At 67.2% G+C, this 53,057-nt stretch carries 40 protein-coding genes; 23 read left to right on the plus strand and 17 right to left on the minus strand.

Translation table 11 applies throughout. The annotated features are described in order from the left end of the window. The first annotated feature begins 172 nt into the window (after nt 1-172). From G8760_RS21150 to G8760_RS21165, 4 genes are all read left to right on the plus strand, one after another. Nucleotides 173-922 carry an SDR family NAD(P)-dependent oxidoreductase gene (locus G8760_RS21150; RefSeq protein WP_166354854.1) on the plus strand — a complete coding sequence of 250 codons (750 nt, stop codon included), beginning with the start codon at nt 173-175 and terminating at the stop codon, nt 920-922. 91 nt (nt 923-1,013) lie between these two features. Beyond that, complete coding sequence (locus tag G8760_RS21155) at nt 1,014-1,415, plus strand: YciI family protein (protein WP_166354793.1); 402 nt, start codon at nt 1,014-1,016, stop codon at nt 1,413-1,415. Between the two features lie 131 nt (nt 1,416-1,546). Continuing rightward, a complete protein-coding gene (locus tag G8760_RS21160; RefSeq protein ID WP_166354794.1) occupies nt 1,547-2,809 on the plus strand; it encodes an RNA polymerase sigma factor in 1,263 nt (420 codons plus the stop codon). Between the two features lie 90 nt (nt 2,810-2,899). Further along, entirely contained in the window at nt 2,900-3,556 is a 657-nt protein-coding gene (locus tag G8760_RS21165) for a class I SAM-dependent methyltransferase (protein ID WP_166354795.1), read from the plus strand. A 42-nt stretch (nt 3,557-3,598) separates the two neighbouring features. On the opposite strand, the gene G8760_RS21170 is transcribed toward G8760_RS21165, so the two are convergent. The 9 genes from G8760_RS21170 to G8760_RS21210 form a co-directional block, all read right to left on the minus strand. Beyond that, on the minus strand, nt 3,599-4,360 hold the full coding sequence (locus tag G8760_RS21170; protein ID WP_166354855.1) for a glucose 1-dehydrogenase: 762 nt from the start codon (nt 4,358-4,360) through the stop codon (nt 3,599-3,601). A 2-nt stretch (nt 4,361-4,362) separates the two neighbouring features. Then, nucleotides 4,363-5,559, minus strand: a complete 1,197-nt coding sequence (locus G8760_RS21175) for an ATP-NAD kinase family protein (protein ID WP_207782568.1) — start codon at nt 5,557-5,559, stop codon at nt 4,363-4,365. Continuing rightward, complete coding sequence (gene gcvPB, locus G8760_RS21180) at nt 5,556-7,127, minus strand: aminomethyl-transferring glycine dehydrogenase subunit GcvPB (RefSeq protein ID WP_166354797.1); 1,572 nt, start codon at nt 7,125-7,127, stop codon at nt 5,556-5,558. The genes G8760_RS21175 and gcvPB overlap by 4 nt, the downstream gene beginning before the upstream one ends. Continuing rightward, complete coding sequence (gene gcvPA, locus G8760_RS21185) at nt 7,124-8,509, minus strand: aminomethyl-transferring glycine dehydrogenase subunit GcvPA (protein WP_166354798.1); 1,386 nt, start codon at nt 8,507-8,509, stop codon at nt 7,124-7,126. Before gcvPA ends, gcvPB begins: the two co-directional genes overlap by 4 nt. A 124-nt stretch (nt 8,510-8,633) precedes the next feature. After that, nucleotides 8,634-10,454, minus strand: coding sequence for an amylo-alpha-1,6-glucosidase (locus G8760_RS21190; RefSeq protein WP_166354799.1), 1,821 nt, complete (start codon nt 10,452-10,454; stop codon nt 8,634-8,636). A gap of 3 nt (nt 10,455-10,457) precedes the next feature. Further along, a complete protein-coding gene (locus tag G8760_RS21195) occupies nt 10,458-11,324 on the minus strand; it encodes a carbohydrate ABC transporter permease (RefSeq protein WP_166354800.1) in 867 nt (288 codons plus the stop codon). 4 nt (nt 11,325-11,328) lie between these two features. Then, nucleotides 11,329-12,279 carry a carbohydrate ABC transporter permease gene (locus G8760_RS21200; protein WP_207782569.1) on the minus strand — a complete coding sequence of 317 codons (951 nt, stop codon included), beginning with the start codon at nt 12,277-12,279 and terminating at the stop codon, nt 11,329-11,331. Next, entirely contained in the window at nt 12,276-13,679 is a 1,404-nt protein-coding gene (locus G8760_RS21205) for an ABC transporter substrate-binding protein (protein ID WP_166354801.1), read from the minus strand. Before G8760_RS21205 ends, G8760_RS21200 begins: the two co-directional genes overlap by 4 nt. A gap of 85 nt (nt 13,680-13,764) precedes the next feature. Continuing rightward, a complete protein-coding gene (locus tag G8760_RS21210; protein ID WP_207782570.1) occupies nt 13,765-15,792 on the minus strand; it encodes a beta-galactosidase in 2,028 nt (675 codons plus the stop codon). A 171-nt stretch (nt 15,793-15,963) separates the two neighbouring features. On the opposite strand from G8760_RS21210, the gene G8760_RS21215 reads away from it, so the two are divergent. Next, nucleotides 15,964-16,605 carry a GntR family transcriptional regulator gene (locus tag G8760_RS21215; RefSeq protein WP_166354802.1) on the plus strand — a complete coding sequence of 214 codons (642 nt, stop codon included), beginning with the start codon at nt 15,964-15,966 and terminating at the stop codon, nt 16,603-16,605. 40 nt (nt 16,606-16,645) lie between these two features. Here the strand turns inward: G8760_RS21215 and G8760_RS21220 are convergent, their stop codons facing one another. Further along, complete coding sequence (locus tag G8760_RS21220) at nt 16,646-17,002, minus strand: winged helix-turn-helix domain-containing protein (RefSeq protein WP_207782572.1); 357 nt, start codon at nt 17,000-17,002, stop codon at nt 16,646-16,648. Between the two features lie 177 nt (nt 17,003-17,179). On the opposite strand from G8760_RS21220, the gene G8760_RS21225 reads away from it, so the two are divergent. From G8760_RS21225 to G8760_RS21235, 3 genes are all read left to right on the plus strand, one after another. Beyond that, the gene (locus G8760_RS21225) at nt 17,180-17,602 is read left to right on the plus strand and encodes a DUF6221 family protein (protein ID WP_166354804.1); all 423 of its coding nucleotides are present in this window, start codon (nt 17,180-17,182) and stop codon (nt 17,600-17,602) included. 163 nt (nt 17,603-17,765) lie between these two features. Beyond that, a complete protein-coding gene (locus G8760_RS21230; protein ID WP_166354805.1) occupies nt 17,766-18,458 on the plus strand; it encodes a ComEA family DNA-binding protein in 693 nt (230 codons plus the stop codon). A 202-nt stretch (nt 18,459-18,660) separates the two neighbouring features. Further along, nucleotides 18,661-19,050 carry a potassium channel family protein gene (locus G8760_RS21235; RefSeq protein WP_166354806.1) on the plus strand — a complete coding sequence of 130 codons (390 nt, stop codon included), beginning with the start codon at nt 18,661-18,663 and terminating at the stop codon, nt 19,048-19,050. 73 nt (nt 19,051-19,123) lie between these two features. Here G8760_RS21235 and G8760_RS21240 read toward each other — a convergent pair whose 3' ends face one another. Further along, complete coding sequence (locus G8760_RS21240) at nt 19,124-20,287, minus strand: acyl-CoA dehydrogenase family protein (protein ID WP_166354807.1); 1,164 nt, start codon at nt 20,285-20,287, stop codon at nt 19,124-19,126. A gap of 134 nt (nt 20,288-20,421) precedes the next feature. Between G8760_RS21240 and G8760_RS21245 the strand changes: the two genes are divergently transcribed. Together G8760_RS21245 and G8760_RS21250 are read left to right on the plus strand one after the other, a co-directional pair. Continuing rightward, the gene (locus G8760_RS21245) at nt 20,422-21,240 is read left to right on the plus strand and encodes a TIGR03619 family F420-dependent LLM class oxidoreductase (protein WP_207782573.1); all 819 of its coding nucleotides are present in this window, start codon (nt 20,422-20,424) and stop codon (nt 21,238-21,240) included. 30 nt (nt 21,241-21,270) lie between these two features. Beyond that, the gene (locus tag G8760_RS21250) at nt 21,271-22,581 is read left to right on the plus strand and encodes a UDP-glucose dehydrogenase family protein (protein ID WP_166354808.1); all 1,311 of its coding nucleotides are present in this window, start codon (nt 21,271-21,273) and stop codon (nt 22,579-22,581) included. Between the two features lie 119 nt (nt 22,582-22,700). Here the strand turns inward: G8760_RS21250 and G8760_RS21255 are convergent, their stop codons facing one another. Beyond that, the gene (locus tag G8760_RS21255) at nt 22,701-23,930 is read right to left on the minus strand and encodes an LCP family glycopolymer transferase (protein WP_207782574.1); all 1,230 of its coding nucleotides are present in this window, start codon (nt 23,928-23,930) and stop codon (nt 22,701-22,703) included. Between the two features lie 449 nt (nt 23,931-24,379). Here G8760_RS21255 and G8760_RS21260 point away from each other — a divergent pair, with 449 nt between their 5' ends. The 6 genes from G8760_RS21260 to G8760_RS21285 all read left to right on the plus strand — a co-directional run bounded on the left by G8760_RS21260 (nt 24,380) and on the right by G8760_RS21285 (nt 30,452). Beyond that, nucleotides 24,380-25,930, plus strand: a complete 1,551-nt coding sequence (locus G8760_RS21260) for an LCP family protein (protein WP_166354809.1) — start codon at nt 24,380-24,382, stop codon at nt 25,928-25,930. 172 nt (nt 25,931-26,102) lie between these two features. Further along, nucleotides 26,103-27,074 (plus strand): glycosyltransferase family 2 protein, encoded by a 972-nt coding sequence (locus tag G8760_RS21265; RefSeq protein WP_425502368.1) that lies wholly within the window; start codon nt 26,103-26,105, stop codon nt 27,072-27,074. After that, on the plus strand, nt 27,071-27,982 hold the full coding sequence (locus G8760_RS21270) for an undecaprenyl-diphosphate phosphatase (protein ID WP_166354811.1): 912 nt from the start codon (nt 27,071-27,073) through the stop codon (nt 27,980-27,982). Before G8760_RS21265 ends, G8760_RS21270 begins: the two co-directional genes overlap by 4 nt. A 234-nt stretch (nt 27,983-28,216) precedes the next feature. After that, on the plus strand, nt 28,217-29,104 hold the full coding sequence (locus G8760_RS21275; RefSeq protein ID WP_166354812.1) for an ABC transporter permease: 888 nt from the start codon (nt 28,217-28,219) through the stop codon (nt 29,102-29,104). A 10-nt stretch (nt 29,105-29,114) separates the two neighbouring features. Continuing rightward, complete coding sequence (locus G8760_RS21280) at nt 29,115-29,900, plus strand: ABC transporter ATP-binding protein (protein WP_166354813.1); 786 nt, start codon at nt 29,115-29,117, stop codon at nt 29,898-29,900. A 378-nt stretch (nt 29,901-30,278) separates the two neighbouring features. Continuing rightward, nucleotides 30,279-30,452 carry a hypothetical protein gene (locus G8760_RS21285; RefSeq protein ID WP_166354814.1) on the plus strand — a complete coding sequence of 58 codons (174 nt, stop codon included), beginning with the start codon at nt 30,279-30,281 and terminating at the stop codon, nt 30,450-30,452. 109 nt (nt 30,453-30,561) lie between these two features. Here the strand turns inward: G8760_RS21285 and G8760_RS21290 are convergent, their stop codons facing one another. From G8760_RS21290 to G8760_RS21300, 3 genes are all read right to left on the minus strand, one after another. Continuing rightward, a complete protein-coding gene (locus tag G8760_RS21290) occupies nt 30,562-32,532 on the minus strand; it encodes an acetoacetate--CoA ligase (RefSeq protein WP_166354815.1) in 1,971 nt (656 codons plus the stop codon). Between the two features lie 82 nt (nt 32,533-32,614). Beyond that, complete coding sequence (locus G8760_RS21295) at nt 32,615-33,706, minus strand: glycosyltransferase family 4 protein (protein ID WP_166354816.1); 1,092 nt, start codon at nt 33,704-33,706, stop codon at nt 32,615-32,617. 203 nt (nt 33,707-33,909) lie between these two features. Then, complete coding sequence (locus G8760_RS21300) at nt 33,910-35,172, minus strand: nucleotide sugar dehydrogenase (protein ID WP_166354817.1); 1,263 nt, start codon at nt 35,170-35,172, stop codon at nt 33,910-33,912. A 330-nt stretch (nt 35,173-35,502) separates the two neighbouring features. Here G8760_RS21300 and G8760_RS21305 point away from each other — a divergent pair, with 330 nt between their 5' ends. From G8760_RS21305 to G8760_RS21335, 7 genes are all read left to right on the plus strand, one after another. Next, entirely contained in the window at nt 35,503-37,146 is a 1,644-nt protein-coding gene (locus G8760_RS21305; protein WP_166354818.1) for an asparagine synthase-related protein, read from the plus strand. A gap of 5 nt (nt 37,147-37,151) precedes the next feature. Further along, complete coding sequence (locus G8760_RS21310; protein WP_166354819.1) at nt 37,152-37,730, plus strand: hypothetical protein; 579 nt, start codon at nt 37,152-37,154, stop codon at nt 37,728-37,730. Between the two features lie 47 nt (nt 37,731-37,777). Then, the gene (locus G8760_RS21315) at nt 37,778-40,126 is read left to right on the plus strand and encodes a glycosyltransferase (RefSeq protein WP_166354820.1); all 2,349 of its coding nucleotides are present in this window, start codon (nt 37,778-37,780) and stop codon (nt 40,124-40,126) included. A gap of 43 nt (nt 40,127-40,169) precedes the next feature. Then, the gene (locus G8760_RS21320; RefSeq protein WP_166354821.1) at nt 40,170-41,366 is read left to right on the plus strand and encodes a sugar-transfer associated ATP-grasp domain-containing protein; all 1,197 of its coding nucleotides are present in this window, start codon (nt 40,170-40,172) and stop codon (nt 41,364-41,366) included. A 400-nt stretch (nt 41,367-41,766) separates the two neighbouring features. Continuing rightward, nucleotides 41,767-42,468 (plus strand): cysteate racemase, encoded by a 702-nt coding sequence (gene cuyB, locus G8760_RS21325; RefSeq protein ID WP_166354822.1) that lies wholly within the window; start codon nt 41,767-41,769, stop codon nt 42,466-42,468. Between the two features lie 171 nt (nt 42,469-42,639). Beyond that, the gene (locus tag G8760_RS21330; protein ID WP_166354823.1) at nt 42,640-45,225 is read left to right on the plus strand and encodes an enolase C-terminal domain-like protein; all 2,586 of its coding nucleotides are present in this window, start codon (nt 42,640-42,642) and stop codon (nt 45,223-45,225) included. Beyond that, on the plus strand, nt 45,215-46,441 hold the full coding sequence (locus G8760_RS21335; RefSeq protein ID WP_166354824.1) for an ATP-binding protein: 1,227 nt from the start codon (nt 45,215-45,217) through the stop codon (nt 46,439-46,441). Before G8760_RS21330 ends, G8760_RS21335 begins: the two co-directional genes overlap by 11 nt. A gap of 167 nt (nt 46,442-46,608) precedes the next feature. On the opposite strand, the gene G8760_RS21340 is transcribed toward G8760_RS21335, so the two are convergent. Further along, a complete protein-coding gene (locus G8760_RS21340) occupies nt 46,609-49,236 on the minus strand; it encodes an acylphosphatase (protein ID WP_166354825.1) in 2,628 nt (875 codons plus the stop codon). Beyond that, a complete protein-coding gene (locus G8760_RS21345; protein ID WP_166354826.1) occupies nt 49,233-52,640 on the minus strand; it encodes a CapA family protein in 3,408 nt (1,135 codons plus the stop codon). The genes G8760_RS21340 and G8760_RS21345 overlap by 4 nt, the downstream gene beginning before the upstream one ends. Nucleotides 52,641-53,057: the final 417 nt, after the last annotated feature.

Here is a 53,057-nt window from a genome sequence, read left to right on the forward strand (position 1 = left end):
CACTGGCTCAGCTCCACCGATCTATTGGCGGAAGCTCTAACGTCATGATGTGACGTAGGTCTCACTTCGTCGCCGTCCGTACGTGTCGAAATCCGGTTGTCGAGGGCGACGTCGTCATGAAACATCCGTGCGCACCCGGATGTACCACCGACGACGAAAGGACCAACCGGTGATGTTGCTCGAGAACAAGGCGGCCGTGATCTACGGCGCGGGTGGCTCGATCGGCGGTGCCGTCGCCCGCGCCTTCGCCCGGGAAGGAGCCCGTCTCTACCTGGCCGGCCGGACCAAGCCGAAGCTCGACGTGCTGGCAGAGGAGATCGTCGCCGACGGCGGTCAGGTGGCGACCGCCGAGGTGGACGCCACCGACGAGACCGCGGTGGACAACTACGTCGATGCCATCGTCGACGAGGCGGGGCGTTTGGATGTGTCAGTCAACGTGATCGGGCTTGGCGACGTGCAGCAGCCGCTCACCAGCATCGACCTGGCCGACTTCATGCAACCGATCAGCACCGCCATGCGCAGCCACTTCATCACCGACCGGGCAGCGGTACGGCACATGATCCCGCAGGGTTCCGGCGTGATCATCGCTTTTGGTGGATCGGGCGCCACGACCATGCCCGGCCTCGGCGGCTTCGTGGTGGCGCTGGACGCCATCGAGGGATTGCGCCGGCAGTGGGCCGTCGAGGTCGGGCAGCACGGCATCCGGGTCGTCACCCTGAAATCAGGGGGAGTTCCGGAGAGCATCCCGCTGGACTTCCCGGAGCGGGAGACCATCATCAACACGCTGCTGCCGACCACGCTGCTCGGCCGGCTGGCCACCCTCACCGACGTCGGGAACGTCGCGGCGTTCGTGGCGTCGGATCAGGCCCGGACCCTCACCGGCACAGCGGTCAACATCTCCTGCGGCGCGATGATGGACTGAGGCGCACCGGCAGGTCCGCGCCGTCGCGGGCAACACCGATCCCGGGTGCGAGCCCGGAAGCCGTACGTAGGCCTGAACAGGAGCAAGGATCATGCGAGTGATGGTGTTCGTGAAGGCGACTCCGGACTACGAGGCAGGCACGCAGGAGCTGACGGAGGACGAATACGCCGCGATGATGCGGTACAACGAGGAACTCACCAGGGCCGGCGTACTCCTGGCCACCGATGGCCTGTACCCCAGTTCCAAGGGGGCCCGGGTGGAGTTCACCGGTGAGCGGCGTACCGTCGTCGACGGTCCGTTCGCCGAGACCAAAGAGCTGGTCGCCGGCTTTTGGCTATGGCAGGTGACCTCGATGGACGAAGCGATCGAGTGGGCTCGGCGCTGCCCGAATCCGAAGGGACGCGACGGCACCATCGAGATCCGACCGGTGTATGAGCGGCCCGACTTCGAGGCCACCCTCCACGCCGACTCCGCCTTCCCCTCTGCCGGGTGATCGTTGCCGGATTCGCGTCGCTCCCCTCCGTCATAGGCATCGGGATCGGGTGTTGTGGCGACGCGAATCCGGCAACGATCACTGGGGTCATCAGATCTGTGCGTCCGGTCCGGGAGTGGTTTGATGAGAACGTGAGCGTCCCCGAGGTGCGGCGAACCGTCGACGCGGTCTGGAGAATCGAATCGGGCAAGCTCATCGCCGCGCTGGCCCGGATAGTGCGGGATGTGAGCGTAGCCGAGGATCTCGCCCAGGACGCCCTGGTGGCCGCGTTGGAACAGTGGCCGCGTACTGGTGTCCCGGACAACCCCGGTGCATGGCTCATGACCATCGGCAAACGTCGGGCCATCGACCACTTCCGGCGGCAGCAGCGGCTGGAACGCAAGGTGACCGAGTTGGGGGCCGACCTCGAGCGGCGGCAGGGCCAAAACGGAGCCGAGATCGACGAGGTAGCCGAGGATGATATCGGTGACGATCTCCTGCGGCTGATCTTCACCGCGTGCCACCCGGTGCTCTCGCGGGAGGCGCAGGTGGCTCTGACGCTGCGCATGCTCGGCGGGTTGACCTCGGCGCAGATCGCGCGGGCCTTCCTCGTCCCCGAATCGACGGTGGCCCAACGTATCGTGCGGGCCAAACGCACCCTCACCACGAAGCAGGTGCGTTTCGAGCTGCCCCGCGGCGCAGACCGGGAGGTTCGGCTCTCGTCGGTGCTCGAGGTGATCTACCTGATCTTCAACGAGGGTTACGCGGCCACCGCGGGGGACAGGTGGATCCGCCCCGAACTGTGTGAGGAAGCGCTCCGGCTTGGTCGGATCCTTGCCGGCCTGGTTCCTGACGAGTCCGAGGTGCACGGTCTCGTCGCCCTGATGGAGATCCAGGCGTCCAGGCTGCCTGCCCGTGTCGACGCTGCTGGAGAACCGATTCTCCTGCTTGATCAAGATCGCCGCCGGTGGGACCGGCTGCTCATCACCCGGGGGCTGGCGGCGCTGCAGCGTGCGGAGCGGCTGGCCGAGCGGCCCGGTCCCTACTGCCTCCAGGCGGCCATCGCCTCCTGCCACGCCCGAGCGATGACGGCTGGTGAAACCGACTGGATCCGGATCGCCGCGCTGTACGCGGCGCTGGTGGAGATCGACCCGTCGCCGGTCGTCGATCTGAACCGGGCGGTGGCGCTGGCGATGGCGTTCGGTCCGGAGACCGGTCTCAGGCTGGTCGATCAGTTGGCTGCCGAGCCTGCGCTGGAGCGTTATCACCTGTTGCCCAGTGTGCGCGGCGATCTGTTGGTCAGGCTCGGGCGGCCCGCCGAGGCCCGCGAGGAATTCACCCGGGCCGCAGCGTTGACCAGCAACGAGCGGGAACGTCGACTGCTCTTGCGCCGCGCATCGGAGGCCGCCGAGTAGCCCCTTCCCCATGATCATGAACACTTTGCCGTGCTATCGCACGGCAAAGTGTTCATGATCATGGGGAAGGGGCGTTGGTAGGGTGGACGTGTGACCGTCTCGGATGTAGCACCGGACGGTAGCCCCGTTTCGGTTTACCTGGCATTGCCGGCCGGAGCCGAACCCGGCATCATTCACCGCGCCGTCGGCGCCGGCACGGACATCCTGGAATTGGGGAGCGGGGTTGGCCGCCTGACCCGCGTCTTGCTCGCGTACGGTCACCCCGTCGTGGCCGTCGACGACGAACCCGCCATGCTTCAGCACGTCACCGGCGCACAGGTGGTGTGCGCCGACATCTACGGGTTGGAGCTCGACCGCCAGTTCGGTGCGGTAGTTGTCGCTAGCCACCTCGTCAATCGGGTCGATCCCGGCGACCGGGCACGGCTGCTGGAGGTGTGTGCCCGGCATGTCACCGCGGACGGCGACGTGCTGATCGAGCGTTACCCGCCCGCCTGGGCGGCCGACCCATCCGACACGTCGGGCTCTCAGGGTCCGGTGGACGTGTCCGTGCGGATCCGCGAACGGACGGCCGCCAGCTTCGCGGCTACCGCCGAGTATCGGCTCGGAGACCAGGTCTGGCAGCAGCACTTCTCGGCCGCGCATGTGGACGACGACACCATGGCCGCCGCTGCTGCCGCCGCCGGCCTACGGGTAGCCGAGTGGCTGGACCCGGCCCGCACGTGGGCGCGGCTGCGGCCGGTCCGGTGATCGTTGCCGGATATCCGCCCGCATCCGGGCCCAGGGGCACCTTCAGGCGATACCACCGCCGTCGACGACGATAGCCGCGCCGGTGACGAAGCTACTCTCATCGCTGGCCAGCCAGACCACGGCGTCGGCGATCTCGGCCGGTCGGCCCATCCGGCGCAGCGGCCGGTCAGAGGCCTCGGCCAGGAACTGATCGGCCGGCTCGGCCAACTGGCGAGCCTCCTCGCGGAGCATCCCGGTATCGGTGTCGCCCGGATTCACCGAGTTCACCCGGATGCCCTGCGGGCCGTGGTCGATGGCGAGCGCCCGGGTCATGTTGACCACCGCCCCCTTCGACGCGCAGTACGACAGCGCGCGGCCACCACCCTTGAGCCCCCAGCCGGAACCGGTGTTGATGATCGAGCCACCGCCTTGGGCGGCCAGCACTGGGACGACGTGTTTGCACATCAGGAAGATCGAGCGCACGTTCACCGCGAAGACCCGGTCCCACTCCTCCACGGTAGTGTCCAAGGCGTCGGCTCGACGGATGATGCCGGCGTTGTTGAACACGATGTCCACCCCGCCGTACTCCGTCACTGCCTGCTCGACCACTCGGGCGACGTCGGCCTCGGCAGACACGTCCGCTACCGCTGCGCTGGCCGTACCGCCGGTCTCGACGATCGCGTCGACGGTCTCCTGAGCGCTATCAGCGGCGATATCGGCCACGATGACCCGAGCGCCTTCCCGGGCGAGAGCCACGGCCGAGGCTCGACCGATGCCGCCGCCGGCGCCGGTGACGATCGCCGTCTTGTTCTCCAACCGCATCATGGTCATGTCCCATCTGTGTCGATTGAGTGGTGTTCCGGGGCTCGCACTGGATACAAGGTGGAGGTGCCCGGCCCCGTGACGACGCGGGTGTACCCGCTCAACGCATGGTCGAGCGCTGGGTCGCCGCTGTCGACTAGGAGCGGCCGGCCGCCAAGTTCGGTCAGTTTGTCGTCGGTGGCCACGACCATGAGGGCATCTTTGCCCAGTGCCCGCAGCACACGGGCCGAAAGCTGCTGATTGCCCCGGCCGAGGATGAATCCCTGGCCGCCGATGACGGTCACCACGGCCTGGCATGGACCACCGGCCGCGGCGGCTAGCAGGGCTGACTCGTCGGCGTCGGCGTGAAGCACGTGGCCGTCCTCCACCACGTCGAACCCCAGCGGTGTCTTGGGGACGCCGATCAGCTCCGCCAACGCGCGCATCGTGCCGCCCGGACCGAGCAGGTACCGGGTGCCCGGGCGGAGCAGGATCGACGCGCCGGCGGCGGCCCGTCGCACGGCTGCCGCCGCGGATGCCGGTGCAGCGGTCTTGCGGGCCTGAGTGCGGCCTTGTACGCGGGGGATCCGCACGGTGCCGTACAGGCGGGGTTCGGCCTGGCCGGTGCGGATCGCCTCCTCGTCGATGTCGAGGACGTCGGCTGACGAGGCCGAGTCGACCCGGCCGGCTAACCAGTCGGCGGCCAGCGTTCCAGCGACGACCGGACTGACCGCGAAGCACGCGGAGTACATCTTGACCCCGGCGGGGATTCCGAGCACCGCGATGCCCTCACCCACCGCATCGTGGATGTCACGGGCCGTTCCGTCGCCGCCGGCGAAGAGCAGGAGGTCGACCCCGGCCGCGCTTAGTTCACGGGCGGCCCGCACGGTGTCGGCGGCCGTACCATGCACCGGTCCGGTGGCGACGACGCGGCCGGGCAACCCAGCTTGAGCAGCCGCATCGGCGCCCAGGACACCACCGGCGGTGAACACCTCCACCCCGGGGAAGATACGCACCACGGTTCGGAGGGCGGCGACGGCGCGAGCGGTGGCGCGTGGCGTGGCTCCCCGGGCGACGGCCTGGGCCTGGACGTCGGCGCCGTCACTGCCTTTGAGCCCGGCCGGGCCGCCGATCCCGGCTACCGGGTTGACTACCAGGCCGAGCCGGCGGGTGCCGGGGGCGGCGAGCGGGCTCGCCGGCAGTGTCCGGGGTGCCGGTGTCACGGGTGTTCGCCGAAGTGTTTGCGCCGGTACGCACGCCAGGTGATGGCCCATCGCTCGGGATCGTCGAGATCGTCGTGATGGGTGTGGTGCACGGTCTGGTTGTGTGGTGCGGTGCGCACCACATCGGGTGTCTCACGAGCTTCCCGCGCCACCTCGGCCAGGATGTCCGCGTATTCGTCCAACTCGTCCTTGGAGTAGGACTCGGTCGGTTCGAGCGTGAACGGCTGCGGTACGACGTGCGGGTGGTGGCTGGTCCAGTAGTGTGCGCCGAAGTCGGCGACCCGGAGCCCGATCTCCTCCGAGGTGACGCCGGTCTGTTCGTGCAACTCCTGCCATGAATACCGGACCTGTTCGATACGACGGCGCCCGCTGGCATACGGCGCGCTGGCCCCGGGAATGTCCAGGACCCGCTTCAGCAGGTAGTTGTTGTTGAGTACGGCGGTTTCGGCGACGGCCCGCAGGCCCTCGGCACCCAGGGCGCGGATCCATGCGTAGGCGCGCACGATGTTCGGCGTCACGCCGTAGAAGGGCGCCACCTTGCCGATGGACTGTGGGCGGTTGTGGTCGAGGAAGAAGTGGTCGCCGTCGTACTCGACCAGGGGCCCCGGCAGGAACGGGGCGAGTTCCGCGCTGACCCCGGACGCCCCTGCGGCGGGTCCGCCGCAGGCGTGTGGTGTGGAGAACGTCTTGTGCAGGTTGAAATGGCACAGGTCGAACCCGGCGGCCCTGGCCTGGGTGATGCCGAGGATGCCGTTGGCGTTGGCTTGGTCGTAGGCGGCCAGCCCACCGACGCCGTGGACGATGTCGACGAACTCCCGGATCCGCGGGTTGAAGATCCCGGTGTCTTCCGGGTTGGTGATCAGCAGCGCGGCGGTGCGGTCGGACACCGCGGCCTTGAGTGCGTCGATGTCGGGGTAGCCGTCGGCGTCGGGGTGGATCGTGATGACGTCGTACCCGGCCATTTCGGCGCAGGCCGCATTGGACGGGTGGGAGAAGATCGTGGTGATGACCTCGGTCCGCTGGTCGCCTTCGCCGCGGGCGGCATGGTAGGCGCGGATCATGGCGACGTTGGTCCAGATGGCGGCCGAGCCCGCGGCGGAGTGCAGGCTGACCCGGTCCATGCCGGAGATCTCGGCCAGCATCCGTTCGAGCTGCCAGAAGACCTCCAGCACACCCTGCGCCGAGGCTTCGGCCTGGAGGGGGTGCAGGTCGGCCAGTTTCGGGGTGTTGATCACCGCCTCGTTGACCTTCGGGCTGTACTTCATGGTGCAGGTGCCTTGGCCGACGTCGATGTTGAGGTCGGCGCCGAGGTTCTGCTGGCTCAGCCGCAGGTAGTGACGGAGCACCCGCATCTGGGCGATCTCGGGCAGCCTGGGCGGAGTGGGGCGCCGGACCCCCTCGGGTAGGGCCGCGACGACGTCGCCGACGGCGTCACGCACCTTCGGTTCGGGGCGAGGAACCAGGACGCCGCGTTCGCCCGGTGTGGAGAGCTCGAAGATGATCGGCTCGTCCCACCGTGCCTGGTGGAAGCGGCGCAGACGGGGTTTGGGTGCGATGGGCAGGCTCATGCCGGCGTCTCCTTCACGAGGCTGGCGATCTCCCCGGCCAGCCGGTCGATGTCCTGGGATGTGTGGACTTCGGTCACGCAGACCAGCAGCCGGTGCTCGTCGACGACGACGCCGGGTTCGATGCCGCGCCCGCGCAGCGTGGTGACGACGTCGGTGGCGCTCAGTCCGGTGCCGGACACGTCGACGACGAACTCCCGCAGGTGGACCCCGTCGTCGGCCAGGACGACGCCGGGGATGGCGGCGAGTTGGTCCATGGCGTAGCGGGTGTGGGCCAGCAGCGTCTCACCGAGCTCGGCCATGCCGGCCGGCCCCATCAGGGCCAGGTATACGCCGGCGGCGATACCCCACAGGGCAGCTGCCGTGCCGACCCACTCCTTGCCGTCCTCGCGGATCGCCAGAGAGGTTCGCTCGAAGGCGACGTCGCCGAAGCCGTACTCACCGGGGACCGTGGTGCTGGCCAGGCCGAACAGGCGTGATGGCAGCTCCATGACGAAGCGGGGGTCGTCGTGGACGGCGATGAAGCCGGCGTGGGCGCCGCCGTACCACTGGCGTAGGCCCAGGGATTGGATGTCGCCGCAGACGATGTCGGCGCCGAGGTCGGCGGGTGGGGCGAGCACACCCAGGCCGATGGGATCGGTGCCGACGACGAGCAGTGCACCGGCCTCGTGAGCCGCATCGGCCAGGCGACGCAGTTCGGTCTCGACGGCACCGTGATAGCTGGGGGTCTCGACCCAGACGCAGGCGACGATCTCGGCGTTTTTCGACACGTGGGCGAGTACGGCGTCGACGTCGGCCCCAGAGCCGCGGCTGGTGATGTGCACCAGATCGAGGTAAGGGCGGACGTAGTCGCGGACCTTGGCGAGCTTGTCCGGGTGTACGTCGCTGACGACGAGCACTTGCTGTCGGCCGGTGAGCCGTCCGGCCATGGTCAGGGCCGTGCCGGTGGCCTGGAAGCCGTCATAGGTGGGGACGTTGACCACGTCCATGTTGAGCAGCTCGGCCATCAGCGACTGGTATTGGAACAGCGCCTGGAACCGGCCGTGGTCCTCGTACGGCTCACCCGCGTAGGCGGTGAGGAACTCGCTGCGGTTGATGACCTCCTCCACAACGGCGGGCACCTGGTGCTGATAGGTGCCGGCGCCCAGGAAGCTCAGCACCTCGCGGGTGCTGACGTTCCGGTTCAGGAGGCCGTCCATGTGCCGGACCAGCTCGGTCTCGGACAGCAGCGGCGCGGGGAGGTCCAGGGGCCGGTCCAGCCGCAGCTCTGGCGGGCAGTCGGCGTAGAACTCGTCGATGCTTGTCGCACCGACCGCCTCGAGCATGGCTGCTCGGGTGCGTGGTGCGGTGTTCGGCACGTACGGGTGCACAAACGGTTCGGTCATTCGGTTCACCTCGGGTGTGGACTGTCGTCTGTATTCAGTATACAAAACTGGTCGAGTGATCGTCGCCACCCTCCCCGTGATCATTGGCTTTTGACCACCGGATCCGGTGGTCAAAAGCCAATGATCACGGGGGGTTGGGGGAGGTGGAGCGGAGGAGGTCGAGATCGTTGGTGACGGCGACCGCGAGGTCGATGTACAGCGCTGCCGACCACGCGAAACTCGTCGTGGCTCGGCTGGCCCGACCCCCGGTGAGCGGATTCCAGTACTCGTACATACCCCCCGATCCGGCTACCAGGGCCAGCGTCCGCTCGGCGAGATCGGCAGCGGCATCGGGGCGTCCGCTCCTCAGCAACCCCTCCGCGACCAGCCGGTTCACGTTGACCCATACCGGTCCGCGCCACATCCGGTCCGCGTCGAACGTGGCGTCGCCGTACGCAACCGTCGGCAGGGGGTGTTCGCCCCAGAGGTCGCGGTACATACTCGCCACCAACACGTCGACGACGGCCTCCGGCAACCGGCCAGTGAGCAGCGGCATCAGATGAAACGGGGTGAACATCGGCAGCCGGCGGCCACCGCCGTGTGCGGTGAATCGTCCGGAACCCGCGTCCCACCGCCGGTCCAGCAGGCGAGTGACCCGTTCGGCGGCCGCACCCCGGTGTCGGTCGGCCTCGGCCCTAACGTTCGGCACCGCAGCGGCCGTACCTTCCGTCAGATCGGCCAGCAAGTCATCCTGCAGGGCGAGATAGGAGTTGAGATCCGGCGGTTCGGCCGGGACACCGTAGTCGAACAGCGGGCTGTCGTCGAGGCCCGACGAATACGGATGGAGATACTCGGACAGGCCGTCGCCATCGGTGTCGCTCACCGTGGCCCACCATCGCTGGGAAGCCTCGACCCGAGGCAGCGCCCAGGCCAGCCGATCGGGATCCGGAGCGAGCCGATGCAGGTGGGCCAGCGCCCAAGCGGTCAGCGGCGGCTTGGTCACCGGGACCGAGCCGGACGCCACCCCGGCGGCGTCGCCCAGATGATCCCGCAGCCGCGCGGCGTCGGCTGGTGGGAGGTCATCGGCGCTGGCCAGAATGCCGTCATCGGAGACGACGTCGGGAATCAGGCCATCACTCAGCTGGTGATCGAGGAAGAGCGCCACTTGATCCCACGCCTGTTCGGGAGCGCCGTGGCGGAGGCCGGCGGCGACGAAGTACGAGTCCCATTGCCACGCGCCGACGTAGCCGAACTTCGACGGGACCACCATCAGCCGCGACGGGTCGTGTGCCACCCGGACCTGGTTGGCGCGGAGCACCCACCAGGCCAGCCGGGCCGTCATGACAAGGTCCGAGCGCACCACGGGCATCCGGCCAAACCACTCGGCCCAGCGGTCGACCGCACGGGCTAGCAACTCGGCGTGGCCGGCCGGCACCGCTGCCGGTACGGGCTCACCCTGCACCTGGAGGACGACGCGGCTGCCGAGACCGTCGGCCGGGCCGTCGACGTCGAGGGTGACGACGGGGGCCTCGATCGAACCACCAACCACCTGCTCGACCACACCGCCGTCGACGTGCCAGGTGAGCCATTCTCCGCCGGTGCCGGTGAGGTCGGTGCGGGCCAGGCCGCCGTCGGCGGTGAGATCAACCGCACCGGCGACGTGAAACTCGACCCGCCAACGGCCCGGTGGCAGCCCCAGGCTCAGCGTGGTCGCGTCGGCGAACACCAACGACGGGCCGTCGGTCAGGTAGATCGCCGCCGGATCGGCCCGATGCACCGGGCAGGAGCGGCCGGTAACCGTCCGCACCCGCAGGCCCGGCAGCAGCCGGCACTCGGCGCTGCGGCGCTCGTACTCCGCGCTGGTGATGGTCAGCATGCCGCCCGACTGGGTGACCAGCAGCCGCGAACCCGCGTCGGTGAAGGGCGACTCGACGAGGTCGAGGGTGGGCATCGGGGTATCTGCCATGGGTCACTTTCCTCCGAGGCCGGACATGGCCATGCTGCTGATGATGCGCCGCTGCCCGATCACGAAGGCGATCAGCATCGGGATGACCGAGATCGCCGACGCGGCCATGACCAGCGCGTAGTTCATCCCTCCGTACTGGTCCTGGAACCGGGAGAGCAGGAGCGGCACGGTGAACAGCTCTTCGCTGTTCAGCAGGATGAGCGGGTAGAAGAAGTTGTTCAACGTGTTCAGCGCGACCACCACACCCAACGCGCCGAGACCCGGTCCGAGATTGGGCAGGATCACCCGGAAGAAGATCTGGAGTCGGTTGGCGCCGTCGAGCAGCGCGGCTTCCTCCAGTTCGATCGGCAGGCTGCGGACGAACTGGCGCATGAGGAACACCGCGAACGGGTTGCACAGTGATATCGGCACGATGAGGGCCAGGTGCGAGTCGACCCAACCGATCCGGCTCAGCAGCAGGTAGAGCGGGACGATGGTGACCTGGGTAGGCACCATCTGGGTGGCCAGGAAGAAGATGAACAGCACTTTGGAGCCGCGGAAGTTGATGCGGGCGAATCCGTACCCGGCCAGCGCCGTCGTGACGAGTGTGATCGCGACGACGAGTACGCAGATGTAGATGCTGTTCCAGTAGGCGCGGGCGAAAGGCATCGAGTTCCAGGCGTCGGCGAAATTCGTCCACACCCAGGGGTCCGGCCAGAACGACAGCGGCTCGCGCAGGATCTGCCCTAGTGACTTGAACGAGGTCAGCAACATCAGCAGGAACGGCGCCACCATGGCCAGGCCGACCAGCACGAGAAAACCGTGCAGCAGGATCCGGCCACGCAGCCTGTGCGGCGGCTCGGGGAGGGCTCGAGAGGTGTCGGGCGGCATCGGATCAGCTTTCGTAGTGGACGAGCCGGCGCTGCAACCCGAACTGGGCCAGGGTGATCAGCAGCGTCAGCACCAGCAGCAGGAGGGCGGCGGCGCTGCTCGCACCGAACTCGAAGCGGCGGAACGCGAGGTCATAGATGTGGTACACGATCGTCCGGCTCGCGTTGTCCGGTCCGCCTTCGTGGGTGAGGATGAAGACGATGTCGAACGTCTGAAGCGAGCTGATGACCGAAACCACCGTCATGAAGAACAACGTGGGGGTCTGCAACGGGACGATCACTCGGAGGAAGGTGCGCACCGGCCCGGCTCCGTCCACCCGCGCCGCCTCTAGAACGGCGGGTGGGATGTTCTGCAAGCCGGCCAGGAACAGCAGCACGTTGAGACCCAGCGACGACCACACCACCACCATCGACACCGAGATCAGCACCAGCCGGGGATCACCGAGCCAGTCCGGCCGGCCCAGGAACGGCACCAGATCGATGCCGGAGCTGAGGATCCCGTTCGACCGCAGCAGCTGCTGCCAGATCATCGACACCGCGACGAGGCTGGTCACCCCGGGGGCGAAGATGAGAATGAGGTAGACCGTGCGGCCTCGGATCCGATTCAGCACGGTCGCCAGCACCATCGCGATGCTCAGCCCGATCGGCACGGTGATCGCCGCGATGCCCAGAGTGTTGAGTACGGCCCGCCAGAGCAGCGGATCGGTGAGCTGGTCGCCGAAGTTGGTCAGGCCCACCCACGAGAACGAGCGCAGGCCATCGGTCTCGGCGAAGGCGAGCACCATGGCTGCCACCAGCGGTAACAGGACGAAGGCCACCATGCCGAACAGCTGTGGGCCGATGAAGACCAGCCCCCACCGGCGGTCTCGTCGCCGCCAGCCGCTGACCCGTGGCCGCACCGGCCGGGTCCCGGTTTCGGGCCCCGGCCGCTGCGTCCGCGGTGCTACCGGAGTCACGGCGACGGTTCCCCGTCGGGATCATCGTCGTTCTCGTCCTCGCCGTTGGTGCTCTCGGCCTCGTCGAGTTCCTCCGGGTCGGCCAGGTCGGCCGGGTCCGGCATGTCCGCGTTCTCCACGAGGTCGACGATGGTTGCCAACGTCTCGTCCAGGTCGACGCGGCCTTCGTAGTGACGCAGCATCGCCGCGCTGATGTCGTCGGACAGCCCGGGTACCCGGGCCTCGGACGCGTAGTTGGCGAAACCGTTGTCGCGGAGTTGGAGGAAGGTTTCGGCGTGCTCCGGGTATCCGTCGAGGACGACGTCGTCGGCACCGAGGATCGACGGCACGGCGTTGCCGCCACCGGAGAGCCGGAACTCTTGCCCCTCCGCCGAGACGAACTCCTCGAAGAACGTCCACGCCGCCTCGGGATGGTCGGTGGCCTCGTTGATCGCCAGATAAGCTGCGGCGACACCCACCGGCTTCGGCTCGCCGTCCACCGACGGCCAGGGGGCGATGTCGAACTGCTCCTCCTCGCCGGCTTGGCGGATCGTCCCGATGGTGTACCGGCCTTGGACGAAGAATCCGGCCTGGTGAGAGACGAACGACGTGGACGCGCCGGCGCCTTCGGGCATGGTGTCGGCGACCCGGAAGGACCCGTCCTGGAACCGTTCGCCGAGCACGCGTAGTGCTTCGACCGACGTCTCGTCGTCGGCGAGGACGAACCTGCCCTGCTCGTCGTAGGCGGTGCCGCCGTAGGCGCTGACCCAGCTGTAGTGCGTGGCCCAGTAGTTCCAGAAGATGGCGCCGATCATGTCGGCATCGCGGAGCGCGTCCATCATGTCGAGGAAGGTGTCGACGGTCCATTCGCCCCGGGCGGCGAGGTCGGCGGGATCGTCGGTGATACCGGCCGCCTCCAGGGCGGTCTTGCTGTACCAGAGCACGTCCGGGTTGCTGTCGGTTGGTACCCCATACGTGACGCCGCCCTCGATGGCGGCGCCGAAGAGGCCGTCGAAGAAGTCGTCGTGGGTTGCCTTGCTGTCCGATGAGTTCATCAGGTCGTCGAGCGGGGTGAGCACACCCGCGTCGACGAACGTGCCGACGTTGTCGTCACCCAGGTAGAAGACGTCGGGTGCGGTGCCGGAGATCAGCTGGGCCAGCAGCTTCGGGTGGTACTCGCCGTAGGACGGCACCGCCTGTAGGACGACCTCGATGTCCGGATGCCGCTCCATGAACTCGTCGTTGAAGTCCTCGAAGCGCTGCAGGTCCTCCGCGGAGCCCCACGTCGTCCATACGATGCGTGCCTTGCTCGAGCCGTCGCTCGGACCGGAACTCGAACCACTACACGCGGCCACTGCGGCCACCGCAATGGCGGCGAGCACCGCCGTCGCCCGGCGGGTATAGCTGGTGGAACCTTTCATTGGGTTGCCTCCAGATCGTCAAACGGGTGAATAGGGACGGACGTGGATAGACATGGATCGATAGGGGCCGAGGTGGTGGCCGGCGTCACGATCGGGTGTGCCGGACGACGAGTGCGCCGGCCGGCGCTACGGTGACCGGCCCGGACACGGTGTCGCCGGTGAGCAGGTCGGTGCCGTTGGGGACATCGGTGCGGGCCGGGACCGTGCCGTGGTTGAGGATGAACGTCCACCGGTCGCCGTCGCGGTAGCGAGTGACCTGTTCGACGTCCAGGCTGGGGGTGTCGTGTGGGGTCAGGCCGGCATCTCGGCAGATCGGGCCGAGCACCTGCCGCAGTGCTGCCTCGTCGAGTCCCGCGCTGACGTAGGTAGCGGTTCCAGCGCCGGCACGACGGGTGGTGATGGCTGGGCGGCCGGCCAGCGGGCCGTCGTCGTACGTCGCGATCACGTCGGCGGACTCCGCGTCGATCCACTCCGCCCAGGTGGTGAAGCCCAACGTCGTCGCTCCGAGCTTCACCCGGCCCTCGTGGCCGTCGGGCAGCGGCCACCATTCGTCGACGGAGACCCCGAGCAGGGAACGTAGCGGCCCCGGCGCACCACCGGGGTGGATCTTGTCCTCCCGGTCGCTGACCCCACTGAACGGCCCAACAACCAGCCGGCCGCCCTGATCGGCGTAGCCCGCTAGAGCCGCGGTCACCGCGTCGTCGATGAGGTACAGGTTGGGCGCCACCACCACGTCGTAGCCATCGAATGGGCCGGTCGCCCGGACGGGGTCGACGGTGAACCCGAGGGTGTACAGCGCCCGGTGCCAGGTCCGGACCAGGTGCAGCCAATCGAGTCGGGCCGACGGCAGCGAGTCGGGCGCGTCCAGGCCCCACCAGGCGTCCCAGTCGACCACGACGCCCACTCGGGACTCCACCCGGCTGCCTTTCAGCTCCGCGAGCCGGCGCAGCTCGGCGCCGAAATCGCGGCACTCCTGGTAGGAGCGGCTGGCGACGCCACGGTGTCCGAGCATCGCGCTGTGGAATTTCTCCGGACCGAACCGGGCGGCCCGCCATTGGAAGAACATCGCTGCGTCGGAACCGTGGGCGATCGCGTGCAAACTGCCGAGCCGCATCCGCCCGGGCGGCTTGGGCACGTTGACGTCGCGCCAGCTCACCGCGCTGGGTGCCTGTTCGAGGAGGAGCCAAGGTTGGCCGTTCTTGAGTGCCCTCATCAGCCCGTAGTTCAGGGCGGCGTCGGTGTGGGCGACCGGATCGGCCGGGTCCGGGTAGGCGTCGTCGGTGACGATGTCCTCGACGGCGGCGAAGTCCCAGTAGTTCAGTTCCCGGAACAGGCTCATGAAGTTGGTTGTCACCGGCAGCTGCGGGGTGCGCTCGCGGAGGAGTTCGACCTCGGCGCGGAACAGTTCGAGCATCGCGTCCGAGGAGAAGCGCTCGAAGTCGAGCCGCTGGGTGGGGTTGATCGGCCCGGTGGCCCGTCGGGGTGGTTCGATCTGCTCCCAGTCGGTGTAGTGCTGGCCCCAGCAGGTGGTACCCCACGCGTCGTTGAGGGTGGCCAGGTTCTCGTACCGGTGCTGCAGCCAGCGACGGAAGTGACCGGCAGAGACCGCACAGTAGCAGCGGGACACGTGGTCGCCGTACTCGTTGGAGACGTGCCACAGCACTACGGCGTCGTGGTGGCCGTACCGTCGCGCCATCGCCTCGGTGAGCCGCAGCGCGTGCTCGCGAAACACCGGTGAGCTGGGACAGTATGCCTGGCGGGAACCGAACTCCAACCTGACGCCATCGGCGGTGACCGGCAGGATCTCCGGGTGGGCGCGGATCAGCCAGGCCGGTGGGGTGGCCGTCCCGGTGGCGAGATCGACCCGGATGTCTTGTGACCACAGAACGTCGAGCACCCGGTCCAGCCAGCTGAAGTCGAACCGTCCCGGCTCGGGCTCCAGGCGCGGCCACGAGAAGACGGGCAGGCTGACCAGGTTGACGCCGGCCTCGCGCATCAACCGGGCATCCTCGGCCCAGACGTCCTCAGGCCATTGGTCGGGGTTGTAGTCGCCTCCGTAGGCCAGTCCGTCGATAGCCTCGAGCCGGCTCAGCCGGGACGTGGTCGGGTTCACCGCGGCACCACCGATCCCAGGCGTCGAAGCGGAGCGACGGTCCGCGGAGAGCGTGGCATGAGACCTCCTGACGACTGAGTAATGTATACAGTGGACGTTGTGCACAGTCGTGTCAAGAGGCTATAGTCGACCGGAAAGATCGCTACGCCTGGAGCGGAGAAGGGTCGTCCTGTGGTTATCCAGCGGCAAACCTTGCGGGCGCAAATCCGCGCTGAGCTCATCGAACGGATGAATGCGGGGTCACTTCCGCCCGGAGAGGCGATCAACGAGGTTCATCTCGCCGCCGAACTCGGGGTGAGCCGCACGCCGCTGCGTGAGGCGCTCATCGCGCTGGAGAACGAAGGCCTGATCCAGAGCGAACAAGGTAAAGGTTTCCGGTTCTCACCCGTGTCGGCCAAAGAGTTCGAAGAGCTGTGCCCGGTCCTGGCGGCACTAGAGGGGTTGGCGCTGGAACTGTCGCCACCAGAACACCTCGCCGAGATCGCACCTCAGCTGTTGCAAGAAGCGCGCGAGTTCTCCGCCAACGTCGCCGAATACGGAGTGATCACCAAATACGACGACGAGTGGCACGACCTGCTGCTCAGTGGCTGCACCAACGAGCGGCTCATGGATCTGATCACCACCCTCAAGCTGGCCCTGCGCCGCTACGAGTCCGTCATGGTCAAGGACGAGCAGATGATCGAGCGGGCGGCCAGCGAGCATCAACTGATCGCCGAGCGGGTAGCAGCGGGTGATATCGCCGGCGCGATCGAGGCTCTGCGCACCAACTGGCTCAACGGTATGCAGCGCACCCTGAACAACTTCGCCCCATGACAGGCCCAAGGCGCGGCCTGCTAAGCGTAGGCTCCGCGGCTTACCGCGGTTGAGCGCCTGGCCGGTGGTCCGGATGGGGGTCCGGCATCGGGGCCGGGTGCGGATGCGGGTCCGGCGTCGGCTCGGCAGTGCGAGCGACCTGGGTCGGGATGGTGGGGCGCCGATGATGGTCCGGAGGAACGAATGTCCCTCGGCCGGGAAGCGTGACCACCAGGCCCTCATCGCGCAACAGCTTGATGGCGCGGCGAACCGTCTCCCGCGCGAGACCGGACTCGTCGGTGAGATGTTTCTCGCTGGGCAGCTGTGTGCCCGGCCCGTACTCTCCAGAGGTGATCCGGGTACGCAGGATCGAGGCCAGCTGACGGTACGACGGAGTCGGGTCCCAATGATCAATCACGGGCATAACGTAGGAGAGGTGGTGTACGGCCACGCACCCCGCCACGCCCTAGACGTCTTGGTCATCCTAGGCGTCTACAATCGGAATACGTGAGCGCCGGCCAGAGTGTGCCAGGCATCATGTAGGTGACGTGCAGAACCACCGGGGAGTTCACCGTCGCGACATAGGAGATCGGCGATGGCCGAGTCTGAGTTAGCCGCTTTCCTCCACGCTCGGCTCGACGAGCTGGAGAGCGCGGCGATGGCGGCCGCCCACCACTCGGGTGGGCTGCACTGGGGTGTGGAGCCATCCGGCGACGTCGTGTTGGAAGCCCTGCCGGGTGAGGATCCCCCGGAGAAGGACGACCCATATGGCATCGCGCCGTTCGTCGGAGAGTTCGAGGGAGCGGGCTGGCATGTCGCTTTACATTCGCCGGCCCGGGTGATCGCAGCCGCCCAGGCGAAGCGGGCTCTGGTGGATCAGTGCCTGATGTGGCAGCGTGACGCGGCCGTCGACCCACAATTAGCGCCTCTGGCCAGCGTTGCCGACACCGTACTCGCCACTATGGCTCGAGCCTGGGCACATCACGCCGACTACCAGCCTGTTTGGTCTCTGCCCTAACGCTGGCCTCCCGCAGCAGGCAGGGGCCAGCCTGGCGACATCTGCCGAACCCCTCGCGCCTCAACACGTGCACGGGCTGTCTTATTGATTGACACGCCTGGTGATCAGTACTAGACATCTCCCCGTCATTCAGTTCAAGAGGGGGTACATGTTGAGAAAGCTGATGATTGCCGCACCTGCGGCGTTTGCGCTCGTCTTGGGTTCTGCCGCGGTGGCTGCCGCCGGTACCGACGACATCGAGCCGAGCGTGACCGTCGCGTGTGACGAAGGCGCCGCCACCATCGCGGTGGAGGGCCTGGAGGACGCCGAGCGCTGGCAGATCGTCGTCGTTGGGGGCGACGATGCCGGAGCCACCGTCCTGTCCGACACCGACGGATCCACCAGTGTCGCGGTGGAGCCCGGAGACTACGAGCTGGCATGGTGGGCCGACCTCGACCTGCCGTACGACACCCTCCCCATCGAGGTGTCCCCGTGTGACGACGAAGGCGCCGTGTGCGTCGACATCAACACCGCCGACTTCGACGAACTCCAGGACCTCAAGCACATCGGTCCAGAGCGCGCCGCCCAGATCCTCGAGCTGCGTCCGTTTACCTCCAACGAGGATCTCGGACGCATCGACGGGATCGCGGTTGGCGGACCACGGTGGTTGGAACTGATCGCCGGAGGCGGCGAGCACCTGCCGCTGTGTCCGTTCGAGGACGACGGCACCGACGAACCAACCGAAGACGACGACGGCCAGCGGGAGACCTTGCCCGACACCGGAGTCGCCCCTGCCCTGCTGGCTCTCGCCGGCATGGGCGCGATTGGCGCTGCCGGGGGCCTCGGCCTGTTCCGGCGTCGCCTGGCATTGAAGTAAGGAATCTTTCACCACGCCCCAGTGGAGTGATCTCCCCGGTCCGCTCATCATGGCGGGCCGGGGCGATCCGTTTCCTCGAGCGCTGGCGGTCTGGGCAATGGGTTCAGGCCGGGTGACGGGCGCGGTCTGTAAGGTGGGCGCGGTCTGAGTGAGGGGCGCGATCTGCGACCGGCGGGTTCACATCAGCGGTACCGTACCGTGCATGCTGGGCCTTCTTCTCATGGCGAGGCGGTTCGTCGCCGCGTTGCGCACTGCGTGGGCCGACCACGCGTTCCGCGGCGTCACCGTGAGCCTCGTCGTGCTCCTGATCAGCTCCACGGTTTTCTACACCCTGACCGAGGGATGGTCGGTGCTCGACAGCTTGTACTTCTCCGTGATCACCGGGCTCACCATCGGCTACGGCGACCTCGCCCCCGGCGAGCCGCTGTCCAAGATCTTCACCATGCTCTACGCGCTACTCGCCGTGGGGCTCTTCGTCGCACTCGGCACGGGGCTGGCTCGGGCGTACATCGCCAACGGCCAGACCAAACGTCGGCATCTCCCACGCCGCAAACACAAACACGAACGCGATCAGCCCCCCGACTCCCCATGATCATTGGCTTTTGACTACCGGATCCGGTAGTCAAAAGCCAATGATCATGGGGAGTCGGGGGGGAGGGGGTGGGTCAGGCGTTGCCCTTGAGGAGCTGGCGGGCCATCACGAGGCGCTGGATCTGGTTGGTGCCTTCATAGATTTGGGTGATCTTCGCATCGCGCATCATCCGCTCGACCGGGTAGTCGCGGGTGTATCCGTACCCACCGAACAACTGAACCGCGTCAGTGGTGACCTCCATGGCGACGTCGGAGGCGAAACACTTCGCCGCCGCGCCCAGGAACGACAGGTTGGGCTCGTCGCGCTCGCTGGCTGCGGCGGCTCGGTAGACCATGTGCCGGGCGGCCTCGACCTTCATCGCCATATCGGCCAGCATGAACTGCACACCTTGGAAGTCGGCGACGTTCTTGCCGAACTGCTTGCGCTCCTTGACGTACTCGGTGGACGCGGCCAGCGCTCCGGCGGCGATGCCCACTGCCTGCGCCCCAATGGTGATCCGGGTGTGGTCGAGTGTGCGTAGTGCGATCTTCAGACCCTCGCCGGGGGCGCCGACAACCCGGTCTCCAGGAATCCGGCATCTGTCGAAGAGCAACTCCCGAGTGGGAGATCCCTTGATGCCGAGTTTGCGTTCCAGCGTGCCAACCGAGAAACCTTCATCGCCGTCCTCGACGACGAACGCGGTGATGCCGCGGGTACCGGCGTCAGGGTCGGTAACGGCCATAACCGTGTAATACGTGGAGACGCCCGCGTTGGTGATCCATGACTTCTGCCCGGACAGAATCCAGCCGTCACCGTCGGGAGTGGCCCGCGTCTTCATCGAGGCGGTATCCGAACCCGCCTCACGTTCGGACAACCCGTAGGAGAACATCGCCTCGCCGCGGGCGACAGGTGGGAGGTAGCGTTCCTTGACCTCGTCGGAGCCGGCCAACAGCAACGGCATGGTGCCAAGTTTGTTGACCGCGGGAATCAGCGAGCTGGACGCACAGGCGCGCGCGACTTCTTCGATGACGATGCAGGTGGCCAGGGCATCGGCGCCAGCGCCACCGTACTGTTCGGGGATGTGCGGAGCATGGAAGTCAGTGGCGCGCAGGGCGTCGTAAGCCGCCTTGGGGAACTCGGCGGTCTCGTCGACCTCGGCCGCATGCGGGGCGACCTTGGTGGTGCACACGTCACGGACGGCTTCCCGGATCGCTTCGTGCTCGTCGGTGAGCCGGTAAACGTCGAAGTCGGCACTCATGGCGACATGTTACTGGCCAGTATCGGACCTGGACAGTGCTTGCTCACTAGAGTGAGAAGCTCCACAGAGCCAGCCTCCGGCGTTGTCCGACCAATGCGGCACCTAGTGTCGACGCACCATGTGACCATTGACCGGTGACCACACGTCTGCACGCTGTGCTGCCAAACGAGTCCACCGATGTGGAGCCGCTGCACATCGTGAGTCTCGCGCGCATGGCAGAGGAACTCGGCTTCGACATGGTCTGGTTGCCCGATCACCTGCTCCCGCCCAGGCCGTACGGGACCACCTATGGCGGCGTGTACGAGCCGCTCGTCACCATGGCCGCCATCGCGGCGGCAACCAGCCGGATCCGGTTCGGAACGTCCGTGCTCGTGTTGCCCCTGCGGGACCCTTTTCTGCTGGCCAAACAGGTCTCTACGCTGGAGCGGCTGGCACCCGGTCGACTCACGCTTGGTGTTGGTACCGGGTGGGATGCCACCGAATTCGCCGCGATCGGCGCTGACTTCGGCAACCGAGGTGCCCACACCGACGAAGCCCTCCGGCTGATCCGACACTTGCACGAACACGGCCGTGGGCCGTTCGGTGGCGAGTACTACGGCTTCGACGTCGGCGAGTTCGCACCCCGTCCCTCGTCGCCGGTGCCGATCATGGTTGGCGGTACCTCGCCAGCGGCGTTGCGGCGGGTGGCTCGCTACGCTGACGTCTGGCAGGGTGTCGGTCTCGATGCCACTGCCTTCCGAGCTCGAGTCGACCAGATCCGGGCCAGCACTGATCGGTCCGTGGAGGTGGGGACTCGGTTGGAGATGCCGGAAGGTGCCTCGGCCGCCAGGGTGGTCGAGCAGGCCCATGCGCTGGCTGAGGCGGGTGCCGACCACATCGCGGTGTGGTTTGGGTCCGTCGACGGTTGTGCGGACCGGATGGCCGAACTCAACGCCAGATGGGCCGGGGTCTGACGGTTGCCCGCGAGGTCTTAGGCTCGGCCTATGCGCATCTCGGTCATCGGCACCGGCTACCTCGGAGTGGTGCATGCCGCCTGTATGGCTGACCTGGGCTTTTCCGTTGTCGGCATCGACGTCGACGAGGAGCGGATCGCTCGGCTGGCCGAAGGAGTCCCACCTATCTATGAGCCTGGGCTGAAGGAACTGCTCGCCAAACACGTCGGTACACCGCGATTGCGGTTCTCCACCGACATGGCTGACGCCGCCGACGCCGACGTCCACTTCATCTGCGTGGGAACACCACAGCTGAGCGACAGCCTGGGCGCGGATCTCAGCCACGTCGACGCCGCCATCGATCAACTGGCTCCGCACCTGCGGCGGCCATGTCTGGTCGTCGGCAAGTCAACAGTGCCGGTCGGTACCGCTCAGCGGCTGGCTGGGCGGCTGGCAGCGGCTGCTCCCATCGGCGGCGAAGCAGAGCTGGCGTGGAACCCGGAGTTCCTGCGCGAAGGCCGTGCCATCGAGGACACCCTGCGCCCGGATCGGTTCGTGTTCGGGGTCACGTCGGATCGGGCCGAGAAGCTGTTGCGAGACACCTACGTCGACGCCATCACGGCCGGCACGCCGGTCGTCGTCACCGATCTGGCCACCTCCGAACTGGTGAAGGTCTCAGCGAACGCCTTCCTCTCCACCAAGATCTCGTTCATCAACGCGATCGCCGAGGTCGCGGAGGTGGCTGGAGCCGACGTCACACAATTGGCCGACGCCATCGGTTACGACGAACGTATCGGCCGGAAGTTCCTGAACGCCGGCGTCGGTTTCGGTGGCGGCTGCCTGCCCAAGGACCTGCGTGCCTTCATGGCGCGGGCCGGTGAGTTGGGCGTGGCCGACGCGCTCACCCTGTTGGGTGAGGTCGACGCCATCAACTTGCGTCAACGCGACCGCGTCGTGGACCTCACCCGGCAACTGGCCGGCGGTTCGGTGATCGGTCGTCGGGTGGCTGTACTCGGGGCGGCGTTCAAACCCGACTCCGACGACGTCCGCGACTCGCCGGCGTTGACGGTGGCCGGCCAGCTTCATCTGAAGGGCGCCGGGGTTGTCGTGTACGACCCCCAGGCCATGGACAACGCGCGACGGATCTTTCCGACGTTGTCGTATGCCGACTCGGTGCTGGACGCATGCCGGGGTGCACACGTCGTGCTCCACCTGACCGAGTGGGTGGAGTTCCGTGACCTGGATCCGGCCGTGGTCGGCGAGGTGGTCGCCAATCGCACCGTCATCGACGGTCGTAACTGCCTCGACCACCATGCGTGGCGGGCCGCCGGCTGGACGTACCGCGGGCTGGGGCGCCCCTGACCTCCTAAATTCCTGCTCCGGAGAGGCTTCCGACGGGCCGGACCGTCCGACGTGTCAGGCCGGACACGTCGGACCGCTGCGCGTCTGTGCTCGGTCAGCCTGACACCTGCGGCGACGGGTTACTCGATGAGGTGCCGCGGCACCTCGGTACCGTCGCGCAATGCGGTCCATAGTTCTTCGGCGGCCGTAGCGTCCCAGTCGACTGTGTTGCCCACTCGGCCGAGCGGAACGGTCAGGGTGTCGCCGGAGCCCGATGAGATACGTCCCATGGCGCGGATGAACTTGAACATGTCCAGTGGCCCGGTGCCCTCGTCGAGGATCAGCGCGTTGCCACTGGCCAGCGCGGTGCGGGTGAGCTCGATCGGGTTGAGCAGAGTGCTGGGCGACAGCGCCTCGTCGGCGATGGCCGAGATGAGTTCGCGCTGGCGTTCCACCCGGCCCAGATCGGCACGCGGGTCGAAGTACCGGGCGCGCGCATAGCCAAGGGCGTCGCTTCCAACCAGGTCCTGGCAACCGGCCGGGAGATCGATCTTTGCCTTCTCATCTTGGATGGCCTCTTCGAGACACATCTCCACGCCACCGAGCGCGTCGACGATTTGGGCGAAGCCACCAAAGCCGAGCTGCACGTAATCGTCGATGGCTACCCCGGTGTTGGCCTCCATCGTCTCGACCAGCAGCGCCGGGCCGCCGTAGGCGAATGCGGCGTTGACCCGGCCGGAGCCGTGGCCCGGGATGTCGACGACGGAGTCTCGAGGCACGCTGATCAGGGCTGGCCGGCCGTTGTTGGGCACATGCACCAGCATGATGGTGTCGGCCCGTTCGCCGCCGGTGCTGCCGGTGCCGAGTTCGCTCTGCTCTTCCTCGTCGAGGTCGTCGCGCCGGTCCGATCCGACGACGAGATAGACCTGCCCGGCTGAGCGCGCCGAGCCGTGATCGTCGGGGATGGCATCGACTTTCTCGATCCGCGACCAGACGAACCACACAAGGGCGACCAGTCCGACGGTGATGACCAGCATGATGGCGAGGAACCAGCGCAGGAAGCGGACGAAGCCGGAGCGACGCTTCTTGGGCCGGCCGCCCCCGTCACGGCGGTTCTTGGTGCGTGGTGGCCTCGACGGTGGCACCGGGGTGGAGGCGCGGGCCCGGCGGTCGACCGGCATGGCCCGGGTGCCCGCGGGCGCGGCCGGAGTGGCCTGCGGGTGATCGTCCTCTTCATCTCGTGGGCTGTGGGCGTAGCCACCCCGATACGACACGCCCGGCACGTTACCCGAGCTGTAAGTGGTGACCTTGACTGGACCCGAACGCGGCGCGTCGGCTCCCGCATCACCCTGCCTACGGTGGTCTTCCACGAGTTGAACGGTACCTGCTTCTCGGGCGGAAATGCTCTATGACGTACCGGCACGACACCATTTGGTGACCTTGTCGGAAGACGTCGGTAGTGCGGCGACCACGGTGGCGCCGGCGGTTCGTCGGGCGTTGCGCCGACTGGGCGCGGAGGCCGAGGTTCGTGGTTTCATTACGTGACACGCCGAGGCGCATTGCCGCCCATGAGGTGCTCTTGACGTTATCGTTGTTCCTCAAGTCATGGTTGATGTCAAGCCATGGCGAGCCGTCGTCGTCGCAGATGTCGCGTGACTGATGTGACAGGCGATGCACCAGTTGACTCGGCGCGCCGCCACCGTTTGGTGGTGGTTCCTGGTGATACTGGCCACGCTGGCGCTACGGGGGCGTCGGTGTGAGATGGCCCTTGGGGGACAGACGAATGGCGCCGACGACACACACACGGGGATCCACCCGGGTGCGAGGTCGTCCACCACGCCGGCCTCCGATCCGCCGCCGTCCGTCCGCCCGTGAGCAGCGTGAACAGCGCGCCGAGGCGACCCGATTCCGGCGTTCGCTCACGCTGATCGCCATGTCGGTGGCGGCGCCCGGCAGCGCTCAGCTACTCCGCGGCAACCAGCGCATGGGCAAGATCGCACTGTCGGTGTGGGGCGCGGTGATCTGCATCGTGTTGTTCGTCGCGTGGCGTACGTCGATGAACGATCTCGCCAAGATGGCCGTGCAGCCCTGGATTCTGACATCGTTCCAGATCATCGCGTTCATCCTGGCCCTGGCCTGGGTGGTCATCCTGATCGACGCCTGGCGGCTCGGGCACCCACCGGGCCTCAACCGCAGACACCGCCTGATCGTGGTGGCGGCCACGCTGGGCCTGGCGGTGCTGGTCTCCACGCCGTTCGTGGTGGCCGCGCGGTACGCCGAGGCAGCACACGACCTCGTCGTCTCGATGTTCCCTTCGGGCGAAGCCGCGGCGGCGAGCAACGGACGCCTCAACATCCTTCTGCTCGGCATGGACTCCGGCGACGGCCGGGCCGGCGCCCGCCCGGACAGCATTCACGTCCTCTCGGTGGACGTCCTCACCGGTGAGCCCGCACTGATCAGCCTCCCACGCAACTTGGAGAAGGCCCGCTTCCCCAGCGGGAGCCCGGCGGCGGCGGAGTTCCCCCGTGGGTTCGCCGGCGACGGTGACCGTTCGGAATACCTCCTCAATGCCACCTGGACCTACGGCGAAGCCAACCCGGAGATGTTCCCCGGGCCGTCCGGGCCGGGGCCGACGGCGGTAAAGCAGGCCGTGCAGGGATCGCTCGGCATCAAGGTGCACTACTACGTCGCCGTCGACCTCATGGGTTTCCGTAACCTGATCGACGCGCTCGGTGGTGTCAGCATCAACGTGCAGGAAGAGTTGCCGATCGGCGACAAAGGCCGGGTGTTGGAGCCTGGTGTGCAGAGGCTGGACGGCTATCACGCACTCTGGTACGCACGGTCCCGGGAGAGCACCTCCGACTACGACCGCATGGCCCGGCAGCGCTGCGTGCTCGGCGCGTTGATGAACGAGGCCGACCCACGCTCGGTGTTGATCAACTGGATGGAGCTGGCCGATGCGTCGGCCGACATGATCACCACCGATATCCCGCGCCAAGACCTCGGCAACCTGGTCGATCTCGCTTTCGACGTCCGTGGCCAGGAACTCATGACGTTGCAGTTCGTGCCGCCGGTGATCGTCCCGGCCGACCCAGACTTCGCGCTGATCGCCGACCAGACCGCCGACCTGCTCAACGGCGCGGGCCGGCCGGCTGAGGACCCACCGGCCGAGACGGTCGAGGCCAGCGGCGAACCATCGACGGATGTCACCGGTCCCGCCGCCGACACCGACGATGCCACCAACCCCGGAGATGCTGCCGATGGCGAGTCTGGCGACCGAACCGGAGCCGACGACGACGCATCCACCCATGACGGGTATCTCGGCGAGGACGGCCTGGCCGGCCTCTCGACGGTCTGCTCCTTCGAGTAGCCGGTCGATCCGCCTGAGCGGAGTCAACACGAAGGGGTGCCCCGTTGCTTGCGCTCCGGTCCGCAGCGGGTAATGTGCTCGCGTCATGCGCACTCCGCCACCTTCCCACGAGACCCCAGGTCAGCGCGGCATCGACGGCCGTACTGACGGTTGGCCGGCGGTGTCGGTGATCATGCCGGTGCGCGACGAGGAACGTCACCTGGCCGACGCGGTGGCAGGTGTGCTGAGCCAGGACTATCCGGGTGAGCTCGAGGTCGTCCTCGCCATCGCGCCGTCCACCGACCGCACCGCCGACATCGCGGCCGAGCTGGCCGCCGGCGACCCCCGGGTGCGGCTGGTCGACAACCCGGCTGGGAACACCCCGGCCGGGTTGAACGCCGCCATCGAGGCGTCGCGGCACGGGATCGTCGTCCGTGTCGACGGACACGGTCTGCTCAGTGCTGGCTACATCAGCATGGCGGTGCAGGCGCTGGAGAAGACCGGCGCGGCCAACGTCGGCGGCATCATGCACGCCGAGGGCACCACCGACTTCGAGCGGGCCGTGGCCCGCGCATACTGCTCCACGCTGGGCCTCGGCGGGGGCCGGTTCCACGTCGGTGGTCCGGAGGGCCCGGCCGACACCGTGTATCTGGGTGTGTTCCGCCGGGACGTCCTGATCCGGCTCGGTGGGTACGACGAACACTTCATCCGGGCCCAGGACTGGGAGCTCAACTACCGCATCCGGGCCGCCGGTGAACAGGTCTGGTTCACACCCGAACTCACGGTGACCTACCGGCCGCGGCCGACCATCGGTGCCTTGGCCCGGCAGTTCCTACGTACCGGCCAGTGGCGCCGTGAGGTGATCCGCAAGTACCCGGACACCGCCAGTGTCCGTTATCTGGCCGCTCCCGCGGTGCTTGTCGCCGTCACCGGCGGGGCCGTCGCTGGGTTGGCGGCCGTTGTGGGCGCTCCTGGCTGGCTGGCCTTGGGGTGGCTCGGACCTGGTGGATATGCCGCAGGTGTGCTCGCTGCCAGCGCGTCGATCAGCCGGGGGTTGCCGGCGCGGGCCCGGGGGTGGCTGCCGATAGTGCTCGCCACCGTGCACTTGAGCTGGGGCGCTGGGTTCCTGACCGGCCCGCGTCGGGCGAGGAGCAGCCGCGTATGACGTTGTGGGAGGCCGCACTCCTGGGTGTGGTGCAGGGCTTGTTCATGTTCGTTCCGGTCAGCTCCACCAGTCACCTCGCGTTGACCCAGCACTGGCTACTGGAACAGGGCTCGGCGATCCCCGCTCCCGACTCGCCGGAGATGATCCTGTTCGACATCATCGTCCACGTCGGCACCCTCGTGTCGATCGTCGTGGTGATGCGAGCCAGCCTGCAACGCCTCACCGCCGGCATCCTGGCCGACGTCCGCTACGTGGTGACCCGGGGGCCACGCCGTGGCGCGCACCGCCGGGGAGCGCGGGACCGGGGCCCGTACCGCCAGTTGAGCGAACTGCACTATCTGCGCCTGGCATGGCTCGGCATGATCACGGTCGCGGTGACCGGCGGCCTCGGGCTGGTGGTCCGGGCGGTCGGCACCGATGCCTTCGCCAAACCCGCCGCCATTGCCGTTGCGTTGATCATCACCGGGATGATCCTGTGGTGGACCGACACCGTGCGATCACTGTGGCGCGATGCCGGGCAGATCACGGTATGGGTGGCCATAGGCATCGGTATCGCCCAGGCCGCAGCCCTGCTACCGGGGTTGAGCCGCAGCGGGCTGACGATAGCGATGGCGCTGCTCCTCGGCCTGCACCGCCGACTGGCCGCGGAGTACAGCTTCTTCGTGGCCATCCCGACGATTCTGGCCGCGACGATGGTGCAGTACCTGGACATCGTGCGTGACGATGATCTCACCTTCACTCTCGGTGTCGGGGCCTACGCCGTGGGGTTCGTCGTAGCCGCCGTGGTGGGTGCGGTGGCGCTCGTCGGTGTCCTGAAGCTGCTCTACCAGGCCCGATTCCGCTTCTTCTCGGTGTATGTCATCGCTTTGGCCGTGGTCATCCTTGTGGTCCAACCCATCCATCTGTGACATACGGTCGTCGATGGTGTTGCAATGGAGGGCGTTGTGGTGCATCGGGCAGTTGGCCGAAGTGCTCGGTGGGCGGCCCGTTGGTCGTCCCCATCGGCATGTGATGGAAGGAACGAGGTAGACAGCGGGCATGAGTGTCATCCGGTCGTCTACCCTTGACCAGACTCGCGAACACGCGGTGGCGCAGGGTCGTCGCTGCAGGCAGGTGTGTGTCATGAAAGGGCATGCTGGTTAATGAACGCCACTCGGCTCGACGAGGAGTTCACCTCGTCGGTACACGTCTACGAGCCGCATCGTAACGGTCTGCCTCGGTTACGGCCCTACTTCAAGGCGCTGTGGCAACGCCGGCCGTTCGCCGTCGAGATGTCGCGGGCCAGCATCCGGGCCGACAACGTCAACACGTTCCTCGGGCAGATCTGGGTCGTTCTGAACCCCCTGCTGCTCGCCTGCGTTTACTTCCTGCTCGTGATGATCATTCGCGGGCGCGGCGCTACGTTCGACGAGAACGTCGAACGATTCGCACACCTCAGCACGGCGCTGTTCCTCTTCTTCTTCTTCTCCGGTTGTGCCCGGCAAGGAGCATCGAGCGTTGTTGGTGGCGGCAAGCTGCTGCTGAACATGTCCTTCCCGCGGCTGTTGCTCCCGCTGGCGGAGGTGCGTACGGCGTTCTTCAAGTTCCTGCCCACAATCGTCATCACCCTCGCGATCCTGATCGGGTTCGGCCGCCCGCTGCACTGGCAATCCGTGATCGCCCCGGCATTCTTCCTCATGGTCATGATGTTCGGCGCCGGGATGGCCATGATCTTTGCGACGATGCAGGTCTACTTCCGCGACCTCGGAAACTTTCTGCAGTACATGGTCCGGATGTGGCTGTACCTTTCACCGATTCTGTGGACGCCGGACATGCCACTGAGTCAGTTGCGTGACCTGGGCCTGCCGGAGTGGGTGGTCCATATCAACCCGTTGTATTCGATGCTGGGTGGCTGGACCGACTTGATCATCCGAGGGCAAGTCCCGGAGGCAGCGTGGTGGATCGCCGGAGCTTCGTGGTCTGTGGTCGCGTTTGTCGTGGGATCCTTGTTCTTCATGTCGAGGGAGCGCGAATTTGCCGTCCGTCTCTGAAGTCAGCACCATGACCACTACGGCTACCTCCGATCCCGCCGTCCGCGTCGAGGACGTGTCGGTGATGTACCGGACGACGTTCGAGAAGGTACCGACGTTCAAGTCGGCGCTGCGCCGGCTCGGCCGAGGCCAACGAGAGGTCCACGAGGTTCATGCGCTGACCGACGTGTCCTTCGAGGTCGGCCACGGCACCAGCGTGGGCATCATCGGTGCCAATGGCGCTGGGAAGTCCACCCTCATGCGGGCCATTGCCGGCATCTTGCCGCCTAGCGAGGGCCGCATCGAGGTCCATGGCCGGGTCAGCACGCTGCTGGCGCTTGGTGTCGGGTTCAAGCGCAAGCTGTCCGGGCGGGAAAACGTCGTGCTCGGCGGGCTTGCCGCGGGTATGACCCGCGAGGAGCTGGACGAACGTTACGACGAGATCGCGGCGTTCGCCGAGTTGGGCGAGTTCATCGACATGCCGATGATGACCTATTCGTCCGGCATGTATAGCCGGCTGGCCTTCTCGGTCGCCGTGCACCTGAACCCGGACATCCTGCTCATCGACGAGGCTCTGTCCACCGGTGACGCCAAGTTCAAGCAGAAGGCGGCCCGCAAGATGCGTGAGGTCGCGGACAACGCCGGCACCATGTTCCTCGTGAGCCACTCGATGCGCAGCATCAAGAGGTTGTGTTCGGAGTGCATCTGGCTGCACAAGGGGCAGCTGAAGATGCAGGGTGACCCCGAAGAGGTCATCGCCGCCTACACGAAGTTCCTCGAGGTCGGCGAGGATGTCTTCAGCCTTGAAGACATGTAACGCTCCCATCCCCGTGATCATTGCGGGATTTCTGCCCTCCCCCCCCAGGTGATCGTCGCCGCTTTCGTGTCGCCATAGCGACCTGATCTGGGGTTCGATCACCTGGGGGAGGGCAGAAATCCCGCAATGATCACGGGGAAGTGCTGCCGTGATGTTTGTCTCAAAGTGTGACCAAAGATTTCACAAATTGTGACGGGCTTGCGTAGGGTCACCGTCGTGGGTAAAAGTGACAGTGACTCTGACGTGTTGACTGATGGTGGGTCGGTGCAGACACGTCGGCGGGTACATGGGGCGGACGATTGGCTTGACCACATCGGGCCGGGGCCGGCGGTCCCAAGGATGCGGGCGAGCGAGAGACCCGAGAGCGAGGTGGGTCGGTTGCACACTGAGATCGACAAGTTGGAGGCTCGGCTGGCCCGGTCGGAGGCCAGGCTGGCGAAAGTGGAGGGTAGGTTGCAGCGGATCCTGAGCAGCAGGTCCTACCGGTTGGCTCGGCGGATGGCCGTCACCCGCCGCCGGATCGCCTCGATCGTGGGTGTGGGTGGTCGGTGAACCGGTCACGGCCGGATTGTGCGGCCACCGAACCGTAGCCGAACCCAACTCCCAGTAGGTTTGGCCAGTGCGGCGTTCGCCGCCGGTCTCGCTCCTACGAGGCAACGTGTCAGCGTAGCGCCAGGAACGGCTCTAGAGCCGCAGGGTTGCGCAGCGCCTCCCGGCTCACAGCCCGGTCCGGATCCATTCCGGCCAGAATCCGCTTAACCGGTACCTCACACTTCTTGCCGTTCAGCGTGCGGGGAACGTCGTTCACCACGATGAAGCGATCCGGCACGTGCCGCGGCGACAACTCCTGGCGCAGCGCTGCCCGCAGCTCGGGTTCCACACTGGCCAACTCCGTGTCCGGGGCCAGCACCAGGAAACACAGCAGCTCACCGTCGTCGACCCTGGTTCCGGATGTGTCGATGACGAGCGAGTCGGCGACGCCGGGATGCGCCTCGACCACTCGGTAGAACTCCGCGGTCCCCATACGCACCCCACCCCGATTAAGGGTGGAGTCGCTGCGGCCGTGGATCACCGCCGAGCCGCGGCTGGTCATGGTGATCCAGTCACCGTGCCGCCAGACTCCGGGGTACTCTCCGAAATACGCGTCGCGCAGCCGAGATCCGTCGTCGTCATTCCAGAATGCCACCGGCATGGATGGCATCGGCTCGGTGAGTACCAATTCGCCGACCTGTTCGACGACGGGCCGCCCGGACTCGTCGAACGCCGCGACGGCCGCCCCCAACGAGGGCCGTGACAACTCGCCCAGCCACACCGGCACGTCGGGCGCCGGGCCGATGAACCCGGTACACAGGTCGGTACCGCCGGAGAAGCTGGCTATCTGGACACGTGGCCCGAACGAGGCGGCTAGCCAGCGGAACCCGTCCACCGACAGCGGTGATCCCGTCGATCCCACGACACGTACGCTGCCGAGGTCGAGGTGGTCCAGCGACAACCCGTCTTTGAGGCAGGCCTGCACGAACGGAGCCGACGTGCCGAAGATGGTGACCTGCTGTTCAGCGGCGAATTGCCACAGGGCCGGCATGCTGGGATGTGCTGGGCTGCCGTCGAACAGCACCACCGTCGAGCCGACCAACAGGCCCGATACGACGAAGTTCCACATCATCCAGCCGGTTGTGGTGTACCAGAAGAAGCGGTCTGCGGGGCCGGCGTCGAAATGCAGCGCCATACCCTTCAGGTGTTCGACAACGATGCCGCCGTGCCCGTGCACGATGCCCTTGGGCAAGCCGGTGGTACCCGACGAATACAACACCCACAGTGGGTGATCGAACGGGACCGCGTCGAACTCCAACGCCGCGCCCGCATGTGCCTCGAGCAGGTCGGTCCACGTGTGCCGCCCCGAATGGGTACCAGTGGTGAATCCGGCGCCGGCAGCCAGGTAGGGCACCACCACGGTGGCGCGGAGGGTGGACAGTTGCGACTCCACCTCGGCGATGGCGTCGAGGATCTGGTACGAGCGGCCGTTGTAGACGTAGCCATCGATGGTGACGAGGACGGTGGGGTCGAGCTGGGCGAAGCGATCGGCGATGGCACGGGCTCCGAAGTCGGGCGAACACGACGCCCAGACGGCACCCAAGCTGGCGGTGGCGAGGAAGGCCACCAGCGTCTCCGGAGAGTTCGGGGCGACGGCCACCACCCGGTCTCCACGCCGGACGCCCAGCTCGATCAGGGCGGCCCGGGCAGCGGCCACCTGGGAGCGCAGCTGCCCGTACGTCAGTTGCTGCGTGCGGCCGTCCTCACGGCGGAAGATCACGGCGAGATCGGTGTCGTCCTTGCCCGGCCCCGGGCGCAGTGCGTGTTCGGCGTAGTTGAGTGTGGCACCGGGGAACCAGCGGGTACCGGGCATCGTTCGGTCCGGGAGGACGTCATCAGGCGGGGTGTGGAACGCGACCTCGAAGTGTTCGGCGAGCGCCCCCCAGAACGCGGCCGGCTCGGTGACCGACCACCGCCAAAGGTCGTCGTAGTTGTGCACGTCGACGATATCCCGCGACCGCAGCCAATCCCTGAAACGGGCGATCTGGCTGGTGGCGACCTGCTGATTGTCGGGCGTCCACACGATCTCCGGCTCGGCCATGGGCCAAATCTAGCGCTCGTGCCGGGGTGTCACCGGCGGGGGCTCCGGGACGATAGGGCCGGCCGGCTGACCAGCCCGCCGATCAGCCGGCCGGACCGCTTCCCGCGGCGACCGACTCCAGGGTGCGCACGAACAGTCCAGCGTCGGCCTCCCAGCTGAAGTGCTCGGTGACCGCCTTGCGCCCGGCAGCGGCGAGCCGGTCCCGTTCCTCCGGCTCGGCGGCAAGCCTCCGCAGCGCTGCTTCGGCGGCGTCGACGTCGCCGAATCCCACCACGACCCCGCAGCCGTGTGAGTCGACGAGCTCCGCCGAAGCCGGGTTAGGGGTAGTGATCACCGGCAGCCCGTACGCCATGTACTCGAGCAGCTTGGTGGGGCGCGAATGAGCGTAGTTGGGTTGGTCGTGCAGGAGGCTGATCCCGGCCAGGGCGCCGGGCAGCAACGCCAACGCGTCGTCGTTCGGGATGAAACCGTGCCAGTGCACGTGACCGGCGTCGTGGGCGGCGCGCACCCGTTCGGCGCACTCGGGGTCGGCGTTGCCGATCAGGTGGATGCGGAGGTCTGGCGCCAGCCGCCGGCCGAGCTCCACCATTTCGTCGGCCCCGCGGGCGTTGGTGATCCGGCCCAGGTAGAGAACTCGGTTGTCGACCTGGACGTCGAGTTCGGCGGGCTCCACGACGCTGTTGCGGACGACGGGGTGGTGGTGCTGGAACCGGCCGACATACCCCTCCTCGGCCAGGAGCAGCGTCATCCGCCGTTCGGCCCGGCGCTCGAGCCGGCGGATCAGGGCGGCCGCGGCTGCGCGGGTCGGGCGTGGTAGCCAGGCTTTCATGCGTACCGCGGCGGCGGTGTCCTCGTGGACGTCCCAGACCAGACCCGGGTGCCGTATGCCGGTGGTGGCCAGCAAGAGTTCGGGGTCGTGGAGGAGGACGACGTCGTACTCGGCGGCGTGTCGGCGCAGCAGCCGGCGGGCGGCGCGCAACGCGCGGAGCCGGTGCAGGCCACGCGCCCTCGGGACGTCCACCGAACCGAAACCATCCGGGCGGCGCCGCTGGTAACCACTGAACGGCGCGGCGAACGTGACGTTGTGGCCGGCGTCGCGTAGCGCGTTGATCTGCTTGTGCCGGATTCGGGTGTCCTCGGGATCGTGGACGACGGTCAAGACCAGGACGTTCACCCGGCCGACTCTACTTCACCGAACAACCTATCTCCCGTGATCGTCGCCGGATTCGCGTCGCAGCCCTCCGGTGATCGACTTCAAGATTGAGTCGCTATGGCGACACGAAAGCGGCAACGATCACCGGGGATGGGGGCGCGAAAGGGGCGACGATCACCGGGGGCGGGGGCGTGGATGCGGCGATGATCACCGGGGATGGTGAGCTAGAGGTGCTCGACTGTCTCGGAGGCGGGGGTGATACCTCGGGTATCGAACACCCGGGGGGCCTTCTTGGCGATCATCTCGCCGTCGTAGGCACTGTGCGCCTGGAGGACCACGGCGATGTCGGCACCGGTGAGCGCCGCGTCGAGATCGGCGACCCGGTGCAGCGTGGTGCCGTCGACGTCCCAGGCGGGAACGTGGGGGTCGTGGAAGACGACCTGCGCGCCGAGCGCCATGAGCCGGCGAGCCACGGGAACCGCCGGCGACTCTCGTTGGTCGGCGATGTCATGTTTGTAGGTGACGCCCAGCAACAACACCGTTGCGCCGTTGACCGCCTTACGCTCTTGGTTGAGGAGGTTCTGGATCCGCTGGGCCACATAGTCGGGCATCGTCGCGTTGATCTCCTGGGCCAGCTCCACGAACCGGAACGGGTACCCGAGGCGAGCCCGGACGTTGTGGCTCAGGTAGTTGGGGTCGATCGGGATGCAGTGTCCTCCGACGCCCGGCCCCGGGTAGAAGGCTTTGAACCCGAACGGTTTCGTGGCGGCTAGCCGGATGACATCCCACAGGTCGATGTCGAGTTCGTGGCAGAACCTCGCCATCTCGTTGACCAGCGCGATGTTGACGTGCCGATAGGTGTTCTCGAGGAGTTTCGCGGTTTCCGCCTCACGGGTGCCGCGTGCCTCGACGACGGTATCGACGAAGCGCCGGTAGAACGCGGCGGCGGCGGCAGTACATGCCAGAGTGTGCCCGCCGACCACCTTTGGTGTGTTGCGTAGGCCGAAGGTCTGATTGCCCGGATCGATGCGCTCGGGTGAGAACGCGAGGTGGAAGTCCTGCCCGGCTTCGAGTCCACCCTGTTCGAGGATGGGCCGGACGACTTCGTCGGTAGTACCCGGATACGTGGTGGACTCGAGCACGACGAGGGTGTTGGGACGCAGATGTGCGGCGATGGCCCGGCTGGCGGCGGTCACCGCGGTGAGGTCGGGCCCGCCCTCGTCGGAGAGTGGGGTGGGGACGCAGATGACGATGGCGTCGGCGGTGGCGAGTTCGGCGGCGTCGGCGGTGGCGCGGAAACCGGCGTCGAGCATGGCGGCCACGTCGGCGTCGTCGAGATCGTCGACGTGTGAGCGTCCGTCGTTCAGCGCGGCCACGACGTCGGGTGCGACGTCGAGCCCGAGCACCGTTAGTCCGGCCCGGCTGGCTTCCTGCGCTAGCGGCAAACCGACGTAGCCGAGCCCGATCACCGCAAGATCTGCGGCCATTCCTGCCTCCTCATGGCCTGGGAGCCGCCCGTCGCCGGGCGGCCGTGCGGTCCACTATGCCTGAACCGCCCGACCTGGCTGGCATGAGCCCTATCAGGTCAGCGGGGACTTTACCTCTGGTTGGCACTCGAATGCCACTGGCCGGCACCGCGCAGAACATTGCTGTCGCAATCGTCGGGTTCCGAGGTGTTCGGCTGCGGGTTCTGGCTACTCGGTGAGCGCTGGCTCCGGCCCGCGAGGCAGGATGGAGTCATGCACGGCGAGCGATCCAGGCGCACACTCGGGATGTGCGGGAGATTAGGACTAGGCGAGCACACCCGCGTGGACGCCATGTCCGACCTCTTGGGTGGCGTCCGGTCCTTGGTCACCGCCCCGAGTGGGGCGATGCGGGCCGACGCAGGCGCCGTCCGTTGGCGAGAGCCGAGCGGACCAGATCAGCGGCTTGGAGTGTCGTGGTCGCCGTGCCCGCTGCCCGACACCCCACCGGCCTCCGCCAGCGAGGCGGCTCGCGCCCACGACGCGTTCTCCTTGGTCGTCGAGGGCGACACCGCGCGATTACAGGCTGGGATCTCCGGCGCGGTGCCGGTATACGTCGATATGAATGACGTCGACGGTGCTGACGGCCTGCACTTCTGCACCCGGATCGAGCCGTTGGTCCGCACCGGCGCACCCATCGCGCAACCCGACTGGAACGCCTGGGCGCACATTCTTGCGGCCGGCGGGCCGTTGGGCGGGCGAACCACCTTCGCCGGTATCCGACGCCTGCAACCATGGAGTCGGGTCAGTGTCCAGCCGGGCGCCCCTCCCACGGTGACCGACGGCCAGTGGCCATGGCTCGATATCACCGCCCAGCCCGGCGCCGGGGTCGACGCGGTCAGCGCGGCGCTGGCCGCCGTGGTCACCGAACTCAAATCCCGCACGGACGTGACCACCCTGCTCAGCGGAGGCTGGGACTCCAGGATCCTGACCGTGCTGGCAGCTCGCTCGGAGCCGAGGCGCTCCGCAGCGGGGTTCGTGATCGGCGCATCGCCCCGGGCGGCCGAGGTGCCGACGGCCTGGACGACGTCGTCGGACACGGGCACCGTGATGGAGGAGCTGGTGGCCGCCCAGGTGGCCGAGGAACTGGGCATCCAGCACGAGATCGTGCCGCCGGTCCGTGACCAGTTCGGAGCCGACCTGAAGCAGTTCGCCCGGTCCGTCGACCATCAGACGTCCTTTCACATCTGGCTGGTTCCGTTGGCGAGGGCCCTGATGGGTACGTCGCGCACCGTCCTCGACGGTCTGGGCGGGGGCCTGTTCGTTGGCGGCGCCTTCCCCGACGCTGGCGACGGACGCCCGTTGCTGGATCAACGTTTCGACCGGTTGACCCGGTACCTGCTGGGAGCCGAAGAGATCCTCCACCCGAGGGTTGTCGCCGAGATCCGCGATCGAACCCGGGCCGGATTCGAGGACGTCGCCGGACCCCTCGTCGACCACCCATTCGGAAGCACGTTCACCGCCTACCTGACCCGGACCCTACCCGGCATCAGCCTCGCCCCGTACGGACTGATGGCCACCGCCGCGCCGGTGGCCACCCCATTCCTCGACGACGACGTCGTTCGCGCCGCGTTGGCGATTCCGGCCGCCGAACACGCCGACGGGCGGCTCTACCCGCAGGTCCTGAGGGCGTTCAGCGAAACTCTGGCCGACCTCCCGACCGCGTTTGACCTGACCCCGCGTCGACGAGTTCACCAGCGGCGGGTCGCCTCACCCGAGGCCGCGCAAGTCTTCCGTGACCTGCTGACCAGAGATCCGGTTCGCGAGTTGCTGGCGCCGGAACTGGCGGCCGCGGGGCTGGCCACGTGGCAGGCGTATCTCGACCTCACCCGGCCGCAACACCTGATCCGCGGGCTGGCCACCTTGGCGTTGTGGCTGGAGCAATACGACGACGTGCTCGGGGGAGCCGGTATCGAACCCCTACTCGGAAAGGCGTAACCGCCGTGGCGCGTAGACACGTGGTGCTCGACCAGGCGTGGTGGTCCGGTGTCGACGAACCGGGCGGTGGCGGCCGGTCGGTTGGTCGCCGCGCGTCATCGCCGGCGGCCGACGTGTTCGTGGGCCGGGCCGCGTACATGCTGGTCCCCGGCCGGTCCATGGGTGGTCCGGCTCGCCTATCCGGTCGGGTCGTCGACGTCTTCGTGCACTGCGAGCGGCAAGGAGTCACCACGGTCGTTCTGGCCGGTGAAGCCGCTGACCTCGACACCCCGGCCGCTGCGGTATCGCGCTACGTGGCCACCGACCAGCAGGCGGTCGCCGCTGCCGCGGCCGTTCGTTTCGGCGCCGAACGGGTCCATCTCGCCGCGACGATCGACGTCGCTCAAGCGCGTGCACTAGTGGCCGAGCTGCCGTTTCCGGGCAGAGTGGTCGTGCCTGCCGGTCGACGGCTGCGCGGCTTCGGGGGGCGAACGGCCCGCCGGGTTGACCGGATCGTGCCGATCCGCGCGCTGTATGGAAAGATTCGCGGACGGGACGCGAGGTCGCGCGGAGCGGGGCGCGAGGCCTCCGGCCTTCCTTCCTAGACAACGGTGCTGGACACCGATCCGCCGCTCAGGTAGCAGAAGGTCTGATGACGAGCACAACGACAAGATTCGACATCCTGATGGCCACCGATGGCCGCTTCCCCGGCGGGAACACGTCGAGCGTGGTCGAAGAGATCGAGGCTCAGCATCGCGCGGGATATCGCACGGGGCTGCTGCACCTCCCGTCGCCAGTACTGGGCCGGGCCCGCCCATTCGCGCCGAAGATGCGCCGGATCCTGGACGAGGGCAAGGCCGAACTCGTACTCGGCACCGACCGCGTCGAGGCCAAGCTGCTGCTGGCGCGCCATCCCACGGTGTTCATCGACCCGCCCCGGGGATTGCCGCAGATCGACGCCGATCAAGTCATTCTGGCCGTTAACCAGGTCGCCGCCGACGACCGAGGTGTCGAGCCGTACTACGACGTCCAGCACGTTCACCGGCAGGTCGAGCGGCTGATCGGCAAGGAAGCCACCTGGGCGCCGATCGGGCCCCGGGTGCGGCAATCGCTGGCACCGATGAGCGGAGCCATTCCGCTGCTGGCCTGGGACTGGGAAAACGTCATCGACGTCGACGCCGTCCGGGTCACCCGGGAGAGCTTTGTCGCCGATCGTCCCATCATCGGCCGGCACAGCCGGGGACACTGGAGCAAGTGGCCGGACACCAAACAGGACATCCTGGCCGCCTACCCGCACGATCCGCGATACGGCGTACGGATCCTCGGTGGCACCGAGGCACCCGCCGACATCCTGGACCGCATCCCGGCCAACTGGGTGGACCTTCCGTTCAACTCGATCCCGATCCGGGACTTCCTCGCCACGATCGACTTCTTCGTCTACTTCCACCACCCGGGACTCGTGGAAGCGTTCGGGCGGGTAGTGCTGGAGGCGCTCGCGGCCGGCGCGGTGGCGATCGTTCCGCCCTATCTGGAGCCGCTGTTCGGTGACGTGTGCCTCTACGGCACTCCGGCGGACGTCCGCCGGCACGTGGACGAACTGTACGGCGACTGGGACGCTTACACCGCTCGTTCCCGGGCCGGTGTCGACCTGGCCCGGCGGCGATTCAGCTATAACACCCACGTCGATCGGGTGGAGAAGCTCATCGGTCCGCCTGATAAACCCGGCCCCGAGGCCGCCACCAGCGGGAAGGCCAGCGTCGGCGCCGCGCGCAAACAAGCGGGTCATGGGCGCGCCGCCGGTACGGCGAAGGCTGGCGCGGCAAAGGCTGGCGTGACGAAGGCTGGCGCGGCGAAAGCCGGCCTGGCCAGCGCTGCGTCGGGTGCGGAGAGTCCGCGGCGCACGCTCGTCGTGGACGTACGCTGGGACACCACCGGCGACACCGTCCTGGCGAACGTGGTCGACCGGGCCGCCGACGATGGCCCAGCCGCCGTCGTCGTTCCCGCATGGCGGGCCGCGGACGTCGCCGGCGCCGCGGCGTCCGCGGGGTCGAAGACCCGCGGCCGGAGTGGACGCGAAACCGCCGTGGAGACGTTCCCATGGGGGCTGGCCGAGCTGTCGGCCGCGCAGCGGCGCCGGTACGTGGCGCTGCGGCTCGGCGGGCTGATCGCCACTCACCAACCCACCCGAGTGGTGGTCGTCGACGGTGGCGGGCCAGACGCGAAGGTGGTGTTCGGTGCCGTCCGAGACCCGAACATCGACGTGCTGCGGGTGCATCGGCGGCGGCCCCTGCCGGCGCCAGCGGTGGGGGAGCCGGCGCCCGGTGTCGCCACACCGGACTCCGACCCGTCGCCGCCGGACTGGCAGCTGCCGGACGGCTGGTCCGTGACCCACCGAGCGGCCGGGTTGCGCCCTGTCGCCGCGCCGTCCCGCGGACGGCTGGCCAGGTTGCGGCGCAAAGCACCGAAGCGCGTGCGAGGGGCCGCGCGCCGCACGATGAGTGCTCTACGTCGCCGACGAGTCCAGCTCCTGGAGAGGATCGTGCCGTCGGCTGGACTAATGCTCTTCGAGGTAGACGAAGCCGAGTTGACCTTGCCGGCCCGCGCTCCGGTCACGCACCCGACCCCAGAGCGCCTGCCGGTGGCCCTGGTGGTGGTGACCAGTAGCGACGTAGCGGCCGCCCCGACCCTTCGGGCCATCGTCGAGCGGGCCCAGATCTCGGCGGCGTTCCGGCCGGCCGTGCTGGCTCCTCCGTCGTGGGTTGACGAGGCGGTGGAGTTCGGGGTGACGTTGGAGACGCTGATCCCGCGGTCGCAGTGGTTGGCGCTCTATGGCGGCGGCTGGTCCGAGTACGTGCGGCGGCGAGTGGACGAGACGTGCCACGTCATCCACCCGACCACCGTCGCCTACGTCGACCGTACGATCGAACCAGCGGGTGAGACTGACGAGCCGGCGGTGGTTCTGGACGTCCTCGAGACGGCCCGGACCCGACGGCGGGCATAAGTGTGATGCTGATGCAGACGGGGACACATTCGAGGCGGGACGGATGAGCAGAGTAGGCAGAAAGGCTGTGTGGGCCGCCGGCCGGGCTCGGGTGGCAGTGCGCTGGGTGAGTCTTCAACCCAAGCGGACCCGCCGCCGCTACCGCAACGTCAAGGTGCGGTGGACGGCGATCCGCAAGCTGATCAAGAAGGAACGCGAATGGGACGCGCCGCTGCGGATGCGGCGACCGCGATGGTGGATCAAGGGGTTCCTGTCCCGCAGCGCCATCCTGTACGACCTCGACCACAACGACCCCGCCGAGTACGTCTCCGATCTGCAGCGGGTCTACCGCACGAAGCGGATGGTGCACGAGCGGCTGCAAGACGTCATCAACAACAAACTCACCACCCATCTGCTGCTCGGCACCATGGACATCCGCTCGGCCGAGCTACTCGGCGTCTACTGGCGCCGTGCGGTCCACCGGTTTCCCGGTGAAGAACGGGTCGAGCTGCCGGTCTACCTGACCCGGATGCGGATCGCGCAGCAGGTGTTCTTCAAGGTCTTGTCCGGCGCCGAAGGGAAGAACATCTTCGCGGTCAAACGGGTGGACGAAGCGACGTGGGCGGTCAACGGCGTCGCCAAAGACCTCGACGAGACCGTCGGTGTCTTCTACGTCCAGAACCGCCCGCTGATCGTGGAGGAAGGACTGGAGCAACACGCCAAGCAGCACGCGTTGTATCCGCATGCGGTGAACACCATCCGGGTCTTGACGATGATCGACGTCACCAACGGCCACACCCCGTTCATTGCCACGGCCGTGCAGCGGATCGGCACCGACGGGTCGGCTCCGGCGGACAACTGGAGCCGGGGCGGGCTCAGCGCCAAGATCGACCTCGACACCGGGCAACTGGGCCGGGCAACCCGATTGCCTCAGGGCGACACCGTCGAGTGGTTCGACGCCCATCCCGACACCGGGGCGCCGATCTCCGGCGTAGAAGTCCCGTATTGGTCGGAGGTGCGGGATCTGGTGCTGCATTCGGCGCGAGTGCTGTCGTTCATGGAGTACATCGGGTGGGACATCGTCGTCACGCCGGATGGGCCGGTGGTGTTGGAAGCCAACATCAACACCGGGATGAACGTGCTGCAGGCGCACCAGCCGTTGTTCACCGATCGACGCGCGCGGGCCTACTACGCCGAGCGCGGAGTCACCACCGACCTCGCGCTGGATCCACCAGCCGTCGACGTCGACGAACCCATCTAGCCCGCGTGCGCACCTGATCGTCGTTTTGTCACCTGATCATCTACGTGGTGACGATCAGATGCATCACCTGGGTGTTCGCAAGCGGCAACATCGGCTGCCCGCACCTGATCGTTTTCTCGGGGTCGCGGGCGGTGAATGATCAGATGCATAAACCGGCGTTGCATACGTTTGCCGTTCACCTGATCGCTAAGCGTCCATACTTCGAGATGTGATCAGATGGAACGCGCGGCCATTGACCGCTGCGGGAGCCGCCGCTGCGCATCTGATCGCCGTTTCGTAAAAGATCAGGTGACCAAACGACGATCAGGTGACAAAGGTGGGGCGGGAATGTGGACATAGGCGGGCAAGCGGCGCCAACGGGCAATGATCAACTGGGTGTCGGTGGGGTAGCCTTCGAGGAATGATGTCGCCGCTGCTCGGGGTGCTAGGCGGGATGGGCCCCGCCGCCACCGCGGACTTCCTCGCGAAGCTCGCCGCATACACCCCTGCCGCCCGTGATCAGGAGCACATCGCGACGATCGTGTACTCCGACCCAACCACGCCGGACCGGAGTGACGCCATCCTCAACGATGGCGAGAACCCGCTGCCGGCGATGTTCCGTGGTATCGCGTTCCTCGACGAGGCCGGGTGCGATCTCATCGCCATCCCGTGTAACACCGCACACCACTGGTACGACGATCTCGCGGCCGCCACCACGGTCCCCGTCGTGCATATCGTGGACGCGGTGGCCGCCCAGGTGGAGCGCGAGGCCCCGGACACTACCGTGTTGGGGTTGATGGCCACCGACGGCACGATCCAGGCCCGGATCTACGAGAAGGTCCTGACCCAGTCGGGCCGGCGGGTCATCGACCTCACCGACCTCGGCCCCGACAATCCGGTGATGGCTGGCATCCGCGCCGTCAAGGCTGGTGCACTCGATGGTGCCCGCGACATCCTCACCGCGGCTGCGCGGGAGCTGGCGGCGCGAGGTGCCCAGGGGCTGATCTATGGGTGTACGGATGTGTCCGCGGTGCTGGACATTCCGCCTGACGATGTCGACGTACCCGCGTGGGACGCCGCTGACGCGCTGGCGATTTCCTGCGTCAACCGGCTCCGCGGCTGATGCTCGGGGGCCGCGTAGCCGTCCGATCCGCGAGGTCGCGGAGGCGCCGGTCGACGCCCGATGTGACGGGGCAGGCGGGGTCCTCTTAGAATCGGCTGGCGCACCCGGCTGCGTGCGTCGTCGACAAGCACCGGCCGTGCAGCCGCGAAGAGCCACGAGAGGCAACAGGTCATGAACCAATCCGGGCGGGCGCTGACCGTCCACCGCGCCCACGCGATCGCCTATCGGACGCCGCCCGGCGGCACCGGACGATCGTCGCAGTCGTTCGGGAACTACCTGGTCAAGATCGAAGCCGGTGGTCCCGAAGGGGAGCGGCTGGTCGGTATCGGTGAGGCTCATCCGCGCGGTGGGGAAACCGGCGACCGCGGCCGTGACTCTTGGGACTTCCTGCTCGATGTCCTTGGTCGCCTGGATGGGTTGTCGCTGCCACTCACCGACCGGGCGAGCGCCTTGGTGGCTGTCCGGGCGGTGATCGAGGAAGCGCACGCGGCAGCTCGGGCGGCGGCGAGCGAGCGGGCCCGGTCGGCTCCGGCGGCGCCGACATCGCTGAAACGAACGGTCAGAGGCTGGGCGCGTCAGCTGGCCGGCCGCGCCGGCCGGATCGACGATCCGATCGCCTTCCGTGGGACATTGTTCGGCATCGAGACCGCGCTGCTCGACGTCGTCGCGCGCGGTTTGGGTGTATCGGTCGCGGAACTTCTGGGTGTGCGGTCCGGGAAGGCGACGCTGTCTACTCCGCTGGTCGGCGGATCCGGGATCGACCGCAATCTCGCGTTGCTGCGTGAGGCCGCGGTCGGCCGGGACGGAACGAGCGACGAGGCGTTGTGGATCGACCTGCGTGGTGGGCTCAACCCGCCGGATGCGGCCGAGTTGGTTCGGCAGGTGGTCGGTGCCGCCTCGGCGGGTGAGCTACCGAGGCACGTCGTGCTGGAGCAGCCGGTGCGGATGCGCCACCGCCATCAGCTCACCGCGCTGCAGCGCAAGGCCGACGATGCCGGCCGCAAGGCCGGTGTCGAGGTGCGGGTGATGGCAGGCAGCAGCGTGTGGAGCCGACAGGGCCTGGATCGGTTGATCGCCCGTGGTGGCTGTGGTGCGTTGAATATCCGGCCAGCGGCCGCTGGTGGTTTGCTGGCCAGCCTTGAGCTGGCCGACGTCGCCCTCGAAGCCAACCCGGACGTCCACATCTACGTCAGTCAGATGGAGGGTGCCAGCGCGGTCGCCGACGCCGCGGTGCGCCAGTTGGCCGTGGCGCTGCCGCGGGCCGACGGGGTTCGGGTGGACACTACCGACCCGGTCAGCACCCCCGACGGTCCGGGCCTTGACGTCGGTGAGCCGTACGAGTGGATGGTCGACCGCATCACCGATTACGTCTCCCAGCCGACACCTGCCGAGCCGGCCGCCGAAGGTGGACCCACCCCCAATGTCTATACGGAGGTGCCGTTCCTGCAGCCGCTAGGACCGAACGGCACCAAGGGGCATCTGCTCGAACGGGAAGCCCTCGCACTTGGGTTGTCCACTACGCGATTCTCCAAGGGTGCGTTCGTCGCCACCGACAACGTGCACGATCCGCTGGTCTTCAAGTGGAGCCGGTCGCCGATGTCCAGCGCGGTGTCGCTGGCGCTGTGCACCCACAAAGAGGCCACCCGCATGCGCCTGGCCAGGGCAGGCGTGCCAGTTCCGAAGGGGCGCACGTTCGCCAACGGCGACTACACCTCGGCCCGCGCCTACGCCGAGCGCATCAGCTACCCCGTGGTGGTCAAGCCGGCCATGGGAGTGCGCGGCATCGGCGTCGTCGCCAACATTCACGACGAGCACGAACTCGATCTGGCGTTCCGGCAGCTGGAAGACAGCAAACTCGGCAGCCAGGACTTCATCGTCGAACAGCACATCACCGGCCGCGACTACCGGATCGTCGTGGTCGGCGACGACGTCATCGCGGCCATCCTCCGCGAGCCGGCCTCCGTCGTCGGCGACGGACAGCATTCGATCGCCGAACTACTGGTGCGCAAGAATCTGGCTCGGCGGCTCAACCCGCACCTGTGGGGGCGGCCGATCAAGTACGACGACGCGGCCCGGTACCAGTTGCAGCGAGTAGGAATGACGCTGGACTCGGTGCCGGAGCCCGGCCAGCGGGTACTACTGTCCAACACGTGCAGCCTGTCCCAGGGCGGCGACTCCATCGACGTGCTCGACGAGCTCCACCCGTCGATCAAGGAGGCATGTGTCCGAGCGGTCCAGGCCGTGCCCGGACTGGCGTTCTGCGGCGTCGACTTCCTCCTCGAAGATCACACCAAACCCATCGACGAGCAGCAGGCCGGCATCTGCGAGCTGAACGCCCACGCGGCCATCGGCAACTGCGAGTACCCGCTGTATGGCAAACCGCGCGAGGTGGCGCGCACGTTCATTCAGGAATGTGTCCGCCGGTTCGACCTGGTCGCGCACGAGGAGCGGGCCGAGCGGCTGGCGCTGAAGCTCACCATCCGTGGGCGAGTCACGGGGGTCGGCTACCGGACGTGGATGCAGCGTCGCGCCGAGACGTTCGGGGTTCAGGGCTGGATCCGCAACGTCAACAACCGTACGGTTGAGGCCGTACTGATCGGAGACACCCCGGCGGCCAGCGCGCTAGCGGCCGCGGCGGTCCTCGGCCCGAAGAACGCGCTACCCACGTCGGTGACGACGGTACACGTCGAGCCGCCGGACGTGGACGGCTTCGAGATTGTCCATCGCGCACCCCAGGAGCTGGTCCATGTCGGCTGAGCCGCTTCAGAAGCCCGACGTCGCTGGGCTGGCCCGGCTTACCCCGGAGGTGCGGGACGGTTTCGAGGTCCATCAGGCGGCGTTGCGCCGGGCGTTGGACGTCGTTCTGTACCCCCGGCAGGTGTTGATGGTCAGTTCCGCCGACGGTGGGCACGAACTGTCGTTCATCCACGGCATCCCCCGAGCGTCCACGCTGGGTTCGGTCACCTACGCACAAGACAAGCGGATGCGTCGGGCCTTGCTCGAACGGGCCGATGTCCCGGTGCCTAAAGGGGCGACGTTCTCGGTGGGCCGCGGCATCAAGGAAGCAAAGGCGTTCGCGGCGCGGCTCGGTTATCCGGTCGTGGTCAAGCCGGCCATGGGCGACAACGCCATCGAAACGTTCGCCGATGTCCGCGACGAAGAGCAGTTCGACATCGCGATCGATTATCTGCGGACCCCACCAACCGAACGGCCTACCTTCACTCGTGCCGCGTACGCTCTCACCGAGCTGCGAGAACCCGGCGAGGAAGAAGGCCGGGTGGTTGTGCCCCCGGGATATCGGTTCCTGGTCGAGGAGCGGGTTCGTGGTGAGTACCTGCGGTTCCTGGTGGTCGACGGATTGGTCCGGTCGGTCGTGCATTGCGCCCGCCCGCCCGGCACCGGATTGGGCCAGCCGGGCCGCGACATTCTGGGCGAGACCCATCCGGCTCTCCAGCAGCTCGCCATCGACGCTGTGCGGGCGGTGCCGGGTTTGGTCGTCGCATCGGTCGACATCGTCGCGCGGGGATACCAACGCCCGGTGTCACCCGACGAGGCATGGGTCGTCGAGTTCTCCGAGCGCCCCGGCCTGGCCGTCCAGGCGGAGGTGGCTCCCGAGCTGAGTCAGCAGCTTGGTGATGTGATCCTGAGCCACTACGCCACCGCTGATGGGCTCGAACTGGACGATCCGCGCGACGACGTCGCCGTCGAGTTCCACGCCGAGGCGATCCCCGATCTCGACGGAGCGGTGGAAGCGCTGGCCGCAGCGGGGCGTGATCTTGGCCTGACCGGATACGTCGAGATCCGTGACCGCGTCGACGGAACGGCCGCAGGTGTGATGCAGGGGGCTCCCCAGCACATCGCCTGGTTGTCGGAAGCGCTGCTCGACGGCAAACTCGGCGGTCACCGCGCCATGCTGGTCGAGGAGCGTCAGCGGGAGCGCGGTGAGTTCGACTCGTTCGTTGTCAGTTCCTAACCCTCAATACTCTCAATTCGTGCACCTCTTGCGCTGGTGATCGTTGCCGGATTTCCGCCTTCACCTCCGGTGATCGAAACCAAGACTTGGTCGCCAGAGCGACACGAAACCGGCAACGATCACCGGAGGTGAAGGCGGAAATCCGGCAACGATCACCGGGGTGAGTTCTACGTCACGGTAAACCGGCCCGTGGGTTGGACATCGGTGGAATGGCGGGTCCGAACCGACCGCGGTGACGCTTGCGAGGGCCCCTCGATGGCCAATGATGCCAATGCGGCCGTCGGACCGGCTGGGCCAGCGATCTGGGCTTGGACCACCTGAGGCTCGGCAGTGTTGCGCACCCACCCCGAGAGCCCAAATTCGGTGGCCAACGATGCCATCCACTGTCGGTATCCGACCCCTTGGATCTTGCCGCGGATCTCCAGGTCCAGGCATAGCTCGGTGGCCTTAGTCCGCAGGGGGACACCATTGAGCCGGCATTGCGCCCGCATGAGGTCGAGAGAGATGTTCTTGGGGGTGCCGAACAACGGGAAGTGGTGAGAACTCCCCGCCGGGCTCGCATTGAGCTCACAGATGCCCGCCGCCTGCTCGTCCAGCGGGAGTCTATGGTCGGAGATGAGGAAATCCACGCCGCTGATGTGCAGGCCCGGTATGGCCTGAACCGACCGCACGGCCATGTCCAGCAGGGTGGGGTGGGTCTCTTCGAGAACTTGGTACGTCTCCCCGCCCTGGGTGATGCTGCCGGCTGTGCTCAGTACCACCGTCTGACCGGCGTCTGGTACCGAGTCCCACCTCAGCTCCTGACGTTCGAGCTGGAAGCGGGCCCGGTCGTCGAGTTTGATCGGCCTGGTCTGTAACTTCTGCGTAGTCCGGCGCAGTTCGTTGGTCATCTCGATCAGCTCGGCAACCGTGCTGACGCCGTCACCTACGACGTTGGCTGGTTGGCGGAACGTCACCGACAGCACACGATTGTCGGCGACAATGAATCGGTACGCGTCACCCTCGATATGACGTTCGACGACGAAGCGCTCATGTTTGGTCGCGGCGACGGCGTCGATAGCCCAGGTCACTTCGTCTTCGGAGCGGATGTTGGTGGTGACGCCAACACCACCAGTACCAGCCTGCGGCTTGACCACGACTGGCCAGCCGAGCCAATGCGCGTATTCGACGGCTTGCGCTCGCTGCCGCAGGCTGAACTGCTGGCCCTCTGGGACCGACACCCCGGCGCGTTGCAGCAGGACGCGGGTGATCTGTTTGTCGACGGTAGTGAAGCGCGCTACCCGGGAGTTGGCATCGCCACATGTCCGGTAGAACGCCACGTGGTTGTCACTGCCGGGGGCCCGTGCGGTGAAGATCAGCGAGCTGACTCTAAGTGTCTCGAGGCCTTCGGTCAACGCCTCGTGTTCGAGCAGATGGCTGTCCAAGGGGATCTTCTTGAACTTTTCGAGATGCGGCGCGTCGAAAGTATTGAATGGTGGCATCGCGGAGTCGGCCGGCGCGGAAGGTACGGGGCGCGGGATCCGGGCCGCCTTGGTGACGAAGCGTCCGAGTTCGCCGAGGGAGATCTGAGTGCCGGAGCCGCTGCCGGTCTGGTCGGCGAGAATGTTGCTGGATTTGTCGAGATACGTTAGCTCGGGGGCGGTGATGTCTCGAACCGCGCTGCGTAGGGGGCTGATCGTCAAGTAGTCGAGGCGCGGCATAGAAAGTGCCAAGGCGTGCGCGTTCGATGCGCTGACCTGGCTCACCGAGCGAGGCCCGTCGAGGCTGATCTCCACGTCTGGGTTGCGGCGTTGCGCGGCTCGAGCGATGTCGAGGCTTGGTAGCAACCCGCCACTTCGGGGTATTTCGATCGCGATGACGTCAGTACCGCCGGCCGTGTGGAGGCGTTCGAGGTCGTCTTCGTCCCACACACTGAGGCTGGCCATAATCGACAGGTGCGGTTGTCTCCGGCCAAGTCGCCAGGTGCGCCGTCGGCCGGTTCGCGCGTGCCGCTGAAGTTCAGCGAGTTCGTGAACCCGGTCTCGGCGTAGTGGTTGTTCGATGATCAGCCGGCCTGGGGGGTCGTCTGACCGCATCCACTCGAGCAGGTGATCGACTAGGTCCTCGGCCTGGTGCGGTTGGTACTTTTCGGTGGCTACCAGCCACAGCGGTTTGTCGCCGCCGGCCGCGCGGTTGGTCTTAGCCGCGAGCTGGATCAACTCAAGGTCGGCCGATACCTCTCCATGGCTGGTCAGCCGGGTCATCGGATACCGACTGTGCTGATTGCGCAGCCGCTTTTCGAGGGCGGAGCTATCCTTCAGGCTGGGAATGGTGGCGGCACTGACCTGAACGTGTTGGCGTGCTCGGCCGAGCACGTCCACCAGTGGCACATCGCGGGCCCGGGCTAGGGCATCCAGAAGTGCTTGTTCGATGCCGGCCAGGGTGGCTCGGTAGGGCTTCTTCGGGTTGCCCGCTCCGGTGGCGGAGACGACGTCGGCGGCATGTTGTCGGAGTTCGGCCATGATGGACCGAACGCCGTGAAGAAGTTCCTCGGGGCCGGATACGGGCAGGCTGCGTCCGTCCAGCAACTCGCAGGCGGAGACCACCAGCGGCCAGACCTGGGCTCTTGCGTCGCCCGTGTACCGAGGGCCGCGGGGGGAGATTTCACCGACGCCTTCGACCGGGGTACCGCCAAGCATTGCGTGGAGGTGGATGACCAGGTTATACGCGGTGGCGTCGACGGCGCGGCTGGCACCCGCATTCGGCACGGCGTATTCGTAGAGGTGTATGCGTTCGATATGTAGCCGCTCGTTCACCGGGAGCCCTCCGGACGTTCAGGTGCCGCCTTGAATGCTGGGACTATCTCCACCGTCTCGGGCGCATGCGGCTCGCTCATGATGATCACTGAGATGGCTGCCACGTCGGCGAGACTCCCGGAGATCGTCGCCTTGAGAGTGCGGTCGTCGCGGTGCTCGCTGAAGCGCAGCGCAACTCCTCGTTCGGTCGCGACGCGTTCGAGGGCGGACCGGAGATCGGCTGGGGAGCCGAAACCGGTGAATGTCGCCGCAACCTCCACCTCATCTCCTGGCGCTCGGGCTCGGGTGGGCTCGTCGAGGTGGAGTTGGACGAGCGCCGCGCTAACCGAGCCTTCATCGTTGGTGGAGCCGGACTCATGTGGGGCCAAGCGTGGGACTGGATCGATGTCGCTGATGCAGAGTTTCTGCGCGTCAGCTGGCTGGCGATGGTCGTCGAGGGCGAGCCGGACCTCCGCATGACCAAGACCCGGGAACGCCGCGACCGCGCGCCGGGCGACGTCCAGCACATCGGTATGGGTTTCGGCGGTGACGTCGGCCGGTGCCTCGTCCGTCGAACGCAGAGTCGAGACGACGGACGATCCAACAACGAACATCCGCAGACTGTCGCCCTCCGCGTGTTGGTCGAACGGCAGGCCGGCCTCCCCGAGGATCGTCTTCAGATGCAGCTTGTCCGTGAGAAGGTCGTAGGCGACCCGTGGGGTGGCGGTGGACATGGTGTGGTGGAAGGTGAGCTCGCCGGCCCGCTCGGGCGTCACACCCGCGAGGAACGCGGTGGGCGACAACCGGACACAGCACAACCCGCGCGCCAGCGCGGCACGTTCGAGCAGATAGCTGTCCAACGCCGAAGGGTCCAGGCGATCCGCGATGGTCCGGACCGATTCGGGTGTGGGCTGGCTCGGAGACGTGTGCCGTCCGGCGTCGATAGGGTTGGGTGTGCTGGAGGCCGGTGCCGCTCGTGTGCTGCCGGGTCCGCCGGAGCCGGTGGTGAACGAGAAGGCGATGTGCGGACCATACGGGTCGGTCTGGTACCGGGCCCGGTCGGTGAACGAGCCATCGAGATCGACGTCGCGCAAGGTGGCGACGATTCCCTCGAACTCGTTGTCGGTCGCCGGGCGTGGGGTGAAGCCGGTGGTCTTGTTGTCGCTGGCGATCGGATAGAGGCGTACGTCAATCGCCCAATGATCCGCCGCCGGCTCGACGCCGACCCGTGCCACCAGGCCGAATGGTGGGACGTCGTACTGGCTGAATCTCCCGGACCAGTTGAACACGAAATTGCCGAGCGAATAGACCGTGGCGTGGTGGTCGGCGATGCTGATCTGTTGAAGCATGTGTGCGCCGTGGCCGATGATCAGATCTGCGCCGGCGGCGGAGAAGGCGGCGCTCGCGCGTTGCGCGGATTCGCGGACCCAAACGTAGTTTCCGCCCCAGTGGGGATACACGACGACGAGGGCGGTCGGGTCGGTCCGCTTGAGTTCCTCGATCTGGCCCGAGATGCGGCGAACCGACATCGGGTTGACACCCGGCTGATCGGCGGTGGCGTAGAAGCCGTACTCATCGCGTAGTTTGCGCTGAACTTCCATGGCGCTGATGACGTGGATCCGCCGCTGTTCTTCGGCAGATCCGAGCGTGATGGTGTGCGGTGCCGCGGCATCGGCCAAGGTCGCGCCGGCACCGAAGGCGACGATGCCCGCCTGTTCGAGCTGGGCACGGGTGTCGAGCAGATGGTTGGTGCCGAAGTCCATCGTGTGATTGTTGGCCAGCCCGACTGCGTCGACGCCCAGATCTCGCAGGCATTGGATCGTCCGGGAAGGGAGATCCCAGCCGAGGAATCTCTTCTTCCCTTCGAAGGGACTGACCGGTGAGTCGGCGAGGACCGTTTCCAGGTTGACGATCAACACGTCTCTATCGGAAACCAGCGGCCGCAAGGCCGTGAAGTACGACATTGGTTCGTTGGTCAGGCGCTGGAGGAGTTTGCCGCCTTTGGCGTTGATGTGGACGTCACCGAGGCTGGTGTCGCCTGCGAACACGAGTGTGGCGGTCCGACCGGCTACCGAGCCGCCTGGCTCGCCCGCCACTCGCCCGGACGGTTCTACCGGTGCGACGGTGACGGTCTGCGCTGGAGGTGCGGTATCGACGCTACGTTCGACATACGGGTCGAGTTGTGACGGCACCAAGGTGGTGCCCAGGCCGGGGCCGGTCTGAGCGGCGATCACATTGCTGCCCCGTTCACGCCAACGAGCCACCGGTTCGCTGATGCGTTGCTCGACGTTGGTAGGCGGCACGGTGGTGAGGTAGTCGATGCGTGGAAGGGCCCGGGCGAGATTGTGCAACGCCCAGGCGGTGAGATCGCTGGTACCGAGCATTCCACCGATACACACGCGGATGTCCGGATCTGCCGCCACCGCGGCGTTGGCCAGATCGAGGCTGGCGAGCAAACCACCCGCCTTAGGGGCCTTGATGTTGAGTGCACGGCAGCCCCCCTCGGCATTGACGCGTTCGAGGTCGCTGACGTCCCACATACCTTCGTCCGGCATGATTCGTAAGTCGAGCGGTTCGGCGGCTCCGACGGCGCGGCACTCGTCATCGGCCAGGCGCTGGAGTTGTGGTAGCTCCGTGACCTGGGCTTTGGGCAATATGCCTTCAAGTACGATCGAGTTCGGCAGAGTCCCGGCTGCCATCCGCTGGACGAGACCCCGCACGAACGTAGAGGCACCGGCGAGGTCAAGCGCCTCGTTGATGTCCATCCAGATCGGTTTCTCTCGTCCAACAGAACGGTTGGCCGCCGCGATGGTCTCGAACAGCTCCCAGTCGTGTTCGAGACGTCCGACGCCCTTGACTCTCGTCATCGGGAAACGTTTCTGCTTGATGACCTTGGCCGCGACGTCGTCGACCGTCGATACGGTGGAGATGCTGATAGCGATGTCGTCGCGCTTCTTGCCGAGTAGCTCGGATATCTGAAGCCCAAGTGCGCGCGAGGCGAGATCGAGGAGGGCGACCTCGATGCCCAACATCGTGCCCCGGAACGGGCGGTCGCGGTTGGTGTCGTCGGCGTGTTCACGAGCGATGTCATCGAGTTGCGCCATGAGCTGCCGGATGTGGGTGACCGCTTCGGCAGCGTCGCCAACGGGGAGCCGACCGTCGTGGAGGTGCCGGACGGCGGCCTGGAGAAATGTCCAGGCGGCGTCGCCGCTCTTCGGACCATCGCCAGTCAGCGCGTGGCGCGGCTGACACTCGCCGACGCCGGTGAACGTCTCGTCACCCACGTCGCCATGGAGGAGCACTACGAAGTTCCGTGCGCCCCTGGTGACCCCCCGCGCGGTGCCGTAGGGGCGCTTGAGCGGCATTCGGTATTGGTACGCCTGCGCCCGAACGACGCGCAGCTCCCGGTCAACCATGTGGTTCATGACCGTGATCAACTCCCATGATCCTGCGAATCCACCCCCGGCAACCCAAACGGGTTGTCCGCTCGCGCGCTCCGCACCAAGCACGTGTCAAAAGTGCGTCTGACGCCCCGGCGGTCAGGCTACCCGATAGGTACGCCGACGAACATCAGCTTGATCTGTGATTGATCGTCTGATGTCCTGCACCAGGATTCTTGGCCGCACGACAGTGATGTCCTGCGGCCCATGATCGAGGTTTGCGCTCCACGATCAGCCTGATCATGGCAGTGCTACCCGAACGCCGGAAGGATGCGTATGACTTTGACGTATGACGCTGCTGCGTCTTCGGGTTCGCCGTCGGGGCGGCGGTTTCGTGCTTACACGTCGCGGCATTTGGATGAGTTGACGGCGCGGGCGGGGTTGGGTGAGGCGGAGCGGTTG

The organism is Phytoactinopolyspora limicola, assembly GCF_011320225.1.
Classification (GTDB): domain Bacteria; phylum Actinomycetota; class Actinomycetes; order Jiangellales; family Jiangellaceae; genus Phytoactinopolyspora; species Phytoactinopolyspora limicola.

What these genes read in the sequence shown, in the direction of transcription:
- G8760_RS21300 (WP_166354817.1), bottom strand. Translation starts at nt 35,172, where the DNA reads ATGGCCGCAGATCTTGCGGTGATCGGGCTCGGCTACGTCGGTTTGCCG.
- G8760_RS21235 (WP_166354806.1), top strand. Translation starts at nt 18,661, where the DNA reads ATGCTGGGCCTTCTTCTCATGGCGAGGCGGTTCGTCGCCGCGTTGCGC.
- G8760_RS21195 (WP_166354800.1), bottom strand. Translation starts at nt 11,324, where the DNA reads ATGCCGCCCGACACCTCTCGAGCCCTCCCCGAGCCGCCGCACAGGCTG.
- gcvPA (WP_166354798.1), bottom strand. Translation starts at nt 8,509, where the DNA reads ATGACCGAACCGTTTGTGCACCCGTACGTGCCGAACACCGCACCACGC.
- G8760_RS21250 (WP_166354808.1), top strand. Translation starts at nt 21,271, where the DNA reads ATGCGCATCTCGGTCATCGGCACCGGCTACCTCGGAGTGGTGCATGCC.
- gcvPB (WP_166354797.1), bottom strand. Translation starts at nt 7,127, where the DNA reads ATGAGCCTGCCCATCGCACCCAAACCCCGTCTGCGCCGCTTCCACCAG.
- G8760_RS21275 (WP_166354812.1), top strand. Translation starts at nt 28,217, where the DNA reads ATGAACGCCACTCGGCTCGACGAGGAGTTCACCTCGTCGGTACACGTC.
- G8760_RS21315 (WP_166354820.1), top strand. Translation starts at nt 37,778, where the DNA reads ATGACGAGCACAACGACAAGATTCGACATCCTGATGGCCACCGATGGC.
- G8760_RS21155 (WP_166354793.1), top strand. Translation starts at nt 1,014, where the DNA reads ATGCGAGTGATGGTGTTCGTGAAGGCGACTCCGGACTACGAGGCAGGC.
- G8760_RS21230 (WP_166354805.1), top strand. Translation starts at nt 17,766, where the DNA reads ATGATTGCCGCACCTGCGGCGTTTGCGCTCGTCTTGGGTTCTGCCGCG.
- G8760_RS21335 (WP_166354824.1), top strand. Translation starts at nt 45,215, where the DNA reads ATGTCGGCTGAGCCGCTTCAGAAGCCCGACGTCGCTGGGCTGGCCCGG.
- G8760_RS21205 (WP_166354801.1), bottom strand. Translation starts at nt 13,679, where the DNA reads ATGAAAGGTTCCACCAGCTATACCCGCCGGGCGACGGCGGTGCTCGCC.
- G8760_RS21170 (WP_166354855.1), bottom strand. Translation starts at nt 4,360, where the DNA reads ATGATGCGGTTGGAGAACAAGACGGCGATCGTCACCGGCGCCGGCGGC.
- G8760_RS21305 (WP_166354818.1), top strand. Translation starts at nt 35,503, where the DNA reads ATGTCCGACCTCTTGGGTGGCGTCCGGTCCTTGGTCACCGCCCCGAGT.
- cuyB (WP_166354822.1), top strand. Translation starts at nt 41,767, where the DNA reads ATGATGTCGCCGCTGCTCGGGGTGCTAGGCGGGATGGGCCCCGCCGCC.
- G8760_RS21150 (WP_166354854.1), top strand. Translation starts at nt 173, where the DNA reads ATGTTGCTCGAGAACAAGGCGGCCGTGATCTACGGCGCGGGTGGCTCG.
- G8760_RS21280 (WP_166354813.1), top strand. Translation starts at nt 29,115, where the DNA reads ATGACCACTACGGCTACCTCCGATCCCGCCGTCCGCGTCGAGGACGTG.
- G8760_RS21320 (WP_166354821.1), top strand. Translation starts at nt 40,170, where the DNA reads ATGAGCAGAGTAGGCAGAAAGGCTGTGTGGGCCGCCGGCCGGGCTCGG.
- G8760_RS21190 (WP_166354799.1), bottom strand. Translation starts at nt 10,454, where the DNA reads ATGGCAGATACCCCGATGCCCACCCTCGACCTCGTCGAGTCGCCCTTC.
- G8760_RS21270 (WP_166354811.1), top strand. Translation starts at nt 27,071, where the DNA reads ATGACGTTGTGGGAGGCCGCACTCCTGGGTGTGGTGCAGGGCTTGTTC.
- G8760_RS21225 (WP_166354804.1), top strand. Translation starts at nt 17,180, where the DNA reads ATGGCCGAGTCTGAGTTAGCCGCTTTCCTCCACGCTCGGCTCGACGAG.
- G8760_RS21240 (WP_166354807.1), bottom strand. Translation starts at nt 20,287, where the DNA reads ATGAGTGCCGACTTCGACGTTTACCGGCTCACCGACGAGCACGAAGCG.
- G8760_RS21330 (WP_166354823.1), top strand. Translation starts at nt 42,640, where the DNA reads ATGAACCAATCCGGGCGGGCGCTGACCGTCCACCGCGCCCACGCGATC.
- G8760_RS21345 (WP_166354826.1), bottom strand. Translation starts at nt 52,640, where the DNA reads ATGAACCACATGGTTGACCGGGAGCTGCGCGTCGTTCGGGCGCAGGCG.
- G8760_RS21265 (WP_425502368.1), top strand. Translation starts at nt 26,103, where the DNA reads ATGCCGGTGCGCGACGAGGAACGTCACCTGGCCGACGCGGTGGCAGGT.
- G8760_RS21290 (WP_166354815.1), bottom strand. Translation starts at nt 32,532, where the DNA reads ATGGCCGAGCCGGAGATCGTGTGGACGCCCGACAATCAGCAGGTCGCC.